The sequence below is a fragment of the Acinetobacter sp. WCHA29 genome, from assembly GCF_002165335.1.
In the GTDB taxonomy this organism is placed as follows: Bacteria; Pseudomonadota; Gammaproteobacteria; order Pseudomonadales; family Moraxellaceae; genus Acinetobacter.
Genome location: NZ_NHRQ01000002.1, coordinates 233,982 through 276,142 on the forward strand (window position 1 = coordinate 233,982; position 42,161 = coordinate 276,142).

Sequence of the window (42,161 nt, forward strand, 5' to 3'; positions counted from 1 at the left end):
TTTTGGTGCCTGGGTTGAAATCGAGAACGATGATGGTGAACAGAAAACCTTGCGTATCGTGGGGGTGGATGAAATCTACGACCATCATCCTCAGCATATCTCAATTGAATCTCCTATGGCGCAGGCACTGTTAAGTAAACAGGTGGATGATGAGGTGGAAGTCATTACTCCATTAGGAAAAAAAGTGTGGTATATCAACTCAATTTGCTATGAAAAATCTGAAAATGCTTAATTTTTTACTGTTTTGATTTTATTTTGAGCATTTGATTGATTATTTTGAATAAAAGATTTGCCAATTCTAATTTTTATTTATATGATAGCCGCCATTGGAAGCGTGGCAGAGCGGTTTAATGCACCGGTCTTGAAAACCGACGAGGGTGTGAGTCCTCCGTGAGTTCGAATCTCACCGCTTCCGCCAAATATTTAAAAAAGCCCTTGTTTTTACAAGGGCTTTTTTTTATCTGTGGTTTTATCCCTCAATCTATACCTCATCAAACTTTGGATTTAATTACATTTAATAGGAGTCTAGAGGACTACTTGGGAATTTGAAATTCCCAAGTTTGAAATTTCGTTGCTTGAATAGAAACTTGATTTAGTAATTGTTTTCAACTTATAGCAAAGTTGTGGTAAATGATAATTTTATATGCTCTGATTCATAGTAGTAATGATTCAAAGGATAGAGCATATGTTTAAAAAATCCTTTCCATTCCTTGAAATTGATATCAGTACGATTGTTGCTTTTAGCGAATAGTTCAAAGCGTTTATCAAGCAGGTCATCGGCAATGGTGATAAGTTGAATTGAATCCTTTTCGTATCTATCGAGAAATAGACTTAAATCAGTATTGAAGTTAATTTCTGCATTTGGTTTAGCTTAAACAAGAATATTGACGTAACATTGGTCTGTCATTGTTCTTTGAATCCGACTTTGAATACATAAAATTTTATCTAAACCAATCTAATGAATGTGGTAGACAAATTTTTGATGTAATCGTTTCGCTGCTTGCTGTAGTAGTTTTATGTCACAGCCTAGGACATTAATCTCACAGTAAATTTTAAAACTAATTCGTGAGACTAGTACTGAATTGTACTGTCTGAACAGCTGACCAAGATGACGAGTGTTTTCTTGGCTTAGTAACCAGTGTCTTTCTTTTTTCTGCTCTAATTTAACCCCATTGCATCCTATATAAAACGTAGATGTCTTATTACTTAATATTATCATTACTGATCAGAGAACTTTCTTGAGTTTGATAAATTCAGTTTGATTTAAGCTAATTCAGTTAACTTAAAAATACGCTAAAGCCGTACAAGTATAGTTACACCTTTCGCCACATTTCCAGATGTGGCTTTTTTTTAATCTGGTTAACTTTAATGATCCAATACTGTAAATATTCTGTTCCATTTACGATGGTTTGTTTAAGTCAAAAAATTTTGATCTCTGAGTAGCCTAAGCAAGGTTACATCCTAAAAAGACTGCTCTCTTATAAAACGAATTATATAAAATTGTAGATCAATCACTTATGTTTTAAGGGAGATTAAATTTCTCCCTTATTTAGATCATTTTCTTATACTACTTCATCTTAAAAAATCACAAATTTTTCATCTTCATCTTAAAAAATCACAAATTTTTCATCTATAACATCTTAATATCATCCAAATATTTAGATTCTGATAACAGATGATTGATCGTCATCTATTGCATGAATTTTTGAGTTTAATTCTAAAGAGTAAGGATGATTTTGTGATTCAGACAGATCAATATCTCGATGGCGATATATCCAGAATTATTGAAATGGCTTGGGAAGACAGAACCCCATTTGAAGCGATCTCTCGTGAATATGGTTTGAATGAATCAGCTGTAATCCGACTTATGAGGCTTCATTTACAAACCAATAGCTTTAAGCTTTGGCGGAAGAGAGTAAGTGGACGTAAGACAAAACATTTGCAGTTACGTTCGCCTGAAGTGTCTCGTGGTTATTGCTCACGCCAATATAAACATCATTGAATAAGATCAGTGACAAATTAGAAGTTTTCATTCATAACCAATTCTACAGTATAGATTTTATTTATATAGATCAATTGCATATCACTAAGGTAAAGTAATGTCTAATTTATCAATTGCTTATATTTTTCAACAACAGCAGCTTTTAGTGGATCAAGATTTCCAACTTCCTCAAGTCGAAAGATTGCATAACGATCTGGCGTTATCAAGTGATCATAAAGTGATTGCTCGAGATTTATCTGAAAATGAAACCATTCCTGAAGGATTCGATTTTGTACCGATTCGTCAATTAGTACAGTTTTGGAATAAGACGCAATTTGAGCAAGCAAGTCGAGCTGTTCAATTACTTGAATGGCGACGTAATCATCAGTTTTGTGGTCGATGTGGAACTAAAACCACCCAGAGCATTGAGCAGTTTGCGATGGTTTGTTCAAGTTGTGGCTACACACAATACCCAAAAGTGAATCCATGTGTTATTACGATTATTACACGCGGTGATGATGAAATTCTACTCGCAAAAAATGCACGAAATAAAACGCAAATGTATAGTTTAATCGCGGGTTTTGTTGAGGTAGGGGAAACATTAGAAGACGCCGTTAGACGTGAGACACTTGAGGAAGTAGGCTTACACATTAAAAATATAAAATATTTGGCAAGTCAGCCTTGGCCATTTCCAAGCAATTTGATGGTTGCATTTAAAGCAGATTATCATGCGGGTGAAATTGAATTACAGCAAGATGAGATTAGTGATGCTCAATTTTTTAAATTTGATCAACTTCCAGAAATCCCATTTAAAGGTAGCATTGCCTATGCCATGATTATGCATATCATTCATGGTACAGCCGTCGCCGATGATACGAGTGAATGGTTGTAATCTTGTATTGATTCATTTAATAGCATTATTTGGGAGGATTTAGCCAATTTTATAATTCAGATATCCAAGTATTTTATATTGAATTTTTGCATAAAATACTTTTGGATTAAACATGAAAATAATTAGAGTTGTATTTTCTCATGAATTTATAATGAATGAAATTGAGAATGATTGCTTTTATTTAGTATTAAATGATATTTATTTTTAGTTTTTGATATTTAAACTATTTTTTTAAAATTAATTTAAATTTAAGATCACTTTTATAATGTAATAGAATGTTTTTATATATTTTGAAATATGAATTTTAATGTCGGGGTGGTATGAAAAATAAATATCCTTTTCCTGTAATGACAGTGCATTGGTTAACGTTTCTTCTTGTCGTACTTGCTTATATCACTGGTGGAGATCCAACAGTGCATCTAAAAAGTGGGGAACTGCATGTTTTTGCTGGAGTCTCAGTATTTCTGTTATTTTTCATCAGAATTATAATGATTTCTATTTATAAAAAAGATCTCCCACACAATAAGCCGATGAGTAAATATCAGAAAACATTATTTTTAATGGTGAAACATACACTTTATTCATTGTTATTTTTAATTCCTGTATTAGGTTGGTTTACTTTATCTGGATTAACCGAAAGTTATCAGTTATTTGGAATGAATTTACCTTTAATAAGTAATTCATGGGACGTAGAAATAATTGGTGAAACGCATGAGTTTCTTGGAAATTTTTTCATGGTGCTTATAGGTTTACATGCATTAGCTGCCTTAATTCATCATTATGTATTTAAAGATAATGTTCTGAAAAGCATGCTTTATTTTAAAAAATGAACCAAGAGCTTAAAAGATTATGATTGAATCAAATATTGATCTTGAGTCGAGAGCAAAAGCTGCTTCCAAATCAACGTGGATAAGTGTTGTTGTTAATATCTTTTTGTCGATTGGACAGATATTGATTGGTATTTTTTCAAAATCACAAGGTCTAGTTGCAGATGGTATTCATACTTTAAGTGATTTAGTTGCGGATTTTATTGTATTGATGGCGAACCGTCATAGCCAAAAAGCACCTGACGATGCACATCCATATGGTTATCTTCGTTTTGAAAATGCAGCATCTTTTATACTTGGTCTGATCTTATTGATTGTTGGTGTTGGTATGTTATGGACGGCAACGCATAAGATCCTTCATCCCGAACAAATTCCCAAAGTTCACAGTATGGCGCTTTGGGTTGCGATAACAGCCTTGATATGCAAAGAACTTTTGTTCCGTTATATGCTCGCTATTGCCAAAAAAGTAAAATCAAGTTTATTGATTGCAAATGCTTGGCATGCACGTTCAGATGCAGCATCTTCTTTTGTTGTTGCCTTAGGGATTTTAGGTAATCTCGCAGGATATCCAATTCTTGACCCAATCGCAGCCTTAATTGTCGGTTTAATGATTGCCAAAATGGGGTTTGAGTTTAGCTGGACGGGCTTACATGATTTGATGGACAAGTCGGCGAACGAAGATGAAATAGCCGCGATCAAAGCAACTTTGTTGAAGAAAGACGGGATACTAGGTCTGCATCAACTCAGAACACGTAAAATGGGTGACATGATTATTGTCGATGTTCATTTGGAAGTCAGTGGTGAACAAAGCGTCAAAGAAGGACATAGAATTGCAGTAGAGGCGAGAAATGAAGTCCTTAAAAATCATAATGTCATTGATGTGGTCACTCATATTGATCCAATATAGTGAGGCATTGAAAAAAGGCATCAAGAATAAATTATATTCAAGATGCCTAGATTTGGATGCTGCAATCGAAGGGGCATTAATTGCTAAATATCGCAATGCAGGACAAACCTGTGTTTGTGTGAATCGCTTTCTTGTTCAAGAAGGAATTTACGAAAAATTCATTGCTGCATTAAGTGAAAAGGTCAATGCTTTTGCAATCGGCAATGGTTTGGATGTTGGGAGTGAAATTGGTCCATTAATTAATGCCAATGCAGTGAAAAAGGTTGAAGCTCACGTCGCTGATGCCTTAGCTAAAGCAGGTCGTTTGGTCGCTGGTGGTAAACGTCATAGTGCAGGTGAGTTATTCTATGAACCTACCATTATTGCTGATGTCACCGCTGAGATGGATGTGGCGACTCAAGAAACATTTGGTCCATTGGCTGCCGTATTCAAGTTTGAAACTGAACAACAAGCCATTGAAATGGCAAATGCGACGGAATTTGGCTTAGCGGCCTATTGTTATACCAAAGATTTAGGACGCGCTTGGCGGATGAGTGAGCAGCTTGAATACGGTATGGTTGGAATCAATAAAGGCTTAATTTCCAATGAAGTCGCACCATTTGGTGGAATCAAACATTCGGGCTTAGGTCGTGAAGGTTCAAAATACGGGATTGAAGATTATCTTGAAATCAAATACACCTTATTTGGAGGATTGAATGCATGAGTAATGAAAAATTTGAAAAAGGCTTAGCCATTCGTAAACAAGTGTTAGGTGAAGCTTATGTCAATAATTCGATCAACAATACTGATGATTTTAACTTACCTTTACAAGAGTTAGTTACAGAGTATTGCTGGGGGGCAGTTTGGGGGCGAGAGGAACTGAGCAAGCCTGAGCGAAGCTTAATCAATCTTGCCATGATTTCTGCGCTGAATCGTCCACATGAGTTGAAGCTGCATGTCAAAGGCGCTTTGCGTAATGGTGTACCTAAAGAAAAAATTCGTGAGGTGCTGCTACAAGTCGCAATTTATTGTGGTGTACCGGCAGCCGTAGATAGTTTCCGAATTGCCAAAGAAGCGATTCAGGAATATGAACAAGAAAATAACTAATTGAACGATTGAGCAAACATTACCCAGCTTATTGGTAATGTTTGCTTAAGTGATTACATTTTGGCTCTTTACGCTTAAAGTGACATACCAATTGTTACGATTGTTTCGGTCAGGATGAATATAATTTAAACAGAGTATTTATTTTCTAAATAACCAATCAACTTTTATATACTGAGATATATGCAGCTTTAGGTGTCTATTGGTGTAAATTATGCACTTCGTTTAAGGTGGTTTTAATTCCATTTTGAGCAAAGAAAATTTGATATTTGATAGATCATCGAAAGAGTAAGGTATGCCCGCAAATCCTAGTAAAACCCGAAAACCTTTATATATTCCTTATGCTGGGAACGCTCTTTTAGAACTTCCACTCTTGAATAAAGGTTCAGCTTTTTCAACAGAAGAGCGTGAGCAGTTTAACTTGCATGGACTGATACCTAACAATATCGAAAACATTGAAGAACAAACGCAACGCTCTTATCAGCAGTACTTGTCATTTGACAATAACTTGAATAAGCATATTTATTTAAGAAATATTCAAGACACAAATGAAACTCTTTTTTATAATTTATTGAGTCAGCATTTAGATGAAATGCTACCCATTATTTATACACCAACCGTCGGCGAGGCTTGCCAGCGTTTTTCTGATATTTATCGTCGTCATCGTGGGATTTTCATCTCATATGCTGAACGTCAATACATCGATCAAATTATTCATAATGTAAATAAGAAAAATGTCAAAGTGATTGTCATTACCGATGGTGAGCGCATCCTTGGTTTAGGTGATCAGGGTATTGGCGGTATGGGAATTCCAATTGGAAAATTATCTCTATATACCGCATGTGGAGGTATTAGTCCCGCTTATACGTTACCGATTACCATAGATGTTGGTACAAATAATCAAGAATTACTCAACGATCCAATTTACATGGGATTGAAGCAACCTCGAATCAGAGGGGAGCAATATTACCAATTTGTCGAACAGATTATCTCTGCTGTGCGTGGACGTTGGCCGAATGTGTTGATACAGTTTGAAGATTTTGCCCAAATTAATGCAATGCCATTGTTGACTCAGTATCGAGATAAAATTTGCTGCTTTAATGATGACATTCAAGGAACTGCAGCAGTTACAGTTGCTAGTTTAATTGCTGCATCTAGAGCACTTGGTAAACAACTCAAAGATCAAACCATTACTTTTGTTGGTGCTGGTTCAGCAGGATGTGGTATTGCTGAGCATATCGTTAGACAAATGATGGATGAAGGTTTGAGCGATCATGAAGCCCGTTCACGTATTTTCATGGTTGATCGCTTCGGTTTAATGACTGATCAACAGCCCAATTTACTCGACTTTCAACAAAAACTCGCAACACCTGTGAATACAATTTCAGAATGGGAATATTCAGGACAAGAGATTGCGCTACTTGATGTCGTAAAAAATGCGAAACCAAGTATTCTGATTGGTGTATCAGGGCAAGCAGGTCTGTTTAGTGAAGAAGTGATTAAAACTTTGGCTAAATATTATAAGCATCCGATTGTTTTGCCACTATCTAACCCGACTTCTCAAGTAGAAGCTCAGCCAAAAGATATTATTGAATGGACACAAGGTGCTGCAATCGTTGCGACAGGTAGTCCTTTTGCACCAGTATATTTCCAAGGTAAAACTTATACGATTGCTCAGTGTAATAATTCGTATATTTTCCCAGGAATAGGCTTGGGTGTGATTGCGTGTGGTGCAAATCATATTAGTGATGCAATGTTGATGGCGGCAAGCACAGCATTGGCAGATTGCTCACCGCGTTTAAAAAATCCAGCTGCAGATCTATTGCCCAATATTAATGACATTCATCAAGTCTCCAAATTCATTGCTTTTAAAGTTGCAAAAGCTGCGATGGCAGATGGATTAGCAGTACCCATGAGCAATGATGTGCTCAAAAATGTGATTGAAGATAATTTTTGGACACCTGAATATCGAAATTATCGCCGAGTTACTTTTTAATTGAGCCAGATCTAGTCTGATTGATGAAATGTAAATGTAATTCAGTAATCTAGAACAGAACAAAACCTGACTGATCTTGAATGATCTTTCAGGTTTTTAGCTTATTATTACTCTCATACAACTATCTGTTATATTTTTTTTATAAAATCTGTATCTACCTTTATCATCTGTATTCATTCAAAGTATAACGAGGTTGATATGAATGGGCTAAATATGAGTTTTTTAAAAAAGAAAAATAATGCGAGTTTCGTATTTTTTATTATCACACTCTATGCTTTTATCGGTTTTGGTTTAGGCTATATTATTTGGGAATATTTTCTTTAAAATCAGCTTCAAGTCTGATTTATAGCACTGTTTAGCTATTCATTTAATACAGCAAATTTAAGCTTGGTAATCTGTTTCGCTACAATGATCACATCTACTGGATGCGGCTTGGATTATATTGATCCAGTCATTCAAAACAATGAATAATATTCATAGCTATTCATTAGAATAAATCATTTTATTCATAGATTTTTGTTCTGTACTCTAAAAATAAGCCGTATTTTAAAAATTACATAAATGATGACTTGGGACGATGATCATCACATCTTCATCATTTGAAAGAATAAAGAGTGTTGGAATGAGAAAACTCGATTTTGCAATTATAGATCCGCATATCCATCAATGGGATCCATACCATACTCCACATTCTGCTGCCTTGTTGGTTAAAGCTTTGGGTAATTATCCTCGTGTGATGGATAAAGTTGTGCGATTCGTTAAACCGAAGCCACTTTTAGACACACTAGGATTAACGGAATATGCGTTGAGTCCTTATCTCCCTCAAAATTATCATCAAGATATAGGACATCATACGATTGAAAGCGTAGTGCATGTCGAAGCAAATTGGCATCATCACAAAGGCTTTGGTGTTGTCGAAGAAACCAAATGGATTCAACAATTAAATTTTAAAGACCAAAATTTAAAGCTAGGTGCAATTATTGCCACTGCTGATCCGCGAGATCGAAAATTTAAACAGATTTTAAAAGCACATCAAGATGCCAGCCCTCTATTTAGGGGGATTCGTAAAATGGCTTCTTGGCATGAGGATTCTGGTATTTATCGTTGGTGTGATCAAGCACATTTATATCAGTCTAAAAAATTCCTTAAAGGCTTTGAACAACTTGCCAAAATGGATTTATCTTTTGATGCGTGGACTTATTCAACACAAATTTCAGAAATTACAAAATTAGCGAAACAATTTCCTCAAACACCTATAGTCGTTGATCATTTGGCAACACCCGCAGGACTTTTTGGCCCTATTGGCAAAAAAACTGGTCAAACACCTTCACAACGTGCCGCCATTTTCCAGCAATGGCAGCGTGATTTGGCAGTTCTGGCTGAGCAGAAAAATGTTTATGCCAAGATTTCAGGGCTGATGATGCCCGTGTTAGGACACCGATTTTATCAACAATACCGTACTGCAACCGTCTATGAAATGGTGAATTTATTAACACCATTGATTCAACATGCAATACAGGTATTTGGCCCAGATCGAATCATTTTTGCTTCAAATTTTCCTATGGATAAAGCAAATACAACGCTAAGCGATTTGATCCAAGCTTATATTGAAATGATCACACCTTATGGTCATCAAGCGATGTATTCCATTTTTAGACAAAACGCTGCCAATTTTTATCAATTAAATTAGAGTCATCATATGAAAAGTTTTAATCAAAAGGTTGCTGCAATTACAGGTGCAGGTTCTGGAATCGGTCAACAACTTGCAATTTTATTAGCACAGCAAGGCGCTGATTTAGCTTTGAGCGATGTAAATGATCAAGGTTTAGCCGAAACATTGTCTTTAGTAAAACAGTATCCTGTAAAAGTTACTTTAACCAAACTGGATGTTTCTCATCAGCAAGCTGTACGTGAATGGGCGGAGAATAGTTTCAAAGATCATGGCAAAATCAATTTGATTTTTAACAATGCTGGCGTTGCATTAGCAAGCACCGTAGAAGGTATGAGCTATGAAGAAATGGAATGGATTTTTAATATTAATTTTTGGGGTGTTGTCTACGGCACAAAAGAGTTTTTGCCTTATTTAAAGCAAAGTGGTGAAGGGCATATCATTAATATTTCTAGTTTATTTGGACTCACTGCTCAACCTTCTCAAAGTGCTTATAACGCAACAAAGTTTGCAGTGCGTGGTTTTACCGAATCATTACGTCAAGAATTAAATATGCAAAATAATGGTGTCAGTGCGACTTGTGTGCATCCGGGTGGTATACGAACCAATATTGCTAATAGTGCTCGTATGAGTGACAGTATTCGTTCTTTGGGTATGAACCCTGCAAAGGCTAGTCGATCATTTAATAAAGTTTTGAAAACCCCACCTGAAGAAGCTGCGAAAATCATTTTAGAGGCGGTCAAACAGGACAAAGCTCGAATATTGATTGGCAATGATGCCAAAATTTTAGATTTGATTCAGCGGATTACACCCACTCATTATTCTCAAGCATTGGATTTTTTAACCAAAAAAACTTTGAAAAAAAGTTAAAATATTCTTCAACCTAAGGATGCTCATTTAATTTGTGTGAGCATCCTAGTTAATTCATTTCAAGGTGAATTATCATCTGTCATTATGTTTTATATGTAGAAAGTAAAATACTTGTTTCACTATTATAAATACCTGAAATATTTCGAATTCGTTCGAGTGCCTTGTCAAAATTTTCTAAACTGTCGGACTGTAATTCAACCAAAATATCCCATTTCCCGTTTGTAGTATGCACGCGTTCAACGGCTGATTCTAGGCGTAATTCACGAATAACCGCTTGCGCTTTGGTTCCTTCCACCATGATATTCATCCACGCCCGAATAATATTTTTCTCCACACTAGGGCGAAAGCGTACAGTATATCCCGTGATGATACCCGTCGATTCCATGTATTCAATTCGTTTTTGCACAGTCGCTCTAGAGACTCGTGTTTTTGCAGCCAGATCTGTAATTGAGATCCGAGCATTATCTTTGAGTAAACCTAAGATAATATGATCAATATTATTCATTTTGATACTTACTATTAGCAAATTGATAAAAATTAATTCATTTTAATCATTATAAAGAATTTTGTGAATCAATTTGATTCTTAATAATAATCAATATACGAAGCCCCAAACATTTTTTTCGAATGAATCAAGAAATCTATGTTGACACGGAACGATGGGGTGAGCGGAAACCTTTGCAGTAAGGGAATCTGTAGATAACAGGGACAATTGATTAATTAAGGAAAAGATGATGTCTTTATCATATGCGGCTCAAAATGGTAGTGCTTGGCAAACCTTTCTCACTCAAGTAGATCGTGTAGCACCTTATTTGGATGCCGACCTCAGCAACTTTATCAACACACTGAAAACACCAAAACGTACGCTAATTGTTGATGTGCCAATCGTGATGGATGATGGCACAATTCGTCATTTTGAAGGCTATCGCGTACAGCACAATCTCTCTCGTGGTCCTGGTAAGGGTGGTATTCGTTATCACCAAGATGTTGAGTTGAATGAGGTCATGGCCTTATCAGCATGGATGACCATTAAAACTGCGGTGCTTAATCTCCCATTTGGCGGAGCAAAAGGTGGTGTTCGTGTCAACCCAAAAGAACTTTCAACACGTGAATTAGAGCGTTTAACTCGTCGTTTTACTAGTGAAATTAGCCCAATTATCGGCCCACAAATTGATATTCCCGCACCTGATGTTGGTACTAATGCCAATATCATGGGCTGGATGATGGATACTTATTCAAGTATTAAAGGTCACACGGTTACGGGCGTTGTAACTGGAAAACCTGTGCATTTAGGTGGTTCACTCGGTCGTGTTCGTGCAACAGGTCGTGGCGTATTTGTTACAGGTATGCAAGTTGCAGAGCGTATCAAATTACCTATCGAAGGCAGCAAAGTTGCAGTTCAAGGCTTTGGTAACGTAGGTAATGAAGCTGCTTACTTGTTTAATCAGGCAGGTGCAAAAATTGTTGCTGTGCAAGATCACACAGGCACAATTTTTAATGCTGAAGGTTTTAACGTAAAAGCATTACAAAAGCATGTTGCTGAACAGGGTGGCGTGAAAGGTTTTGCTGAAGCGACTGTGATCTCGGATGAAGAATTCTGGGATGTCGATATGGATATTCTGATTCCAGCAGCATTAGAAGGTCAGATTACGGTTGAACGTGCACAAAAACTCAAAGCGAAAATTGTGCTTGAAGGTGCAAACGGACCAACTTATCCAGAAGCAGATGATGTATTCGTTAGCCGTAACATTACTGTAGTTCCTGACGTAATTTGTAACGCAGGTGGTGTAACCGTCAGTTATTTTGAATGGGTTCAAGATATGGCGAGTTATTTCTGGAGCGAAGACGAAATTAATGAACGTCTTGACAAGCTGATGATTCAAGCCATGAGTGATGTGTGGAATACCGCAGCGCAAAAGCAATGTAGCTTGCGTACAGCAGCTTATATTTTAGCGTGTGAACGTATCCTCAAAGCTCGTAAAGAGCGTGGTATTTTCCCGGGATAAACCATCCATAAAGTTAAAGCAAACGGCTCATTGAATATTCAATGAGCCTGCATATCAAAACAGGAAGTGAGTAAATAAAATGAGCGAAGTCGCAATTACACGTAACAATTTTAATGATTGGATGGTGCCTGTTTTTGCTCCAGCAAATTTCATTTTGGTTCGTGGTGAAGGTTCTCGTATTTGGGATCAAAACGATAAAGAATATATCGATTTTGCAGGTGGTATTGCGGTTAATGCTTTAGGTCATGCCCATCCAGTTGCGGTAAATGCTTTAACAGAACAAGCTCAAAAACTTTGGCATATTGGTAATGGTTATACCAACGAGCCAGTATTACGCCTTGCAAAACAATTGGTTGAAAGTACATTCGCTGACAAAGTATTTTTCTGTAATTCTGGTGCAGAAGCGAACGAAGCAGCATTAAAACTGGCACGTAAAGTTGGTTTGCTCAGTGGTAATCCAAATAAAAATCATATTGTTGCATTTAAAAATGCATTCCACGGTCGAACTTTGTTTACCGTAACAGCAGGTGGACAACCTAAATATTCTCAAGATTTTGCACCTTTACCGGGTGGAATCGAGCATACGGCATTTAATGATTTAGATGCTGCTAAAGCTATTATTACTGAAAATACCTGTGCGGTGATCGTAGAACCGATCCAAGGCGAAGGTGGTGTGTTACCCGCTGACATCGAATTTTTGAAAGGCTTACGTGCGTTGTGTGATGAAAAAGGCGCTGTGCTGATTTTTGATGAAGTGCAAACAGGTGTTGGCCGTACAGGTTCACTTTATGCCTACATGAATACTGGCGTAACCCCAGATATTTTAACGACGGCAAAAGCCTTAGGTGGTGGTTTCCCAATCGGCGCAATGATTACTACAGATCATTATGCCAACATGTATGCGGTGGGTGATCACGGTACGACTTATGGTGGTAATCCATTGGCTTGTGCAGTGGCAGGTGCGGTATTTGAATTTATTAATACACCAGAAGTTTTAGACGGTGTTAAAAAACGTCATCAATATTTCATCGATGCTTTGCATAAAATCAATGCTGAATATGGTTTATTCAAAGAAATCCGCGGTCAAGGTCTATTAATTGGTTGCGTTCTGAAAGATGAATATGCAGGCAAAGCAAAAAATATCGTGACCTTAGCGGGTGAAGAAGGCTTGTTGGCGTTGGTTGCAGGTACTGATGTCGTACGTTTTACCCCTTCACTGATTATTCCAATGGAAGATATTGACGAAGGTTTAAATCGTTTTGCTCGTGCCTTAGCACGCCTCTAAATCTTGTTGTGAGCATCTAACCATGATGATTGTTAGACATGCAGCGCATCGGGACTTAGATGATATTTATCGTTTAGCGCAAAGAGCAGGAGAGTCGGGCATTGGCTTGACCTCCTTACCAGAAAACAAAGAAATCTTAGCTGAACGTATTATACGTACGACTCACACTTTAGCGGGCTTAACCGAAAAGTGTGAGGCAAGTTATTTGTTTGTTTTAGAAGATACCAGTATTCACAAAATTGTGGGTGTGAGTGCGATTGAAGTTGCAGTGGGATTAAAAGAACCATTTTACAACTTCCGTGTAGCAAAACAGGTGCATGCCTCTAAAGCCTTAAATGTGTATAAGACTTTAGATACTCTTTTTTTAAGTAATGATCATACTGGTTGCAGTGAACTCTGCACTTTGTTCCTTGATCCTGAATACCGCAAAAACCAAAACGGTAAGTTTTTATCAAAAGTACGTTTTCTGTTTATTGCAGCGTTTCGTTCTTTCTTTGAAGAAAGATTGATTGCTGAGATGCGTGGTTTTTCAGATCAAAATGGACATTCGCCATTTTGGGATTCGCTCGGTTATCTATTTTTTGATATGGATTTTGCAGCTGCGGATTATTTAAGTGGTGTAGGACAAAAAGCGTTTATCGCCGAACTCATGCCGAGATTTCCAGTCTATGTTGATTTGCTGACCTCAGAAGCGCGTGCTGTGATTGCTGAAGTACATCCGCACACATTGCCTGCGGCAAAAGTGTTGATGTCAGAAGGGCTTAAATATCAGGGTTATGTGGATATTTTTGATGCAGGACCAACACTGGAAGCCAATACCGCTGAACTACGTGCAGTCAAAGAGAGTCGTTTGCTCAACGTTCAAATCACTGAGCAAGTTGAAACGACAGACACTCATTTTTTGGTTGCGAATGACCAATACCAAGATTATTGCGTGTTGTTGATCAATAACAAAATCACTGAAAGTGACACTTTGCAGATGACAGCAGCACAAGCACAAGCACTGAATATTGCTGAACACGATCAAGTACGCGTTTTAGCATTAGAAAAAATGGAGAAGAACTAATGTCACAAGGTGCATTATTAATTGATGGTGCTTGGATCCAAGGACAAGGAACCGCATTCAGTAAAACCAACCCTGTTAACAATCAGCAAATTTGGGCAGGTCATGAAGCCAGCCAAGCTGATGTTGAGCAGGCATGTCTTGCTGCTCGTCAGGCATTTCCTGCTTGGGCACGTATGCCGTTAGAAGATCGTATCGCAATTATTGAACGTTTTGCGAGTCTACTTGAGCAGAATAAAAATGAATTGGCTCAAGTGATTAGTCAAGAAACCAGTAAACCACTTTGGGAAACATTGACCGAAGTGCAATCAATGGTGGGCAAAGTCGCGATTTCAATTCGTGCTTATGATCAACGTACGGGTTTCAGTGAAACTAGAATGCCAGATGGTATTGCTTCACTACGTCATCGTCCACATGGTGTTTTGGCTGTATTTGGTCCATATAACTTCCCAGGTCATTTGCCAAATGGTCATATTGTTCCTGCATTGATTGCAGGCAATACCGTAGTGTTTAAACCAAGTGAACTTACCCCTTGGACTGCGGAAGAAACGGCAAAGTTATGGCAGCAAGCAGGTTTGCCGAATGGCGTATTGAATATCGTACAAGGTGGGCGTAGTACAGGTGAGGCACTTGCTGCGGCTGAACAAATTGACGGTTTGTTGTTCACAGGCAGTGCCAATACAGGTTATCACTTGCATAAGCAAATGGCAGGCGCGCCTGAAAAAATCCTTGCTTTGGAAATGGGTGGCAATAATGCCCTCATCGTTGACGAAGCAACTGATATTGATGCGGTCGTGAATTTAGCGATTCAATCGGCTTTTGTTTCGGCAGGACAACGTTGTACTTGTGCACGCCGAATCATTGTCAAGCACGGTGTAAATGGTGATGCCTTCATTCAACGTTTTGTAGAAGTCGCGAAGAATCTAGTTGTTGGTGAGTGGAATGCTGAACCACAACCATTTATGGGGGGAGTGATTTCTTCTCGTGCGGCTGAACAAATGTTAGTAGCACAAACTAAACTGATCGATTTAGGCGCAAAACCATTATTAGAAATGACACGTCCACAAGCAGACAGTTCATTGTTGACAGCAGGTATTTTAGATTTAACACAGGTCGATGGTATTCCTGATGATGAATACTTCGGTCCATTGACGACGATTTATCGCTACAACACTTTTGATGAAGCATTAAGCATCGCCAATAACACTCGCTTTGGTTTGGCGGTTGGTTTGGTTTCACCTGACCGAGATTTATTTGATCGTGTGTTGGTTGAAGCACGTGCGGGTATTGTGAATTGGAATAAACCATTGACTGGTGCTTCAAGTGCAGCACCGTTTGGTGGAGTAGGTGCTTCTGGTAATCACCGAGCGAGTGCCTTTTATGCAGCAGATTATAGTGCTTGGCCAATGGCATCATTGGAAAGTGATAACGTGACGCTTCCTGCAAAATTATCACCGGGCATTGTGCTCTAAGACGGATCGCATCGGGACACATGGAGAATAAAATGTCTGGTTATGAAATTAATTTTGATGGTTTAGTTGGTCCTACGCATCATTATGCGGGCTTATCATTTGGTAATGTGGCTTCAACTAAAAACCGTAATAACGCATCAAATCCTAAGCTTGCGGCAAAACAAGGCTTGAAGAAAATGAAAGCCCTTGCAGACTTAGGGCTTAAACAAGGCGTGTTTGCACCACAAGAGCGTCCGCATGTACCAACATTGCGTCGTTTAGGCTTTACGGGTAGTGATATTGATGTGATTGCTCAAGCCATGCGTACGGCACCTGCGTTGCTATCATCATTGAGTTCAGCTTCATCAATGTGGACCGCGAACTCGTGTACGGTATCACCATCGGCTGACAGTGCTGACGGGCGGATGCATTTTACTGCTGCAAACCTAAATAATAAGTTCCATCGATCAATTGAGCATCATACAACGACTCGTATTCTTCAAGCGATGTTCAAGAATGATGTATATTTCGCGCATCACGAAGCATTGCCAGAAGCTGCTTTATTTGGCGATGAAGGTGCAGCCAATCATAATCGTCTAGGTGGTGCTTATGATCAGGCTGGCGTGCAAGTTTTTGTTTACGGTCAACAACAACTTGGTGGTACGGTTGCACCACAAAAATTCCCTGCACGTCAAACACGTGAGGCGAGTGAAGCGATTGCGCGTTTACATCGGTTAGATGCAAAGCGTACTGTATTTATTCAGCAAAATCCTGACGTGATTGATCAAGGCGTATTTCATAATGATGTGATCGCCGTGAGTAACCAACAGGTGTTGTTCCATCACCAACATGCTTTTTTAAATCAAGCTGCAGCCTTAGATGAAATTCGTCACAAGATGGCCGAAATTGAACAAGAGTTTGTTTCGATTGAAGTGCCTGAAAGTCGAGTGAAGGTTGAAGATGCTGTTTCAACTTATTTATTCAATAGTCAAATCTTAACCCGTGCTGATGGTGGCATGAGCATTGTTGTACCAGAAGAATCTCGTCAGAACTCAGCCGTTTGGAGTTACTTAAATGACATGATTCAAATGGGAACACCAATTGACGACATTAAAGTATTTGATCTGCGTGAAAGTATGCGGAATGGCGGCGGACCTGCATGTTTAAGACTTCGTGTTGCTGTAAACGAAGCTGAGCTAAATGCAGTCAATCCAAACTTGTTCATGAATGATGCTTTGTTCAAAACACTGAATCAGTGGGTGGATCAGCATTACCGTGATGAGTTAACGCAGGATGATTTGGATGATCCAAGTTTATTGATTGAGAGCCGTACTGCGCTAGATGAACTCACTAAGATTTTAAATTTAGGTTCGGTTTATCACTTCCAAAGATAAAACAGTAAAGAACGGCTTTTAAGGATGAAAGTACATGGTTGATCTACTCGCGTTGACTTTAGCGCAACAGGAACCCGAGCAAATGCAGGGTGAAACAGTTGAGTTTACATGGCAATGGCTAGGTGAAGGGTTACTGCAATGTACACCTAAAACAGCGTATAGAAAAACCATGGTGCTTTCTGCTGGAATTCATGGTAATGAAACAGCACCGATTGAATTATTGTCTCGCATCATTAATGACCTATTTGCTGAGCATTTAAAATTAGCGGTGCGTGTACTCTTTGTTTTAGGTAATCCTAAGGCAATTCGACAAGGTGTTCGTTATCTCGAAAATGATATGAACCGAATGTTTTGTGGTGCATATCAGCAGTTAGCACAAGATGATGAAACGCATCGAGCAGCACAATTAGAACAGTGTACTTCAGAGTTTTTTGAGCAAAGTCAGTTTGAAGCACAGCGCTATCATTATGATATGCACACTGCAATTCGTGCATCATTACTGCCTGTATTTGCATTATTTCCCTATCAAACACAGCCCTATGATGACTTCCTGATTCAAAGTTTGAATGCTGCGGATTTGGATGCTTTGGTGTATCACAATGCGGTTGGAAAAACCTTTACTCATTTTACTGCTGAACGATGTCAAGCGGCGAGTAGTACCTTGGAGTTAGGCAAAGCAAAGCCGTTTGGTCAAAATGATTTAGCTGAATTTGCGAGTACGGATCAGGTTTTACGTGCGGTACTTTCAGAGCAGGCTTTGCCATGTAGACAAAAGCCAAGTATTCGCCAATTTAAGGTGGTGGACTCCGTTCTAAGGCAGAGTGACGATTTCCAATTGCAATTAAGTGCTGATGCACCTAATTTTTCGACCTTTCAGAAAGGTGAGGTGATTGCAACTCAGCAAGCAGGCAATTATGTCGTCGATAATCAACAAGTTTGGATTTTATTTCCAAATCCAAATGTGAAGATGGGCTTGAGAGCTGGACTGGTTTTAAAGGAAATTGGGTAGCATACACTACATCGACTTTTAAAAAATGGATGTGATACGGAATAGGCGTAAATGGAGTTTGAATATGGATGTTCAGTAGAAAACAAAAGATCGGAAAAAATATCCATTGGATATTCATTTTTATGAAGTGGAAAGCAAGGACAGGTTGTCATAAAAAGATAGTTGGAGTGATCGTGTATGATTAACAATATGGAAGTGGGTAAGCCGCTAAAACGTGCCATGACGAAACGTCATTTGGTGATGATTTCATTAGGTGGTGCAATTGGAACGGGCTTATTTTTAGGCTCAGGTGATGTGATTTCACAGGCAGGTCCCATTGGTGCGATTCTCTCTTACCTGCTTGGTGGTATCATTGCCTACATGGTGATGCTGTGTTTAGGTGAGTTGGCAGTACAGATGCCAGTTTCGGGTTCATTTGGTGAATATGCCAGAACCTATATTGGACCAGGCACGGGCTATATGATCACATGGTTGTATTGGTTGACGTGGACTGCAACATTAGGTACTGAATTCACAGCTGCAGCTTTACTCATGCAGGAGTGGTTTCCTTCCATATCCATGTGGACATGGACCTTATTATTTGCAGCACTGGTCTTTACGCTGAATGTGAGTTCCACTCGGTTATTTGCTGAGTCGGAATTTTGGCTATCTTTGGTTAAAGTTCTCACCATTATCTGTTTTATTGCATTGGGCCTAGCCGCTATTTTTGGCTTGATCTCCTATCATGGTCATGAGTCAGCACCGCTGTTTAGTAAATTGACCGAGCATGGTTGGTTCCCAAATGGTATTTACCCAATTTTTGCCACAATGCTGATCGTTAATTTTGCATTCTCTGGTACAGAACTGATTGGGGTTGCCGCAGGGGAAGCTGAAGAACCTGCGAAAACGGTACCGAAAGCAATTAATGCTGCAATTTGGCGTTTATTGATTTTCTTTGTTGGTACGATTGTGGTGATTTGTGCATTACTGCCTTATGAAATGGCAGGACTCAATGCAGAAGGCGTAAGTAATAGTCCATTTGTAACGGTATTTAATTACATCGGCATTCCATATGCAGAAGATATTATTCGTTTTGTGATTATTACTGCACTTTTATCGGCTGCTAACTCAGGCTTATTTGCTGCTTCTCGAATGATGTGGTCATTGTCAGCGCAGAATCAACTTCCTAAAGTGTTTGCTAAATTGACACGTTCAGGTACGCCAATTATTGCCATTATTGTCACCATGTTTGGTGCAATTCCTGGTTTATTATCTGAACAATTTGCGCCTGAAACCATTTTTAAAAATTTACTGGGTGTTGCTGCTTTTACTATGGTCGTGGTTTGGATCTCAATTTGTGTGAGCCAATTTAACTTCCGTAGACAATGGATTAAGTCTGGTAAAACCGTAAAAGACCTTAAATTTGCTGCACCGTTGTTTCCGTTGACACCAATTTTAGGTGGGGCCTTCTGTGTCATTACTTGTATTAGTATGGTGGCAGATCCTTCAATGCAAGTTGGTTTTGTCTGCTGTGTTCTATTTATCATCGCCTGCTATGCAAGCTACTATATGTTTTATAAAAACAAAGCTTAACTGTATAAGCTAATCTTTCATAACAGACGAATCTACACTCAGAATCTTTGAGTTGAGATTCGTCTTTTTTACTTTAGAAAATGACGATTTGGCTGTTTATAAAATGTAAAGAACTTCAAATAGAGATGACAAAAAAGAGCAAGTGCCGTAGTACTTGCTCTTTTCATTTGATTTAGGATATTTGCTTATAGTTAAATATCGCTAGTCATGTTTTAGAAGAATCCAGCAGGTTTAGTTGAGTAGCTGACTAAAAGATTCTTGGTTTGTTGATAGTGATCTAACATCATTCTGTGGTTTTCACGACCAACGCCTGATTTTTTATAACCACCAAAAGCAGCATGAGCAGGATAGATGTGGTAACAGTTTGTCCAAACACGTCCTGCTTCAACTGCTCGACCAGCGCGGTATGAAGTATGTGCAGAACGAGCCCAAACGCCAGCACCTAAACCATAGATGGTGTCATTTGCGATTTTGATGGCTTCATCAAAATCTTTGAAAGTTGTTACAGATAGAACTGGCCCAAAAATTTCTTCTTGGAAGATCTGCATGGCATTGTGTCCTTTGAAGACAGTTGGTTCGATATAGAAACCTTCACCTACTTCTTGTCTAGCACCACCACCAGTAAGAAGTTCAGCACCTTCTTCTCGACCGGTGTTAATACAACGTAAGATTTTTTCCTGTTGTTCTAGTGAAGCTTGAGCACCAACCATTGTATCAGTATCAAGTGGGTGACCTACTTTGATACGTTTCACACGCTCAATGGCTTTTTCTAAGAACTTATCCGCAATACTTTCTTGAACTAATGCGCGAGAGGGACAAGTACAAACTTCGCCTTGATTAAGTGCGAACATTGCAAAGCCTTCAAGTGCTTTATCAAGAAAATCATCTTCTTGATCCATAACATCTTCAAAGAAGATATTTGGAGATTTTCCACCAAGTTCTAAAGTGACTGGAATAATATTCTCAGTTGCATATTGCATGATCAACTGTCCAACTTGGGTTGAACCTGTAAATGCAATTTTGGCAATACGAGGATTAGTGGCAAGTGGACGGCCTACTTCGACACCATAGCCATTCACAACGTTTAATACACCAGCAGGTAGAATATCTTGGATTAATTCTAAAACAAGTAGAATGCTTACAGGTGTTTGTTCTGCTGGTTTTAATACGACACAGTTACCTGCTGCTAGTGCAGGAGCAAGTTTCCATGCAGCCATGAGAATTGGGAAGTTCCATGGAATAATTTGTCCAACGACACCTAAAGGTTCGTGGAAATGGTAAGCAATTGTATCCTCATCGATTTCTGAAATGCCACCTTCTTGTGCACGGATACAACCAGCAAAATAGCGGAAGTGGTCAATTGCCAATGGAATATCGGCAGCAAGTGTTTCTCGAACAGGCTTACCATTATCCCAAGTTTCTGCAACGGCAAGATATTCTAGATTTTGTTCTAGTCTATCAGCGATTTTAAGTAAAATATTTGAACGTACTGTCGGAGAGCTTTTATTCCACTCAGCTTTGGCTTTGTGTGCTGCATCTAATGCGAGTTCGATATCTTCAGCTGACGAACGCGGTACTTTTGTAAATACTTTGCCATCGACAGGAGAGATATTATCGAAGTATTCTCCTTTAATAGGTGCTACCCATTGACCGCCAATAAAGTTCTCGTATTGAGCTTTGAATTGAACCTTTGAATCAGGTTGATTAGGATCGACATAACGCATATATATATTCCTTTGCTTATAATTGATCTGTTAAGCATCTACAGCTTTGGTATAAGGTACTTTTGTACGCTATTTGATTAGCATATAACTGGGAAGGTTGGAGAAAGGTTGGAAATCGTGGTCATTAGTAAAGGATACACAAATGTTTACAAAACGAGACCTATTACAACAACGAACATCAATTGATCAACTTAAGCGACACAATAGTTTGTCGCCGCAAAGTGCTGAAATGCTAGGACAAAGTATTGCCAGTTCTTGGCAACGCTCAGCATCTTGTGCTATTCCAAAAGAGCGCTTGGCTGCACCTTTATTGGCACAACATAAGAAAGCAAAAACGACTTTAGATTTAGCATTAGAGGTTTGTTCAAATGATCTCAGTCATATTGCGGCACAATCATCTATGGTGATTGCGGTTGGCGATGTGGGGAGTACAATTATTTGGACTGCTTCCAGTACGCAGATGCAAAGCGCCGCTGAAAAGGTACATTTTATTGCAGGCGGTCAATGGGCAGAAGAAGAGGTTGGGACGAATGCCTTAGCGCTGTCTTTAAAGACCCAACAATCTAGTTGTGTGTTTTCAAATGAGCATTATATGGAATCAGTGCATGACTGGGTTTGTTATGCAGCGCCAGTGATTGATCCCTACTCCAAACAAGTGTTAGGTGTGGTGGATTTATCCACAACTTGGAAAAATCACAATACGCTCGGTGTATTGGCTGCTGAGCGTTGTGCATCGATTATTCAAACCGCTCTGATTGAACAGCAACGTCAGCGTTTATATATCCGTGCTTTTACTTCACCGCAAGTGATTTTTAATAATAAATCTTTGGTTTTAACGCCGCGTCAAATTGAAATTTTGGCAATTTTAGCGCTCTGTCCGAATGGTTTAAATTTAGAAAATTTACATCAAGCGCTTTATGGTGAGCGTAAAGTCAGTGTTGGAACGTTAAAGGCTGAGATGTCACAGTTACGTGATATTTTGGGCGGAATGCTAGGCTCAAGACCTTATCGCTTACTTGCAAATGTAGAAGCTGATTTTTTATATGTGGAACAGGCACTTGATTCGGGTTATATCGCCTCAGCATTACAATTGTATAAGGGTATCTTCTTATCAAAAACAGAAAGTCCTTTCCTATGCGCATGGCGAGATTGTCTTGAATCACGTCTCAGCGATATGATTTTTAAAACCAAAGAAATTGATGTATTACTGAAACATGTAGCTCATTTTCCTGAAGCAATTGATGCCGTTGAAAGATTAATTGAATTGTTACCTTTAGATCATCCTGCTCATCAATCGCTGAGCAAATTCAGAGATATGTCATAACTATAGCGGATCTAAAAAATAAAATTTTGTTTTATTATTCAATAACAAAGGGTGATATCTTTTGGGATGTCATTTAGCTGGCATTAGAAAAATTTGTCTAAAGGCATGTCATCTAATCAAATTGAAAAACAATATGATTCGCTTAATTTAGTTCATAACCTTTAAACAATATAGCAGCGTTTGACCTTATCAAAGACACGGTTAATTTAGAAAAAATGATTCACAAGATCGCTGAAATTTAATTCGATTATGGATGTTGACAAGCTCAATGAAATAAAAAAGGGAATACCTTTTGAGGGGTATTCCTAAAATTAAGTAAGCTAACGGTCGGAGAGATTCAGCTTACTTCTCGGGAAAAGCGTGGATTACAATGCTGCTTTAAAAATCTCAACAACTTGGGCATGCGTTGCTTTGCGAGGGTTAGTCAGCATACAGGCATCTTTTTGAGCATTTTCAGCCATAATTGCAAGATCTTCAGTTTTCACACCAAGTTCAGTTAAACCTGATGGGATACCGATTGAAGATGATAATTCCCGAATGGCGTCAATGGCTGCAAAAGCCGCTTCAGTTTCTGTAAGCCCTTCAGTATTTACACCCATAAGTTCAGCAATTTTTGCATAACGGTCTTGGCAAGAAATTAGATTGAACTCACATACATGAGGGAGCAATACCGCATTACATACACCATGAGGGAGATTATAGAATCCGCCTAATTGATGAGCCATGGCATGGACATAACCTAGAGATGCATTGTTGAATGCCATACCTGCGAGGTATTGTGCATAGCTCATTGCATCACGTGCTTCAATATTTTCACCATTTGCAACCGCAGGGCGTAGCCATTGGCTAATCATGGTAATGGCTTTTTCTGCACAGGCATCGGTGATTGGGTTTGCTGCAGTCGATACATAAGCTTCAACTGCATGTGTAAGTGCATCCATTCCCGTTGCAGCGGTTAAACCTGCTGGCTTTGCAACCATGAGTTTAGGGTCATCGATTGCAATCAATGGAGTGCAGCGCCAGTCAACAATTGCCATTTTTACGTGGGTATCGGTATTGGTAATAATACAGAAACGGGTCATTTCTGATGCAGTACCCGCAGTCGTATTAATCGCAATAAGTGGGGTCATTGGTACTGTACTTTTATCAATACCTTCATAGTCACGGATATGACCACCGCCAGCCGTGACGAGTCCAATCCCTTTTGCACAATCGTGTGATGAGCCACCACCTAAAGAGACAATAAAATCACAGCTATTGTCGTTATAGGCTTCTACACCATTATGTACATTGATGTCAGTTGGATTTGGTTCAGCGCCTGGAAAAATGTGGCTGTCAACGCCTGCATCTTTTAAATATTGTGCAATGGTGTCTGCAACACCAAATTTAAATAAGCCTTGATCAGTTACGATCAGTGCTTTTTTTGCACCAAGATTCTGTGCTTTCGCACCGATTTCTTTTGCACAGCCTGGTCCAAAGAGAGATACACAAGGGATGTAAAAACCGTTAGTTTGATCTGCAATATTTTTAAAAGCCATGGAGTGATTCCTTCTTCCATATTCCATTGTTTGTTATTCAGTGATCTCATCACTGTAGCCTCAGTATGCAAGGCTTAAAAATTTTTCCTACCTACCAAAAACCTACCAAGAAATGTCTCAGACTGTTTAAATGAAATAATATGAATTTTTATCTCGCCGAAATCGATGCATATTAGAAAATTAAATATCTGTATTTTTAGTGAATATTAATGTTGTTAAATAATTGTTTTTTAATGTAATAAAGAGTAAATCTCACATTTTATTCACGGTTTTATCTCTATAAATTGTTTAGTCAATTTTGATAAAATCAAGAGGATAAAATGAAAGCTAAAACTTTATTTGGCATGGCAATATTGTCTGCTGCAATGACTGCTGCTGTAATACCAATGCAAGCAAATGCTGAAAAACCCTCTGCTGTCGATAAAATTGATGTGAATCAATATGCTGGAAAATGGTACGAGATCGCTCATTTGCCAATGTATTTTCAACGACACTGTGTGAGTGATACGACTGCTGTGTATACGCTTAATCCTGATAAAACCATCGGGGTCTTAAATAGCTGTAGAACTAAAACAGGGCAAATGGATAGTTCAGAAGGTGTGGCTTATCCTGCTAATAGTGGGAATAGTAAATTGAAAGTTAGTTTCTTACCTAAAAGTTTACGTTGGCTGCCATTTACGAAAGGCGATTATTGGGTTTTACGCGTAGATCCTGAATATAAAGTTGCATTGGTAGGTGGACCATCGACGAAATATTTATGGCTTCTTTCTAAGACACCAACAATTGATGACGCTACCTATAATTCATACCTTGAAACAGCGAAACAACAAGGTTACGACTTATCTAAGCTCATCAAAACTCCACATCGGACACCATAATCTTTTGACATTTAATCAGGTATCTCAGTTGGATACCTGATTTTTACTACTAGTTTTAGCTTGTGACTTACATTTTTTAGAGCAATATTGAACTTCATTCCAACATCTTTCCCATTTTTTACGCCAAGAAAATGTGAGGTGGCAATTTAGACAAACTTTCTCGGGTAAATGTATTTTTTTATGCATTTTTAGAGTTCTTCGATTTGATTTTGAAGGTGGGAGGCACGTTTTAAAATACGATTTTGTTCAGATAATTCTAATTTATCCCATTGCTTATACATCATTGTCATCCGCGGATTTGAACTAAAAAAGACTCGATTTCGATGTAGAAAGTCCCAATATAAACTGTTGAATGGGCAACTATCATGATCAGTTTTGGTTTTTACATTGTAATGGCAGTGCTGACAGTAATTAGACATTTTATGAATGTAATTACCTGATGCTGCATAAGGTTTACTTGCAACAAGACCAGCATCTGCAAATAAAACCATTCCATGAGTATTTGGAAGTTGTACCCATTCAAATGCATCAGCATACACGCTCAAATACCATTCATTGACTTGCTTGGGTGAGATGCCATTCAGTAATGTGAAATTACCAATCACCATCAAGCGTTGAATATGGTGAGCATAAGCATTTTCCAAAGAGTTTTTTAAACATTCATGCATACATTGCATTTTTGTTTCAGCAGTCCAAAAATAGCTAGGCAATTCTCTTTCAGCATTTAATTTATTGAGATCACGATAATTTGGCATACACAGCCAATAAATGCCGCGAATAAATTCACGCCAACCTAGTATTTGTCGAATAAAACCCTCAGCAGCGTTCAACGGAATTTGGTTATTGTAATAAGCTGATTCAGCAGCATCACAAACTTCTTTGGGTGACAGCAATCCACAGTTTAGATAGGGAGAAAGGAGGCTATGGAACATATAATCTTGTTGGTTCACCATAGCATCTTGATATTGACCAAAATGGACTAATTGATGTTGGATAAAATAATCAAGGGCTTGAAGTGCCTGTTGACGTGTAGTTGCCCAGTTGAAATGATCAATTTGACCAATATGATCTTGAAACTCTGCTTTAACTAAAGCGATCACATCTAAATCAATCTGGTCATGAGTAAAATATAAAGCAGGAGAAATAGTGGGGGTTCCATTCCACTTTTGACGATTATCACTATCAAAATTCCATTTTCCTCCAATTGGTTTATCCGCCTGCATCAAATAGCCTGTTTGCTGTCTTAACTTTCGGTAGAAAAACTCCATCCGTAGGACTTTGGCAGTTGAACTCCATTCTTTAAAAGCTTGAATCGAAGAGAAAAAACGATCGTCTATAAGGATTTGTATGGGAATGTTAAGTTCTTTTTCCCAACTATTTTCCATTTGATATTGTAAGCGGTATTCTCCACATTCGGTTATGACTAAACCTTTTGCATCTTCTTTATCTAATTGAGACTTAAGAAATTGAAGAAAATTGTTTGTTGTTTTTGAACGGTCAAAAACTTGATAACGAACAGTCCATCCTTGTAGTTTAAGATGTTTGGCAAAATGTCGCATTGCACTAAAAATGAGTGCAATTTTCTGAGGATGATGTTTTACATAAGTGGCTTCTTCAAGCAGTTCTGCCATTAAAATCACATCTTCATGTTTATCAAGTCGTTTTAATGTGGCGATTTCTTCCGAGAGTTGATCACCTAAAATTAAACCGTAGCGCATAAGCTTTCACGCTTAAAAATTTGAATATAGTTTTTCGGTTGTAAAGTTCTTGTGAATACTGCAATTCTTTTTAATCGTATTGGATTGAGAGCTTTTAAATTAAGCAGCATGGGCACTTAAATAAACGGCTAAAACTTGAATATACATTATGAAATATTCTCAGTGAAGAAACAGGTGACATCAAATGCGCATCTAATTTTTGACCGTAACAATTACAGCTCAGCGTTGGTTGAATGACATTGCCACAGCTTTTGTGTGATCTATATTAATCATCCAATTTTTTGGCATAGCCATTGCTTTATGCTGGTTGAAAAATATCTATGCTAAGGCTCTTGAAATAGATACAAAGTATTTTTCGTTTGCTTCCTTCTTGAAACATATTTCACCATATTTTTTGTATTTTTGGAGTGAAATCTTTTGCTTATCGCTATATTTCTGAGAATATATTTTTAAGTATGAAGGATATTTTATCGTTCTGATTTCAATAAAATTAGAATCTTTAAAATGCGACCTTTGCAAAAGTGGAAAAGGTTTCATAATTTGGATTGCACTAAATTGAGCTGTTTTTAATTTTTGCACCAAACTGGGATGAACTCACATTAGGTGAAATTGAATTTCATCATGCTGTGAGATTTTATTTTGACTCATAGCATCATTAAAAATAGCAAAGCCCCAATCTCTGTTATTTTTAGCATATTTTTATCTTTCAATATGTTTTTAAAAATATATCGATTTCTGAGGGAAGAGAGGTATGTCGATCAATATGAAAGCGATCCGTGTTTTATGTACTATCTTTGGTTGTAGCGTATTTTCTAGTAGCAATGTTTTTGCGAATGAGTCTGTAACGGTCTATGCCGCAGCAAGTTTGACCAATGCGGTGAATGAATTAGATGCAATCTACGAACAAAAAAATAAAGTTGAAGTAAAGACTTCTTATGCGGGTTCTTCAACGCTAGCTAAGCAGATTGAAGCAGGTGCGCCAGCTGATGTATTTATTTCGGCCGATGTGCAATGGATGGATTATTTACAGAATAAGCAGCTTGTTTCAGCAAGTGATCGCGTGAATTTATTGGGTAATCGTTTGGTAGTGATTGCCCCCAAAGCTCGTCCAATCAAATTAAAAATAGATAACAGTTTTGATTTCACTAGGGTTGCTCAAGGTAAATGGTGTACAGGTGATACCAAGAGTGTACCTATTGGGAAATATGCAAAGCAGGCTTTGATCTCGATCGGCTGGTGGGATAAGGTTTCAACTCGCCTAGTGGAGACAGAGGATGTACGTGCTGCCTTAAACTTTGTGGCTCGTGGTGAATGTCAGTTAGGGATTGTTTACGCTACTGATGCAGCAATCAGCAAAAATGTCGTCATCATTGGAACATTTCCAGAAAATACCCATCAACCTATTATTTATCCAATAGGTTTAGTAAAGAAGAATACAGAGTCAATGAAATTCTATAAGTTTTTACAAAGCAGTCAGGCAACAAAAGTATTTAAAAAATATGGTTTTAGTGTACTTAAGTAATTAAATGATGATTCTGACTCCTGAAGAACTTGAGGTGTTGCTACTGTCATCTAAAGTGGCAGCAACATGTCTGATTGTGAGTTTAATTCCTGCTATTTTGATTGCTTGGGTTTTGGCTCGAAAAGAGTTCTGGGGAAAATCACTATTTGAAACACTGGTTTTCTTACCTTTAGTGTTACCACCGGTTGTACCTGGTTATTTGTTACTTCAAATTTTTGGCAATCGAGGTATCTTAGGGCAATACCTAGCACCCTTGGGGTTAGAGTTTGCGTTTAATTGGAAAGGGGCTGTGTTGGCTTCTGCAGTGATGGGTTTTCCGTTATTGGTACAATCAATTCGACTCGCCATTGAACTGGTCGACCAGCGCTTAGAAATGGCTGCAAAATCCTTAGGTGCATCCTCTTTCGGGGCATTTATGCAGGTGACATTACCTCTTGCCAGTAGTGGTATTTTGGTGGGGAGCATTTTATGTTTTTGTCGAAGTTTGGGTGAGTTTGGTGCAACCATTACTTTTGTTGGCAATATTGCCAGTGAAACACGGACACTGCCTTTAGCGATGTATAGTCTGATGCAGCAGCCTGATACTGAAGCCGCAGTATGGCGATTGATTATTTTGTCTTTATCTGTGGCGTTTTTTGCGTTGTGGTTTGCGCAATGGTTCAATCGTTATCAAAAAAATAAGCGTGGGCATTAGCGATGATTGATTGTCATATCCAACTCAAACAAGGGCAATTTGATCTTGATCAACGCTTTCAGTCTGATCAGTCCGTGATTGGTTTATTTGGGGCTTCTGGTTCAGGCAAAACTACGATCTTACATAGCATTGCAGGCTTAGTTACGCCGCAAGCAGGTTGGATCAAAATCAAAAATCAAACATGGTTTGATCAGGCACAGAAAATTAATCTGACTACACAACAACGTCGTATTGGTCTTGTATTTCAGGACGCACAGTTATTTCCGCATAAAAACGTCAAGCAGAATCTATTGTTTGGATTTAGGCATATTCAACCGCAGCAACGTCAGTTTGAACTGGACTATATTATTGAGTTACTCAAGTTAGAACATCTGATTGAGCGAATGCCCATCAAACTATCTGGCGGGGAAAAACAGCGTGTCGCATTGGGACGAGCATTGCTGTATTCACCACAATTGTTGTTATTAGATGAGCCACTTTCTGCATTGGATGCAGCACATAAAGCAGAGATCATTCCTTTTTTTCAAAGCGTCAAACAGGAATTAGGCATTCCAATGTTATATGTCAGCCATGATAAATCTGAGATTGAGCAGCTCACCCATGAAATCTGGTATTTATAAATAGCGCTGTAATAAAGCCAGAAATTTCTGTACTTCCTCATCATTGACATGATCAACATCTTTTAATAGTGGAAATTTATCATATTCAATAGATTGGGCTGACTAGAGTTGATTTGTGCATCAACGCTAGTGCAAATTTTTATACAAATAGGTATAGAACTAAACCAAAAAGTGCAGAAGCGAAAATCACATAAAGCACATTGATTTGGAATTTAAACAGCGCAATCATCGCAGCGATTGTGACGATTGCCGCTTCATAATTAAAAGCGTAATCGAAACCCTGTGGCCACAGCACATGATAACTAAAGAAAAGTGCAAGATTGAGAATAACCCCCACGACAGCAGCGGTAATTGCCGTAAGTGGTGCAGTAAATTTAAGTTCATTATGAGTGGATTCAATAATCGGAGCACCTGCGAGAATGAACACAAAGGAAAATAAAAAAGTAAACCATGTGACAATGACAGCGCCGAGTGTACCTGCCAAGAACAAATGATCTGCACCTAACAAGGCATGATTAAAGCCCCCTACAAATCCAACGAATGCAACCACCATAATCAGTGGGCCTGGAGTACTTTCACCCAATGCCAGTCCATCAATCATTTGGGTTGGACTGAGCCATGAATAATGATTCACCGCACCTTGATACACATAAGGTAATACGGCATAAGCTCCACCAAATGTCAGTAATGCAGCCTTGGTAAAGAACCATGCCATTTGGGTATAAGCATGTTGCCATCCTAAGCTCAGGGTTAAACTGATCATTGGGATACACCATAACAATGCTGCGATAACGAGGATTTTAGTCAGTTGAGTCCAACGGAAAATAGCATGTGCAGGAGGAGGCGTATCATCGTCAATGAGGGCAGCACCATAATGTTTTTGCTTGCCTTGATGGGTGCTTTGAGTTGCAAATAAGTGTGGTTGCTTTTTACTCAGTAAATAGCCCAGTATCGCAGCACTCAATATAATCAATGGAAAGGGAATATTGAAGAAAAAGATCGCGATAAAAGCAGCAGCGGCAATCAAATATAAGAAATTGTTTTTGAGTGAGCGACTGCCAATTCGATAGGTTGCATGAAACACAATCGCCGTGACTGCAGGTTTGATGCCATAAAATAATCCAGCAATAATTGGCATATCACCAAACTGTACATAAATCCATGACAAGGCAATTAGAATAAATAAAGAAGGCAGCACAAATAGAATGCCTGCAACTAAGCCACCTGCGGTTCGATGCATCAACCAACCAATATAAATGGCGAGTTGTTGTGCTTCAGGGCCAGGTAAAAGCATGCAATAGTTAAGTGCATGTAGGAATCTTTTTTCAGAAATCCAACGTTTCTGTTCGACCAGTTCTTGGTGCATCACTGCAATTTGACCTGCTGGTCCCCCAAAACTAATGAAGCCTAATTTCAACCAAAATAAAAAGGCTTGCCAAAAAGGAATAGAGTCCAGAGCTTTTATTGGATCAGATTGCTGCATAATTATTCTCAGATAGAGCGTCTATTTTCTGAATATCGCGAGTTGTATTGCACACCATAAGAAGTTGTCGATTCTAAATGAATCCAATTCATTTCTTTATATATTTAATTGCTTTAATAATTCAAATTAATGACTTTTAATAAATTTTTCTGATTGCAGAATAATAAAAACAAAGTGTTTATATCGATAAAAAATATAAATATAGGACTTACGCATTGACGGATTCAAAAAAGTATTAAAATGCTTTATAAAGTATCTGTGATCAGACGAATTAAAAATGCTTCTACAGCAACTTGTACTCTACCCATTTATATGGGCTTTCTCATGACAGAACCGAACTCTATTAGCTGCACACAACTTGCCGAGACTTATAACATCTCGCATGATAGTGTAAATCGCTTTCTAGAGCGTGAAGACTACACACCTCACGACCTATATCAAGAAGCAATTCAACATATTGATAATAATAAACTTATTGTTAGTATTGATGATACTGTTTTAGATAAACCGTATAGTCAGCATACATGCCGCCGAGCGCGGTAGTGAATATTTGCGAGAATTTAAAATTACAAGAAAAGGCATTTCCGGTTCTCTTTTATCTGCGCTTGGAAATTTCTAGACCGTTTGATTCTTAGGCATTAAGTAAAATGATCTCTTGTTTATAAACCGAAGGCGCTTGCCCTGTCCAGCGTTTAAAGGCACGTCGGAATTCACGTAATTCGCTAAAACCCAGTTGCAGGCTAATCTCACTCATGGATAGGTTCTTTTTCAGTAATTGTTTGGCTTTACGCTCCAAGACATTTTGTCGGATTTGTTGAAAACTCAAGCCTTCTAATAATAATTGCCGTCTTAAATGGCGTTCGCTGATGCGTAAATGTTCCGCAGCTTGCTGCATTTCAAAACGTTCAGGTAAATGCTGTTCAATCAAGTGGTCAAGTAAATGTACATAGCCGACCTGATTGAGCTGATCAATTTCTTTTAGTGCCTGTTCACAGATTTGTATTGCAGTTGCGTAATTGGCAGGGCTGTAATTTTTTAAGCTGCGCTGCAACATGCTGCTGCTAAAGCGCATGATATTTTTATCACTGTTAAATTGAATTGGGCAGCCAAAGATATCATTATATTGCTGTTGATATTCGCTTGCTAAATAGCTGAGCTCAAGACTGATCACATCATTATGGTCGCCCAGCATTGAATTTAAACAGGTGATGATGCTGCTGAATAATTCATCATAGAAAAAGGCTTTGAGGTCTAAACATGGATGAGATTCAGTCACTTCCAATTCACAAACATCACCCTGAATTTTAAAGTCGATATTGAGTACACTGCCCGAAATACGATGGTAACGAAGCGCGATTTCTAGAGCATCTGCAACGGTTTTACAGGATTGCATGGCAAAGCCCAAAATCCCCATCGAAATCAGACCTTCGCTACTGCCAAGCTTTAAACCAAGGTCGGGCAGCTGATAGGTGGTCATGGCTTGACCAACCACATCACAGAGTTGGCTAAAACTGACCACAGCTTGGGTTTGCTGTATTTGTGCAATGTCTAAACCTGAATTCTGAAACCATGCAGCATAATCCCACTGTTGCTGCTCTGCATAATGGATCAGGCTCGCCAGAATGGTGGGTGGAATAAATTGCTGTTGATCATTTTTATCGCTGCTACGTATAGGCATAAGTCCGTTTTGCCCCCCAAAGAAAAGTCTCTTTAACCCTGTTGCGTATCGCATAATTTTGATTAACTTTCAACATGCTTTAACACAGTTAGAAAAAAAATCGAAAGGAAATCGTGATGTATCAAGTGGGTTGGGATAAACAGGAAATTCAAATTACCCCAAAAGGCTATGCCATGTTTGGCTATGGGCAATGGTCACATCGTGCCTATGAAAAACGTACGGCGTTATATGCACGTAGCTTTAGTATTGTTGATCAGCAGCAGCATCGGCTCATCATTTGCTGTCTGGATTTAGGCTGTATTACCCATGCGATGCGTAGCCAAATCGTAGAGAGACTCATCGAAACTCTAGGTTTAGCATTTGATGAAAATCAATTGGTGTTAATGGCTACTCATACTCATTCTGGACCTGGCGGTTGTGGCTATGAAGCTTTATATAATATGCCAACCCCTGGTTTTGTGCCTGAACATTTAACTGCCATTGTTGAGGCGATTGTATTGAGTATTCAAAATGCGATTGCATCTGAACAAGACACCGAGATTTTTTTAGGGACGCAGCATTTTCCAGAACAGACACCTGTCGCATGGAATCGTTCAATCAAAGCATATAATCGGAATCCAGAAGTTCAGCCACGTACCGAAGCTGCAACGCATTTAGCCTTGAACAGAGAAATGCAGTTGATCGGTTTCTATCGTGAGCAACAACTACAGTCGTTTATTTCATTATTTGGTGTCCATGCAACCTGTTTGGGAAATTCTTTAAACGCCTATGATGGCGATAATAAAGGCTATGCAGCCGTATTCTCTGAGCAGGCTTTAATTGAGCAAGGGATTCAAAATCCAGTCACGATTTTTGCTCAAGCAACTGCAGGGGACGTATCACCGCATTTTCATGGCAAAGATCAGCTGAAGATTCGCAATAAGATTAAAGGCGAGCAGGAATATCAATACGCACAACAAAATGGTCGTTATCAAAGTGAGCTGGCTTTGACGGCTTTACAGTCCAATATTCCTAAAAAATTACATAAAGTTGAAGGCAAGATCGATGCTGTTTTATCCTATGTTGATTTGAGTAATATTGAGATTCCAGATGAGTTTGCAGCTGGGCAAAAGCATGCAAAAACCAGTCAGCCTTGTCATGGCACCGCATTTTTTGCAGGCACGCCTGTCGATGGTTTAGGTGCGCCAAAAGTTTTAATTAAAGGGATGCAGTTTTTAGCCGATCAATTTCGCAGACAGAAAACCAAGCATTCAAAAGCAGCTGATTTTGCAGACTATCAGCAATTGTATGCCTCTCAAGGACCAAAACAGATCTTACTGGAAGCAGGTGCTAAAAAGATTTTAGGTCAGCCGATTGGTTTTCCACCGAGTATGCTTGATCCGTTGATTGCAGAAATGAACCGACAAGTGAAAGCGGGGGCGATTCAGCACAGTCCTTTAGTCCCGAGCGTTGTTCCATTACAGATTATACGATTAGGTCAATTGGCTTTAATTTGCTGTCCAGGCGAATTTACCACCATCGCAGGGCAGCGTGTGGTTGACACCGTCAAGCAGACGCTTGCTACACAGGCTTCGATTGAAAGCGTTTGGTTGGCATCGTATTGCAATGATTATATGGGTTATGTCACGACCTATGAAGAATACCAACAACAAGCTTATGAGGGTGGGCATACCTTATTTGGTCAATGGACATTGGCAGCTTGTCAGAGCAAATTCAAAGATTTGGCAAAACAATTGTTGTTAGAAAAAAATAAACGTCATTACGATGAAATGACACGACCACAGCCGATTCCAGAAAACGAACTCGCAAAACGCAGCAATCATGGCAATTTAAAAACTGCCGTTAGCCAAGGAGAGGCAGTATGAGTGATTTAACACAAGGCATTTGGACAAACTGGTCAGGCTTTCAAAAAGCCAAGCCACAACAGATTTTACAACCAGTCAATATTCAAGAATTACAGTCGATTGTTTATGAACAGCAAAAAATAAGAGTCGTGGGTGCAGGGCATTCCTTTACGCCGTTGGTGTGTACCGATGCGACCTTAGTATCTTTAGATCGAATCTCAGGTGTTGCATCTTTCGATGTAGAACACTGTCAGAGCAATATTTATGCGGGTACATGTTTATACGATTTAGATCAGCATTTACAGCAGCAATCCATCAATCAGGCTTTGATGAATCAAGGAGATATTGATCAGCAAAGTCTGGCGGGTGCAGTTTCTACAGGCACACATGGCACAGGTGCAGATTTACATTGTATTTCAGCCTATGTTGAAGCTTTTGAGTTATTGACGGCATCTGGTGAAATCCTAAAATGCAGTCGCAGAGAGAACTCTGAAATCTTTGCCGCAGGGCGGGTTTCTTTGGGTAGCTTGGGAATCTTAACCAAGATCACTATGCAGAATCGTCCTCGCTATAAGCTCAAAGAGCATATTCAACTTTGTCTAGTCGAGGACATGATGCAAAACATTCAGCAATGGAAGCATCAGCATCGACATATCGAGTGTTTTGTATTTCCCCATGAAAAGCAGTTGATGTTGAAAACTTTGGATGAAACCGATGAAGCAATTTTACCGCGGAAAGAGAATTTCCCATCTGATGATACCTTACTGACCTTATGCTCTGAGTTGACCAAAAACTTTCCGTCACTAAATCCTTATTTACAGAAACTATTAGGCATCTTTGTCAAACCAACCACCTATGTCGATTGGTCGAGCAAGATATTTCCAACACCGCGTAATACCAAGTTCAATGAAATGGAGTATCAGATTCCCGTGGATCGTGGCATTGAGTGTTTGGATGAAGTATTACATGCTTTAAGAACGTATAAAGTCGCCACCTTTTTTCCGCTCGAATTTCGCTTTGTGAAATGTGATGATATTTGGCTCAGTCCTTTTTATCAGCAGGACTCGATTTCGATTTCAGTACATCAATATCATAAGCAAGATCCGAAGTTGATTTTTGATGTGGTTGAGCCGATTTTGCAGAAATATCAAGGGCGTCCGCATTGGGGTAAAATGCATCAAATGAACAAGACACAGCTTCGGGCTTTATATCCAAAGTGGGATGATTTTATAGCTTTGCTTCAGCAGCTTGATCCAGAAGCTAAGTTTTTAAATCCCTATCTGGAAAAGCTGTTTTTAGGTTAAATAGAGTTTTTTATGAGTTGAAAGTATTTAACTGAATCATATCGAGTTCTCATCCAATTAAGGGTGAAGCTTTCAGCTAGATTTACTTTGGTTTCATCCTAAGAAGTATAAGATGCATTTAAACTCTTGCGTTTTGCCAAAGCTTTGGTCGCTTTGGCTTACTCAGGTTGTAGATGACATTCCCTTGTATAAGATGGTTTTTTAGGATCAGGATTAAATAAAAAAGGTATAGCCATGTTGGATCATTATTTTAAACAACTCAATCTTGACCTAAAAAAACAGGGGATTGCGACCCCGCAACTTATTGTAGATGCGGCTGCGTTAAAACAAAATATCCAACATGTACAACTGCGTTTGTCACATGCACCACATTTAAAAGCACGCTTGGTAGTGAAATCATTAGCAAGCCTAGAATTACTTAAGTTGCTATCTGAACAACTGAATACGCAACGCTTTATGGTATTTCATCAACCGCATATTGTTTCGATCTTAGAAAATTTTGCCGAAGCCAATATTTTGTTGGGTAAACCAATGCCCGCTCAAGCAGTCCATCAATTTTTTGATCAGCATGCGGAGTGGTCAAATGCCAACATTCAGTGGCTGATTGATACCAAGCAACGATTACAACAGTATCTTGAGATTGCTCAGCTCTATGCTCTATCTTTGCATGTGAATATTGAGATTGATGTTGGTTTGCATCGTGGTGGCGTGCAATCGGCAGCACAGATGGTCGAAATATTAAAGTTGATTCAACAGTATCCGCAGTATTTAAAGCTTTCTGGTTTAATGGGCTATGATGCACATGTCACTAAAATTCCAGCCATCATTAAAAAACCTGAATTGGCTTATCAAAGCTCACAGCAGACCTATGCCGATTACCAAAAGCTAATTAAACAGCAGTTTCCATCGCTGTGGAGTGATGCGCTGTGTTTTAATGGCGGTGGTAGTCCAACCTTTAGCTTTCATACCACTGAAAGTGTCTGCAATGATTTGTCTTTTGGTTCAATGCTCTTAAAACCAAGTGATTTTGACAGTGATTTTTTAAAGGCTTTACAGCCTGCTTTATGGATTGCATCGCCAGTCTTAAAAGTTTTACCTTTTACCCAGCTGCCATCAATGTCTTTACTCGATAAATTGCCACATAAGTATAAGGCACTGTTTATTTATGGCGGCTATTGGCTGGCGAATTATGTCTATCCAAAACAAGCGCATCCACATGCATTGTATGGGCGAAGTAGTAATCAGGAGTTGGTCAATGTACCCAATGATTGTGATATTCAGGTCGATGATTTTGTGTTTTTAAGACCGACACAGAGTGAAGCGATTATTCCTCAGTTTTCTAAGTTGAAGCTTTATTGCGCACATGCTTTTGAGACATGGCAAAGCTTTCGGGAATAAAAAAGCCTTGTGCGATCACACAAGGCTTTGCATTTTGTCTCAGTTTATTGTTTGACAATCAGCACAGGAATATGTGATTCCGTTAAAACAGCACGCGCTACACTACCCAGTAATAAGCGTTTTACGCCTGTACGACCATGTGAACCCATAATAATAAGGTCTGCGCCAATTTCATCAGCTATAAAAATAATGCCTTCACTCGCTGCACCATGCTGAATTTTGGTTTGAACCTCAATTCCATCGCGAATGAAAGATTGAGCAATATCTTGTAGTTGGGTTTTGGCATGCGCTTCAGCCTGCATAAAATGATCGGTAATGGCTGGTGCAACTTGATAAAAATCAACACCGACATATGGATCAACAGCCACCACGCTGAGTACAGTCACTTTTGCCCCTGATAATTTTGCTAAAGACAGTGTATGTTCAACTGCTGCATAAGAAATTGGAGAATCATCAACAGCGACTAAAATATTTTGATAAGACATATTTACTCCTTATAGTTTATCGTTGTAAAAGATAAAAGTATAAGCAGTTGATAACACATTGAACCTATTCTAGCAAATGGGACGATCATCTAAAACCTATGATAACGCTGAATATAATCTAGAAATATAGGAAATCCCTCAGCAAACTATGGGTCTAAGAGAATCTCTGTATTTTTGTAATTTTTCTTCATATTTATCGGCATAGGAACATCCGTGTTACTCAGTTTAGAAGCATTCAAACAACAAAAATTTGATCAAGTCGCAGCAAAAATTATGGCTGATCCAGAGAGTTATCTCGCATTTGACTCAGTTTCAGATTTTTATAAAGCTGAATGGCTAGATGAGTTTCCACAAGGGGCGACATGGTCTGCTACAGGATTAGATGATGGCGCTGAGCAGTTTTATGCAGTCATCGAATATGGCAATCACTATCTCTATATCAGCCGAACGGAGCGAGTAACGGTAAAATTAGGTATAAGACATCATTACAATAAAAATTATTAATCCGGGCAGTCATTAATTTTTACATGTTCAGATTTTGTGATTGAAATGAGAATGATATAATTTGCTGCGATGATGAAACCTTAATTAAAACTAAACGGAAATTTAAAAAATGGCACATCAATTTACGGTAAATGAAACAATTCATGGCGTTTCAATTGAAGATTTTTCAAGATTAGTTGCTATGACTTCATTGCATGAAGCAGTATGTAAGCGTATTCCAGGTGAGAACTTAGAAATTATTGAATCGGCTGTAAAAGGTGATATTTATACCTTACGTCGTGAATATAATCTTGATGTGAATATCCCAGATGTGGCTAAAAAATTATTAAAAAATGCATTCCGTTTAAAACGTTCTGATATTACTGATTTAAAAAATCTAACCTCAACTGTAGAGCTAGGCGCAAACTTACCTTTAGAAGCAAAAGCTGAACGTAAGGTAACAGGTAACGGTAACCAAGTAGACATTACTCTGAACTGGACGGTAAAGGTGAAAGTGCCTTTGATCGGTGGAATGCTTGAAAAGCATGCAGAGGGCGAAATTCGCAAGTTTAGCCAGCTTGAGATTGAAATTGTTGAGGATGAATTAAAGAAAAACCTTTAATTTAGATGCGATAAAAGAACTCTCCGTGAGGGGAGTTTTTTATTTTAGAAGCGTAGAAAATAGGGCAGAAGCGCAAGAATGACACCAACCGCACTGAGTAAAGCGGTACTTTCTATAAAGTAAGGATAAATCATTAGAATCAGGCCACAGGCAAGGGGCACGGTCATTTTCTGCTTTTTGCCATACATAAAATAGCCTAGGCCAATCGAGCTAAAGATCACACCAAGAAAAAGCTGGGTCGCGTTCATTGTGATTTGCCATACGTTATTTTTATCGTGCATATACTATGACAAGATTCTTAAATGAAAATTATGGCAACCCGATTCAATATCCCATACGATGTTATTCATGATTTGGTCAAAACAATTAATTATAAGGTTATGCGATGAGTGTGATTTTACCTGTGGCACAGCGTGGTGAAGACATTTTAAAGCTGAAAGCGGCATTGGTGGCCGATGCGGAATTTAATAGTGGATGGTTGATGGCACTAGCATCTGCCATGCATGCCACCATGCTTGAACGTAATGGTGTTGGCATTGCAGCACCGCAGGTTTATATTTCCAAGCGTGTGATTATTGTGGCGTCCCGACCAAACCCACGTTATCCAGAGGCACCTGAGATGGATGCAGTGGTGATGGTGAATCCTGAGATTTTGGAGTTTTCCCAAGCAACTTGTTTGGGAGAAGAGGGTTGTTTGAGTGTTCCTGATCAACGTGGAGTGGTTGAACGTGCACAAGTAGTAAAAGTACGTTATTACACTTTACAAGGTGAAATTGTCGAAAAAACTTTTGAAGGTTTTCCTGCCCGTATCGTTCAGCATGAAGTCGATCATTTGGATGGTGTGTTGTTTGTAGAGCGAATGTCTACTTAAAAGTGGAAATTAATGAAGCCTTATAATAAAAATATAAAACAGCTATCTGCTGATAAATATACTAAACTCAACCAATAGAATTGATTAAACCGGATGTCGAATATTTCTTCGTATTTTATCACATCACACGTTAGGAGCGTTTCAATGAAAAAAATTTACCTCATATTAGCTTTAATTGTGTATATGTTGTTGAATCCTTTGACTGCTTTTGCTGAGTCTATTGAATCAAATGAGGTGATGGATATTTTTATTGGGACGTTGGAAGTTAAAAACAAGAAAGTGATTTTGACTCGTTGCGATATTAGTAGAAATATATATGAACTAAAAGATGCTGAATGGAGTGATGAAAAAGCAGTATCAGACTTTTTATCTAAGGAAAAGGATATGGTAAAACCTGTATATGCTGAAGTTATTGGTGCTTATAGAGGTGATGGAAATAAGAATATGCTTTTAGTTGATTCGATTAGTGATATTACAGAAAGAAAAAGTTGTCATTTAAAAGATTTATTCTAAATTTTAATCTGTATCAAGTGGTTTTTGTTTGGAAACAGGAATTGGAGTCTCTTCTTGCAAAACGTAGCTTCTCACCTTTAGGAAAGAGGGATTTAATGATGGTATTGGATTCTCGTTACTCTTTACTTTTTAACGGAGAGTGTATTAAGAGAGTTGATTGAAAATCTCTCTTATTTATATTTAAGTATTTTATAGATGGTGTCTTTACCATATTTTTTTTCAAATTGTTCCTTTAATTTAGGTCTAATATGAAAAGCAAATGATAATTGACCTTTTAGCTTGAAAATTTCATTAGTATCTTTTATTTTGTTGTTTTTAAAATGGTGTATTTTTGAAGATAATAAACGTTTATTGTTGCTACCAATTGATATACTACCATCATTTGTAATAGTAATACCTGTTACATTACGGTGATATGCCTTGCTAATATATTTAGTTTTATTTGAGTTTAATTTTATACTTTCTCCAAACTCTTCTAATAGTATTTTTTTAATTATTAAAGGAAAATTTAGTTCATAGAAGTTCTTAGAGGAAGATATTGTAATATCATCTGCATATCTTGAATATGCACAGTCATATTGCTTGCACACTTCAACAATCTTATTGTCAAAATTGTACATGATAAAGTTTGACAATAAGGGAGAAGATGGAGCACCAATACTTAACTTGAGACCATCTTTTCTTGTTTCTTTCCAAAAAAATAGATTGCTAACCAACTCTTCATTTTTACTTGAAACAGAAATATTTGTTTTTCGAATTTGCTCTAACAATATTTTAGGTGTTATAGAGTTGAAAAAATTTGATAAATCCGTTTTGAGAATAAATTTAGAATTTTGATGAATCATAGCATTATTCTTGATGCTACGGTTTTTAGTATATGCAAAAGCTAAATCATGGATTGGTAAAATTGGTTCAAGCAATTTTAAAGCTGAACGTTGTAATAGTTTGACTTCCTTAGATGGCTGAGCAATTTTACGTTTGTTTTTACCATCTTTTTTTAAAATTTCGTAAGTTTTATATCTATGAGGTGCTGTATTTACGAACGATATAATATTTTCCTCACCAAGAGGGAATTCAATATTTAAAAATTTAAGTAGGTTTAACTCAATCATTGATTGTCACCCCCAATAATTTGTTTGATTTTCTCAAAAACTTGTTTACGTTTTCTGTCGGATTCAAAATGAGAAATTTTACTTAAACTTAACTTCATAAAATCAAAAGGTTGAGATTCAGTATTTTTACGTTTCAAATAGACTTTAATTAAATTTGGATTTTTAGGATAGAAATATGTTTTGGAAGAATAATCATAGCAATCTATATAATCTAAACTTCTAAGTAAATAAGTGTAGTTTTCACATATACTCTTTGAGAAATCATCAATAGACTTCCGTCATAAATCAAAAAACGTACAATTTATTTGATCTTAAATTAATCAGCAAAATTATTTAATTCAAGAG

Annotated in this window: 39 protein-coding genes, 1 tRNA gene and 2 pseudogenes (1 of these 42 only partly in view); 32 read left to right on the forward strand and 10 right to left on the reverse strand. The window is 38.2% G+C overall.

Annotated features, from left to right (window positions below; all coding sequences use genetic code 11):
* From greB to CDG59_RS02595, 12 genes and pseudogenes are all read left to right on the forward strand, one after another.
* A protein-coding gene (greB, locus tag CDG59_RS02540) for a transcription elongation factor GreB (protein WP_087543367.1) crosses the window boundary here: on the forward strand, positions 1-232 show its final stretch. The gene continues 257 nt to the left of window position 1, outside the view; only the last 232 of its 489 coding nucleotides appear in the window; its start codon lies beyond the left edge, outside the window; it ends in the stop codon at positions 230-232.
* Between the two features lie 96 nt (positions 233-328).
* Positions 329-418: transfer RNA gene (locus CDG59_RS02545), tRNA-Ser, on the forward strand.
* Positions 419-1,738: 1,320 nt separating this feature from the next.
* Positions 1,739-2,002: a TIGR03643 family protein gene (locus tag CDG59_RS02550; RefSeq protein WP_087543452.1), complete on the forward strand. Its 264-nt coding sequence runs from the start codon at positions 1,739-1,741 to the stop codon at positions 2,000-2,002.
* A gap of 97 nt (positions 2,003-2,099) precedes the next feature.
* Complete coding sequence (gene nudC / locus CDG59_RS02555; protein ID WP_087543369.1) at positions 2,100-2,873, forward strand: NAD(+) diphosphatase; 774 nt, start codon at positions 2,100-2,102, stop codon at positions 2,871-2,873.
* Between the two features lie 320 nt (positions 2,874-3,193).
* Entirely contained in the window at positions 3,194-3,703 is a 510-nt protein-coding gene (locus CDG59_RS02560; RefSeq protein ID WP_087543371.1) for a cytochrome b, read from the forward strand.
* A 19-nt stretch (positions 3,704-3,722) separates the two neighbouring features.
* Positions 3,723-4,607, forward strand: coding sequence for a cation diffusion facilitator family transporter (locus tag CDG59_RS02565; RefSeq protein ID WP_087543373.1), 885 nt, complete (start codon positions 3,723-3,725; stop codon positions 4,605-4,607).
* 49 nt (positions 4,608-4,656) lie between these two features.
* Positions 4,657-5,310, forward strand: a pseudogene (locus tag CDG59_RS02570) (aldehyde dehydrogenase family protein); the annotation flags it as partial.
* Positions 5,307-5,693, forward strand: a complete 387-nt coding sequence (locus tag CDG59_RS02575) for a carboxymuconolactone decarboxylase family protein (RefSeq protein WP_087543375.1) — start codon at positions 5,307-5,309, stop codon at positions 5,691-5,693. The pseudogene CDG59_RS02570 and the gene CDG59_RS02575, both read left to right, overlap by 4 nt.
* A gap of 292 nt (positions 5,694-5,985) precedes the next feature.
* On the forward strand, positions 5,986-7,686 hold the full coding sequence (locus CDG59_RS02580) for an NAD-dependent malic enzyme (RefSeq protein ID WP_087543377.1): 1,701 nt from the start codon (positions 5,986-5,988) through the stop codon (positions 7,684-7,686).
* A gap of 213 nt (positions 7,687-7,899) precedes the next feature.
* Positions 7,900-8,010 (forward strand): hypothetical protein, encoded by a 111-nt coding sequence (locus CDG59_RS02585; protein ID WP_087543379.1) that lies wholly within the window; start codon positions 7,900-7,902, stop codon positions 8,008-8,010.
* A gap of 298 nt (positions 8,011-8,308) precedes the next feature.
* Positions 8,309-9,376: an amidohydrolase family protein gene (locus tag CDG59_RS02590; protein WP_087543381.1), complete on the forward strand. Its 1,068-nt coding sequence runs from the start codon at positions 8,309-8,311 to the stop codon at positions 9,374-9,376.
* A 9-nt stretch (positions 9,377-9,385) separates the two neighbouring features.
* Complete coding sequence (locus CDG59_RS02595) at positions 9,386-10,225, forward strand: SDR family NAD(P)-dependent oxidoreductase (protein WP_005161472.1); 840 nt, start codon at positions 9,386-9,388, stop codon at positions 10,223-10,225.
* Positions 10,226-10,307: 82 nt separating this feature from the next.
* Here CDG59_RS02595 and CDG59_RS02600 read toward each other — a convergent pair whose 3' ends face one another.
* Positions 10,308-10,730, reverse strand: coding sequence for an Lrp/AsnC family transcriptional regulator (locus CDG59_RS02600; RefSeq protein ID WP_087543383.1), 423 nt, complete (start codon positions 10,728-10,730; stop codon positions 10,308-10,310).
* Between the two features lie 226 nt (positions 10,731-10,956).
* Between CDG59_RS02600 and CDG59_RS02605 the strand changes: the two genes are divergently transcribed.
* The 7 genes from CDG59_RS02605 (at position 10,957) to CDG59_RS02635 (ending at position 20,005) form a co-directional block, all read left to right on the forward strand.
* On the forward strand, positions 10,957-12,231 hold the full coding sequence (locus CDG59_RS02605) for a Glu/Leu/Phe/Val family dehydrogenase (protein WP_087543385.1): 1,275 nt from the start codon (positions 10,957-10,959) through the stop codon (positions 12,229-12,231).
* Between the two features lie 79 nt (positions 12,232-12,310).
* Complete coding sequence (locus CDG59_RS02610) at positions 12,311-13,516, forward strand: aspartate aminotransferase family protein (RefSeq protein ID WP_087543387.1); 1,206 nt, start codon at positions 12,311-12,313, stop codon at positions 13,514-13,516.
* Between the two features lie 22 nt (positions 13,517-13,538).
* Entirely contained in the window at positions 13,539-14,582 is a 1,044-nt protein-coding gene (astA, locus tag CDG59_RS02615; RefSeq protein ID WP_087543389.1) for an arginine N-succinyltransferase, read from the forward strand.
* Positions 14,582-16,051, forward strand: a complete 1,470-nt coding sequence (gene astD, locus CDG59_RS02620) for a succinylglutamate-semialdehyde dehydrogenase (protein ID WP_087543391.1) — start codon at positions 14,582-14,584, stop codon at positions 16,049-16,051. The genes astA and astD overlap by 1 nt, the downstream gene beginning before the upstream one ends.
* Positions 16,052-16,083: 32 nt before the next feature.
* On the forward strand, positions 16,084-17,424 hold the full coding sequence (astB, locus tag CDG59_RS02625) for an N-succinylarginine dihydrolase (protein ID WP_087543393.1): 1,341 nt from the start codon (positions 16,084-16,086) through the stop codon (positions 17,422-17,424).
* A 34-nt stretch (positions 17,425-17,458) separates the two neighbouring features.
* Positions 17,459-18,433: a succinylglutamate desuccinylase gene (gene astE / locus CDG59_RS02630; RefSeq protein WP_087543395.1), complete on the forward strand. Its 975-nt coding sequence runs from the start codon at positions 17,459-17,461 to the stop codon at positions 18,431-18,433.
* Positions 18,434-18,610: 177 nt separating this feature from the next.
* Positions 18,611-20,005: an amino acid permease gene (locus CDG59_RS02635; RefSeq protein WP_005161448.1), complete on the forward strand. Its 1,395-nt coding sequence runs from the start codon at positions 18,611-18,613 to the stop codon at positions 20,003-20,005.
* Between the two features lie 212 nt (positions 20,006-20,217).
* On the opposite strand, the gene CDG59_RS02640 is transcribed toward CDG59_RS02635, so the two are convergent.
* Positions 20,218-21,729, reverse strand: coding sequence for an aldehyde dehydrogenase family protein (locus CDG59_RS02640; protein WP_087543397.1), 1,512 nt, complete (start codon positions 21,727-21,729; stop codon positions 20,218-20,220).
* 142 nt (positions 21,730-21,871) lie between these two features.
* Here CDG59_RS02640 and CDG59_RS02645 point away from each other — a divergent pair, with 142 nt between their 5' ends.
* A complete protein-coding gene (locus CDG59_RS02645) occupies positions 21,872-23,053 on the forward strand; it encodes a transcriptional regulator (protein ID WP_087543398.1) in 1,182 nt (393 codons plus the stop codon).
* A 365-nt stretch (positions 23,054-23,418) separates the two neighbouring features.
* Here the strand turns inward: CDG59_RS02645 and mdh are convergent, their stop codons facing one another.
* A complete protein-coding gene (gene mdh / locus CDG59_RS02650; RefSeq protein ID WP_087543400.1) occupies positions 23,419-24,591 on the reverse strand; it encodes an iron-dependent methanol dehydrogenase in 1,173 nt (390 codons plus the stop codon).
* 344 nt (positions 24,592-24,935) lie between these two features.
* Between mdh and CDG59_RS02655 the strand changes: the two genes are divergently transcribed.
* A complete protein-coding gene (locus CDG59_RS02655) occupies positions 24,936-25,469 on the forward strand; it encodes a lipocalin family protein (RefSeq protein WP_413772661.1) in 534 nt (177 codons plus the stop codon).
* Between the two features lie 24 nt (positions 25,470-25,493).
* On the opposite strand, the gene CDG59_RS02660 is transcribed toward CDG59_RS02655, so the two are convergent.
* Both CDG59_RS02660 and CDG59_RS02665 read right to left on the reverse strand, forming a co-directional pair.
* Entirely contained in the window at positions 25,494-25,655 is a 162-nt protein-coding gene (locus tag CDG59_RS02660) for a DUF2256 domain-containing protein (RefSeq protein WP_087543404.1), read from the reverse strand.
* A 2-nt stretch (positions 25,656-25,657) separates the two neighbouring features.
* Complete coding sequence (locus tag CDG59_RS02665) at positions 25,658-27,187, reverse strand: cryptochrome/photolyase family protein (RefSeq protein ID WP_087543405.1); 1,530 nt, start codon at positions 27,185-27,187, stop codon at positions 25,658-25,660.
* Between the two features lie 751 nt (positions 27,188-27,938).
* Between CDG59_RS02665 and modA the strand changes: the two genes are divergently transcribed.
* The 3 genes from modA to CDG59_RS02690 are packed head-to-tail and all read left to right on the forward strand — an operon-like array spanning position 27,939 to position 30,023.
* Positions 27,939-28,709 carry a molybdate ABC transporter substrate-binding protein gene (modA, locus tag CDG59_RS02680; RefSeq protein ID WP_143225210.1) on the forward strand — a complete coding sequence of 257 codons (771 nt, stop codon included), beginning with the start codon at positions 27,939-27,941 and terminating at the stop codon, positions 28,707-28,709.
* A 4-nt stretch (positions 28,710-28,713) separates the two neighbouring features.
* Positions 28,714-29,403: a molybdate ABC transporter permease subunit gene (modB, locus tag CDG59_RS02685; RefSeq protein WP_171294971.1), complete on the forward strand. Its 690-nt coding sequence runs from the start codon at positions 28,714-28,716 to the stop codon at positions 29,401-29,403.
* A 2-nt stretch (positions 29,404-29,405) separates the two neighbouring features.
* Entirely contained in the window at positions 29,406-30,023 is a 618-nt protein-coding gene (locus CDG59_RS02690; RefSeq protein ID WP_087543409.1) for an ATP-binding cassette domain-containing protein, read from the forward strand.
* 139 nt (positions 30,024-30,162) lie between these two features.
* Here the strand turns inward: CDG59_RS02690 and chrA are convergent, their stop codons facing one another.
* Entirely contained in the window at positions 30,163-31,506 is a 1,344-nt protein-coding gene (gene chrA, locus CDG59_RS02695) for a chromate efflux transporter (RefSeq protein ID WP_087543411.1), read from the reverse strand.
* Positions 31,507-31,764: 258 nt separating this feature from the next.
* Here chrA and CDG59_RS02700 point away from each other — a divergent pair.
* A pseudogene (locus CDG59_RS02700) lies at positions 31,765-32,028 on the forward strand (IS701 family transposase); the annotation flags it as partial.
* A gap of 109 nt (positions 32,029-32,137) precedes the next feature.
* Here CDG59_RS02700 and CDG59_RS02705 read toward each other — a convergent pair.
* On the reverse strand, positions 32,138-33,238 hold the full coding sequence (locus CDG59_RS02705) for an AraC family transcriptional regulator (protein ID WP_087543413.1): 1,101 nt from the start codon (positions 33,236-33,238) through the stop codon (positions 32,138-32,140).
* 62 nt (positions 33,239-33,300) lie between these two features.
* Between CDG59_RS02705 and CDG59_RS02710 the strand changes: the two genes are divergently transcribed.
* From CDG59_RS02710 to CDG59_RS02720, 3 genes are all read left to right on the forward strand, one after another.
* Complete coding sequence (locus tag CDG59_RS02710; protein WP_087543415.1) at positions 33,301-35,049, forward strand: neutral/alkaline non-lysosomal ceramidase N-terminal domain-containing protein; 1,749 nt, start codon at positions 33,301-33,303, stop codon at positions 35,047-35,049.
* A complete protein-coding gene (locus CDG59_RS02715; RefSeq protein WP_087543417.1) occupies positions 35,046-36,332 on the forward strand; it encodes a D-arabinono-1,4-lactone oxidase in 1,287 nt (428 codons plus the stop codon). The genes CDG59_RS02710 and CDG59_RS02715 overlap by 4 nt, the downstream gene beginning before the upstream one ends.
* A 234-nt stretch (positions 36,333-36,566) precedes the next feature.
* Entirely contained in the window at positions 36,567-37,730 is a 1,164-nt protein-coding gene (locus CDG59_RS02720; protein ID WP_087543418.1) for an alanine racemase, read from the forward strand.
* 44 nt (positions 37,731-37,774) lie between these two features.
* On the opposite strand, the gene CDG59_RS02725 is transcribed toward CDG59_RS02720, so the two are convergent.
* The gene (locus CDG59_RS02725; RefSeq protein ID WP_087543420.1) at positions 37,775-38,215 is read right to left on the reverse strand and encodes a universal stress protein; all 441 of its coding nucleotides are present in this window, start codon (positions 38,213-38,215) and stop codon (positions 37,775-37,777) included.
* Between the two features lie 213 nt (positions 38,216-38,428).
* On the opposite strand from CDG59_RS02725, the gene CDG59_RS02730 reads away from it, so the two are divergent.
* On the forward strand, positions 38,429-38,719 hold the full coding sequence (locus CDG59_RS02730; RefSeq protein WP_087537195.1) for a hypothetical protein: 291 nt from the start codon (positions 38,429-38,431) through the stop codon (positions 38,717-38,719).
* Between the two features lie 109 nt (positions 38,720-38,828).
* Positions 38,829-39,320 carry a DUF2505 family protein gene (locus CDG59_RS02735; protein ID WP_087543422.1) on the forward strand — a complete coding sequence of 164 codons (492 nt, stop codon included), beginning with the start codon at positions 38,829-38,831 and terminating at the stop codon, positions 39,318-39,320.
* A gap of 44 nt (positions 39,321-39,364) precedes the next feature.
* On the opposite strand, the gene CDG59_RS02740 is transcribed toward CDG59_RS02735, so the two are convergent.
* Positions 39,365-39,568: an amino acid transport protein gene (locus tag CDG59_RS02740; RefSeq protein WP_087543424.1), complete on the reverse strand. Its 204-nt coding sequence runs from the start codon at positions 39,566-39,568 to the stop codon at positions 39,365-39,367.
* 137 nt (positions 39,569-39,705) lie between these two features.
* On the opposite strand from CDG59_RS02740, the gene def reads away from it, so the two are divergent.
* Positions 39,706-40,191, forward strand: a complete 486-nt coding sequence (gene def, locus CDG59_RS02745; protein WP_087543426.1) for a peptide deformylase — start codon at positions 39,706-39,708, stop codon at positions 40,189-40,191.
* Between the two features lie 144 nt (positions 40,192-40,335).
* On the forward strand, positions 40,336-40,704 hold the full coding sequence (locus tag CDG59_RS02750; protein ID WP_078425424.1) for a hypothetical protein: 369 nt from the start codon (positions 40,336-40,338) through the stop codon (positions 40,702-40,704).
* Positions 40,705-40,874: 170 nt separating this feature from the next.
* On the opposite strand, the gene CDG59_RS02755 is transcribed toward CDG59_RS02750, so the two are convergent.
* The gene (locus CDG59_RS02755; protein ID WP_087543428.1) at positions 40,875-41,816 is read right to left on the reverse strand and encodes a retron St85 family RNA-directed DNA polymerase; all 942 of its coding nucleotides are present in this window, start codon (positions 41,814-41,816) and stop codon (positions 40,875-40,877) included.
* Positions 41,817-42,161 lie beyond the last annotated feature (345 nt).

Coding starts and splice junctions, on each gene's coding strand:
- nudC (WP_087543369.1), top strand. CDS start 2,100: ATGTCTAATTTATCAATTGCTTATATTTTTCAACAACAGCAGCTTTTA.
- CDG59_RS02560 (WP_087543371.1), top strand. CDS start 3,194: ATGAAAAATAAATATCCTTTTCCTGTAATGACAGTGCATTGGTTAACG.
- CDG59_RS02565 (WP_087543373.1), top strand. CDS start 3,723: ATGATTGAATCAAATATTGATCTTGAGTCGAGAGCAAAAGCTGCTTCC.
- CDG59_RS02575 (WP_087543375.1), top strand. CDS start 5,307: ATGAGTAATGAAAAATTTGAAAAAGGCTTAGCCATTCGTAAACAAGTG.
- CDG59_RS02580 (WP_087543377.1), top strand. CDS start 5,986: ATGCCCGCAAATCCTAGTAAAACCCGAAAACCTTTATATATTCCTTAT.
- CDG59_RS02585 (WP_087543379.1), top strand. CDS start 7,900: ATGAGTTTTTTAAAAAAGAAAAATAATGCGAGTTTCGTATTTTTTATT.
- CDG59_RS02590 (WP_087543381.1), top strand. CDS start 8,309: ATGAGAAAACTCGATTTTGCAATTATAGATCCGCATATCCATCAATGG.
- CDG59_RS02595 (WP_005161472.1), top strand. CDS start 9,386: ATGAAAAGTTTTAATCAAAAGGTTGCTGCAATTACAGGTGCAGGTTCT.
- CDG59_RS02600 (WP_087543383.1), bottom strand. CDS start 10,730: ATGAATAATATTGATCATATTATCTTAGGTTTACTCAAAGATAATGCT.
- CDG59_RS02605 (WP_087543385.1), top strand. CDS start 10,957: ATGATGTCTTTATCATATGCGGCTCAAAATGGTAGTGCTTGGCAAACC.
- CDG59_RS02610 (WP_087543387.1), top strand. CDS start 12,311: ATGAGCGAAGTCGCAATTACACGTAACAATTTTAATGATTGGATGGTG.
- astA (WP_087543389.1), top strand. CDS start 13,539: ATGATGATTGTTAGACATGCAGCGCATCGGGACTTAGATGATATTTAT.
- astD (WP_087543391.1), top strand. CDS start 14,582: ATGTCACAAGGTGCATTATTAATTGATGGTGCTTGGATCCAAGGACAA.
- astB (WP_087543393.1), top strand. CDS start 16,084: ATGTCTGGTTATGAAATTAATTTTGATGGTTTAGTTGGTCCTACGCAT.
- astE (WP_087543395.1), top strand. CDS start 17,459: ATGGTTGATCTACTCGCGTTGACTTTAGCGCAACAGGAACCCGAGCAA.
- CDG59_RS02635 (WP_005161448.1), top strand. CDS start 18,611: ATGATTAACAATATGGAAGTGGGTAAGCCGCTAAAACGTGCCATGACG.
- CDG59_RS02640 (WP_087543397.1), bottom strand. CDS start 21,729: ATGCGTTATGTCGATCCTAATCAACCTGATTCAAAGGTTCAATTCAAA.
- CDG59_RS02645 (WP_087543398.1), top strand. CDS start 21,872: ATGTTTACAAAACGAGACCTATTACAACAACGAACATCAATTGATCAA.
- mdh (WP_087543400.1), bottom strand. CDS start 24,591: ATGGCTTTTAAAAATATTGCAGATCAAACTAACGGTTTTTACATCCCT.
- CDG59_RS02655 (WP_413772661.1), top strand. CDS start 24,936: ATGGCAATATTGTCTGCTGCAATGACTGCTGCTGTAATACCAATGCAA.
- CDG59_RS02660 (WP_087543404.1), bottom strand. CDS start 25,655: ATGCATAAAAAAATACATTTACCCGAGAAAGTTTGTCTAAATTGCCAC.
- CDG59_RS02665 (WP_087543405.1), bottom strand. CDS start 27,187: ATGCGCTACGGTTTAATTTTAGGTGATCAACTCTCGGAAGAAATCGCC.
- modA (WP_143225210.1), top strand. CDS start 27,939: ATGTCGATCAATATGAAAGCGATCCGTGTTTTATGTACTATCTTTGGT.
- modB (WP_171294971.1), top strand. CDS start 28,714: ATGATGATTCTGACTCCTGAAGAACTTGAGGTGTTGCTACTGTCATCT.
- CDG59_RS02690 (WP_087543409.1), top strand. CDS start 29,406: ATGATTGATTGTCATATCCAACTCAAACAAGGGCAATTTGATCTTGAT.
- chrA (WP_087543411.1), bottom strand. CDS start 31,506: ATGCAGCAATCTGATCCAATAAAAGCTCTGGACTCTATTCCTTTTTGG.
- CDG59_RS02705 (WP_087543413.1), bottom strand. CDS start 33,238: ATGCGATACGCAACAGGGTTAAAGAGACTTTTCTTTGGGGGGCAAAAC.
- CDG59_RS02710 (WP_087543415.1), top strand. CDS start 33,301: ATGTATCAAGTGGGTTGGGATAAACAGGAAATTCAAATTACCCCAAAA.
- CDG59_RS02715 (WP_087543417.1), top strand. CDS start 35,046: ATGAGTGATTTAACACAAGGCATTTGGACAAACTGGTCAGGCTTTCAA.
- CDG59_RS02720 (WP_087543418.1), top strand. CDS start 36,567: ATGTTGGATCATTATTTTAAACAACTCAATCTTGACCTAAAAAAACAG.
- CDG59_RS02725 (WP_087543420.1), bottom strand. CDS start 38,215: ATGTCTTATCAAAATATTTTAGTCGCTGTTGATGATTCTCCAATTTCT.
- CDG59_RS02735 (WP_087543422.1), top strand. CDS start 38,829: ATGGCACATCAATTTACGGTAAATGAAACAATTCATGGCGTTTCAATT.
- CDG59_RS02740 (WP_087543424.1), bottom strand. CDS start 39,568: ATGAACGCGACCCAGCTTTTTCTTGGTGTGATCTTTAGCTCGATTGGC.
- def (WP_087543426.1), top strand. CDS start 39,706: ATGAGTGTGATTTTACCTGTGGCACAGCGTGGTGAAGACATTTTAAAG.
- CDG59_RS02750 (WP_078425424.1), top strand. CDS start 40,336: ATGAAAAAAATTTACCTCATATTAGCTTTAATTGTGTATATGTTGTTG.
- CDG59_RS02755 (WP_087543428.1), bottom strand. CDS start 41,816: ATGATTGAGTTAAACCTACTTAAATTTTTAAATATTGAATTCCCTCTT.